This is a genomic window from Citrobacter sp. Cpo030 (assembly GCF_030333005.1).
GTDB lineage: Bacteria > Pseudomonadota > Gammaproteobacteria > Enterobacterales > Enterobacteriaceae > Citrobacter > Citrobacter portucalensis.
Window position 1 is genome coordinate 288,358 of the sequence record NZ_JAOWGT010000043.1, and the last position, 57,671, is coordinate 346,028.

50 protein-coding genes and 1 pseudogene (2 of these 51 only partly in view) are annotated in these 57,671 nt (G+C 48.9%); 40 read left to right on the forward strand and 11 right to left on the reverse strand.

The annotated features are described in order from the left end of the window. Together OGY37_RS03760 and OGY37_RS03765 are read right to left on the reverse strand one after the other, a co-directional pair. Nucleotides 1-1,982: the 5' portion of an MdtB/MuxB family multidrug efflux RND transporter permease subunit gene (locus OGY37_RS03760; protein ID WP_286620117.1), read on the reverse strand. The gene continues 1,141 nt to the left of window position 1, outside the view; only the first 1,982 of its 3,123 coding nucleotides appear in the window; its start codon is at nt 1,980-1,982; its stop codon lies beyond the left edge, outside the window. Further along, on the reverse strand, nt 1,982-3,229 hold the full coding sequence (locus OGY37_RS03765; RefSeq protein ID WP_286620119.1) for an MdtA/MuxA family multidrug efflux RND transporter periplasmic adaptor subunit: 1,248 nt from the start codon (nt 3,227-3,229) through the stop codon (nt 1,982-1,984). Before OGY37_RS03765 ends, OGY37_RS03760 begins: the two co-directional genes overlap by 1 nt. A 279-nt stretch (nt 3,230-3,508) precedes the next feature. On the opposite strand from OGY37_RS03765, the gene OGY37_RS03770 reads away from it, so the two are divergent. Continuing rightward, nucleotides 3,509-3,568: a type I toxin-antitoxin system Ibs family toxin gene (locus OGY37_RS03770; protein ID WP_106672390.1), complete on the forward strand. Its 60-nt coding sequence runs from the start codon at nt 3,509-3,511 to the stop codon at nt 3,566-3,568. 99 nt (nt 3,569-3,667) lie between these two features. Here the strand turns inward: OGY37_RS03770 and yegD are convergent, their stop codons facing one another. After that, nucleotides 3,668-5,020, reverse strand: coding sequence for a molecular chaperone (yegD, locus tag OGY37_RS03775; protein ID WP_191236160.1), 1,353 nt, complete (start codon nt 5,018-5,020; stop codon nt 3,668-3,670). A 136-nt stretch (nt 5,021-5,156) separates the two neighbouring features. Between yegD and alkA the strand changes: the two genes are divergently transcribed. Then, complete coding sequence (gene alkA / locus OGY37_RS03780; RefSeq protein ID WP_003834271.1) at nt 5,157-6,026, forward strand: DNA-3-methyladenine glycosylase 2; 870 nt, start codon at nt 5,157-5,159, stop codon at nt 6,024-6,026. Here alkA and OGY37_RS03785 read toward each other — a convergent pair. Beyond that, the gene (locus tag OGY37_RS03785) at nt 5,994-9,323 is read right to left on the reverse strand and encodes a diguanylate cyclase (RefSeq protein ID WP_286620122.1); all 3,330 of its coding nucleotides are present in this window, start codon (nt 9,321-9,323) and stop codon (nt 5,994-5,996) included. The two genes, alkA and OGY37_RS03785, sit on opposite strands and share 33 nt — an antisense overlap. Nucleotides 9,324-9,638: 315 nt before the next feature. Between OGY37_RS03785 and udk the strand changes: the two genes are divergently transcribed. The 3 genes from udk (at nt 9,639) to asmA (ending at nt 12,833) form a co-directional block, all read left to right on the forward strand. Continuing rightward, complete coding sequence (udk, locus tag OGY37_RS03790; protein ID WP_003036776.1) at nt 9,639-10,280, forward strand: uridine kinase; 642 nt, start codon at nt 9,639-9,641, stop codon at nt 10,278-10,280. Nucleotides 10,281-10,371: 91 nt separating this feature from the next. Further along, nucleotides 10,372-10,953, forward strand: a complete 582-nt coding sequence (gene dcd / locus OGY37_RS03795; protein ID WP_003834269.1) for a dCTP deaminase — start codon at nt 10,372-10,374, stop codon at nt 10,951-10,953. Nucleotides 10,954-10,979: 26 nt separating this feature from the next. Next, nucleotides 10,980-12,833 (forward strand): outer membrane assembly protein AsmA, encoded by a 1,854-nt coding sequence (asmA, locus tag OGY37_RS03800; protein WP_286620124.1) that lies wholly within the window; start codon nt 10,980-10,982, stop codon nt 12,831-12,833. Nucleotides 12,834-12,877: 44 nt separating this feature from the next. Here the strand turns inward: asmA and OGY37_RS03805 are convergent, their stop codons facing one another. Further along, entirely contained in the window at nt 12,878-14,461 is a 1,584-nt protein-coding gene (locus OGY37_RS03805) for a TerC family protein (RefSeq protein ID WP_286620130.1), read from the reverse strand. Nucleotides 14,462-15,115: 654 nt separating this feature from the next. On the opposite strand from OGY37_RS03805, the gene OGY37_RS03810 reads away from it, so the two are divergent. The 34 genes from OGY37_RS03810 (at nt 15,116) to ugd (ending at nt 53,132) form a co-directional block, all read left to right on the forward strand. Next, nucleotides 15,116-16,255: a polysaccharide export protein gene (locus OGY37_RS03810; RefSeq protein WP_003834266.1), complete on the forward strand. Its 1,140-nt coding sequence runs from the start codon at nt 15,116-15,118 to the stop codon at nt 16,253-16,255. A gap of 5 nt (nt 16,256-16,260) precedes the next feature. Continuing rightward, on the forward strand, nt 16,261-16,710 hold the full coding sequence (gene wzb, locus OGY37_RS03815; RefSeq protein WP_148361772.1) for a low molecular weight protein-tyrosine-phosphatase Wzb: 450 nt from the start codon (nt 16,261-16,263) through the stop codon (nt 16,708-16,710). Beyond that, nucleotides 16,707-18,869, forward strand: coding sequence for a tyrosine-protein kinase Wzc (wzc, locus tag OGY37_RS03820; protein WP_149281541.1), 2,163 nt, complete (start codon nt 16,707-16,709; stop codon nt 18,867-18,869). The genes wzb and wzc overlap by 4 nt, the downstream gene beginning before the upstream one ends. 72 nt (nt 18,870-18,941) lie before the next feature. Continuing rightward, complete coding sequence (wcaA, locus tag OGY37_RS03825; protein WP_000206145.1) at nt 18,942-19,784, forward strand: colanic acid biosynthesis glycosyltransferase WcaA; 843 nt, start codon at nt 18,942-18,944, stop codon at nt 19,782-19,784. A gap of 2 nt (nt 19,785-19,786) precedes the next feature. Further along, on the forward strand, nt 19,787-20,275 hold the full coding sequence (gene wcaB, locus OGY37_RS03830) for a colanic acid biosynthesis acetyltransferase WcaB (protein WP_286620133.1): 489 nt from the start codon (nt 19,787-19,789) through the stop codon (nt 20,273-20,275). After that, nucleotides 20,272-21,489, forward strand: coding sequence for a colanic acid biosynthesis glycosyltransferase WcaC (gene wcaC / locus OGY37_RS03835; RefSeq protein WP_149281543.1), 1,218 nt, complete (start codon nt 20,272-20,274; stop codon nt 21,487-21,489). The genes wcaB and wcaC overlap by 4 nt, the downstream gene beginning before the upstream one ends. Next, nucleotides 21,464-22,681, forward strand: a complete 1,218-nt coding sequence (gene wcaD / locus OGY37_RS03840) for a colanic acid polymerase WcaD (RefSeq protein WP_125112559.1) — start codon at nt 21,464-21,466, stop codon at nt 22,679-22,681. Before wcaC ends, wcaD begins: the two co-directional genes overlap by 26 nt. 5 nt (nt 22,682-22,686) lie before the next feature. Continuing rightward, nucleotides 22,687-23,433, forward strand: coding sequence for a colanic acid biosynthesis glycosyltransferase WcaE (gene wcaE, locus OGY37_RS03845; protein WP_286620135.1), 747 nt, complete (start codon nt 22,687-22,689; stop codon nt 23,431-23,433). Between the two features lie 9 nt (nt 23,434-23,442). Next, entirely contained in the window at nt 23,443-23,997 is a 555-nt protein-coding gene (gene wcaF / locus OGY37_RS03850; RefSeq protein WP_003834258.1) for a colanic acid biosynthesis acetyltransferase WcaF, read from the forward strand. Between the two features lie 24 nt (nt 23,998-24,021). Beyond that, nucleotides 24,022-25,143, forward strand: a complete 1,122-nt coding sequence (gmd, locus tag OGY37_RS03855) for a GDP-mannose 4,6-dehydratase (protein ID WP_003036748.1) — start codon at nt 24,022-24,024, stop codon at nt 25,141-25,143. 2 nt (nt 25,144-25,145) lie between these two features. Further along, nucleotides 25,146-26,111, forward strand: coding sequence for a GDP-L-fucose synthase (gene fcl, locus OGY37_RS03860; RefSeq protein WP_286620137.1), 966 nt, complete (start codon nt 25,146-25,148; stop codon nt 26,109-26,111). A gap of 2 nt (nt 26,112-26,113) precedes the next feature. After that, complete coding sequence (locus tag OGY37_RS03865; RefSeq protein WP_126317718.1) at nt 26,114-26,593, forward strand: GDP-mannose mannosyl hydrolase; 480 nt, start codon at nt 26,114-26,116, stop codon at nt 26,591-26,593. Beyond that, nucleotides 26,590-27,816: a colanic acid biosynthesis fucosyltransferase WcaI gene (gene wcaI / locus OGY37_RS03870; RefSeq protein ID WP_069219550.1), complete on the forward strand. Its 1,227-nt coding sequence runs from the start codon at nt 26,590-26,592 to the stop codon at nt 27,814-27,816. Before OGY37_RS03865 ends, wcaI begins: the two co-directional genes overlap by 4 nt. Then, nucleotides 27,816-29,252 (forward strand): mannose-1-phosphate guanyltransferase, encoded by a 1,437-nt coding sequence (gene cpsB, locus OGY37_RS03875; protein WP_206159785.1) that lies wholly within the window; start codon nt 27,816-27,818, stop codon nt 29,250-29,252. The genes wcaI and cpsB overlap by 1 nt, the downstream gene beginning before the upstream one ends. 127 nt (nt 29,253-29,379) lie before the next feature. Next, nucleotides 29,380-30,750: a colanic acid biosynthesis phosphomannomutase CpsG gene (gene cpsG, locus OGY37_RS03880; RefSeq protein WP_286620139.1), complete on the forward strand. Its 1,371-nt coding sequence runs from the start codon at nt 29,380-29,382 to the stop codon at nt 30,748-30,750. A 54-nt stretch (nt 30,751-30,804) separates the two neighbouring features. Then, nucleotides 30,805-32,199, forward strand: coding sequence for an undecaprenyl-phosphate glucose phosphotransferase (wcaJ, locus tag OGY37_RS03885; RefSeq protein WP_069219552.1), 1,395 nt, complete (start codon nt 30,805-30,807; stop codon nt 32,197-32,199). Between the two features lies 1 nt (nt 32,200). Next, nucleotides 32,201-33,679 (forward strand): colanic acid undecaprenyl disphosphate flippase WzxC, encoded by a 1,479-nt coding sequence (gene wzxC, locus OGY37_RS03890; RefSeq protein WP_286620142.1) that lies wholly within the window; start codon nt 32,201-32,203, stop codon nt 33,677-33,679. A 23-nt stretch (nt 33,680-33,702) separates the two neighbouring features. Then, entirely contained in the window at nt 33,703-34,983 is a 1,281-nt protein-coding gene (gene wcaK, locus OGY37_RS03895; protein ID WP_286620144.1) for a colanic acid biosynthesis pyruvyl transferase WcaK, read from the forward strand. After that, nucleotides 34,980-36,200, forward strand: a complete 1,221-nt coding sequence (gene wcaL / locus OGY37_RS03900; RefSeq protein WP_286620146.1) for a colanic acid biosynthesis glycosyltransferase WcaL — start codon at nt 34,980-34,982, stop codon at nt 36,198-36,200. The genes wcaK and wcaL overlap by 4 nt, the downstream gene beginning before the upstream one ends. Nucleotides 36,201-36,211: 11 nt before the next feature. Then, nucleotides 36,212-37,606 carry a colanic acid biosynthesis protein WcaM gene (gene wcaM / locus OGY37_RS03905; protein ID WP_286620148.1) on the forward strand — a complete coding sequence of 465 codons (1,395 nt, stop codon included), beginning with the start codon at nt 36,212-36,214 and terminating at the stop codon, nt 37,604-37,606. 165 nt (nt 37,607-37,771) lie between these two features. Further along, a complete protein-coding gene (gene galF / locus OGY37_RS03910) occupies nt 37,772-38,665 on the forward strand; it encodes a UTP--glucose-1-phosphate uridylyltransferase GalF (protein WP_179154137.1) in 894 nt (297 codons plus the stop codon). Between the two features lie 372 nt (nt 38,666-39,037). Then, nucleotides 39,038-40,123, forward strand: a complete 1,086-nt coding sequence (gene rfbB / locus OGY37_RS03915) for a dTDP-glucose 4,6-dehydratase (protein ID WP_286620150.1) — start codon at nt 39,038-39,040, stop codon at nt 40,121-40,123. Next, nucleotides 40,123-41,022: a dTDP-4-dehydrorhamnose reductase gene (gene rfbD, locus OGY37_RS03920; RefSeq protein WP_286620155.1), complete on the forward strand. Its 900-nt coding sequence runs from the start codon at nt 40,123-40,125 to the stop codon at nt 41,020-41,022. Before rfbB ends, rfbD begins: the two co-directional genes overlap by 1 nt. Before the next feature lie 50 nt (nt 41,023-41,072). Continuing rightward, a complete protein-coding gene (rfbA, locus tag OGY37_RS03925) occupies nt 41,073-41,951 on the forward strand; it encodes a glucose-1-phosphate thymidylyltransferase RfbA (protein WP_286620156.1) in 879 nt (292 codons plus the stop codon). A 3-nt stretch (nt 41,952-41,954) separates the two neighbouring features. After that, a complete protein-coding gene (rfbC, locus tag OGY37_RS03930; RefSeq protein WP_286620158.1) occupies nt 41,955-42,488 on the forward strand; it encodes a dTDP-4-dehydrorhamnose 3,5-epimerase in 534 nt (177 codons plus the stop codon). Between the two features lie 26 nt (nt 42,489-42,514). Continuing rightward, the gene (locus OGY37_RS03935; RefSeq protein WP_286620160.1) at nt 42,515-43,597 is read left to right on the forward strand and encodes a glycosyltransferase WbsX family protein; all 1,083 of its coding nucleotides are present in this window, start codon (nt 42,515-42,517) and stop codon (nt 43,595-43,597) included. Nucleotides 43,598-43,618: 21 nt separating this feature from the next. Then, nucleotides 43,619-44,686, forward strand: coding sequence for an EpsG family protein (locus OGY37_RS03940; RefSeq protein ID WP_286620162.1), 1,068 nt, complete (start codon nt 43,619-43,621; stop codon nt 44,684-44,686). Then, nucleotides 44,687-45,634, forward strand: coding sequence for a glycosyltransferase family 2 protein (locus OGY37_RS03945; RefSeq protein ID WP_286620164.1), 948 nt, complete (start codon nt 44,687-44,689; stop codon nt 45,632-45,634). It begins immediately after the preceding gene. Between the two features lie 5 nt (nt 45,635-45,639). Beyond that, complete coding sequence (glf, locus tag OGY37_RS03950; RefSeq protein WP_286620166.1) at nt 45,640-46,752, forward strand: UDP-galactopyranose mutase; 1,113 nt, start codon at nt 45,640-45,642, stop codon at nt 46,750-46,752. Then, nucleotides 46,749-47,651, forward strand: a complete 903-nt coding sequence (locus tag OGY37_RS03955; protein WP_286620168.1) for a glycosyltransferase — start codon at nt 46,749-46,751, stop codon at nt 47,649-47,651. Before glf ends, OGY37_RS03955 begins: the two co-directional genes overlap by 4 nt. A gap of 26 nt (nt 47,652-47,677) precedes the next feature. Next, nucleotides 47,678-48,844: an acyltransferase family protein gene (locus OGY37_RS03960; RefSeq protein WP_286620170.1), complete on the forward strand. Its 1,167-nt coding sequence runs from the start codon at nt 47,678-47,680 to the stop codon at nt 48,842-48,844. A 57-nt stretch (nt 48,845-48,901) separates the two neighbouring features. Continuing rightward, nucleotides 48,902-50,176, forward strand: coding sequence for a flippase (locus OGY37_RS03965; protein ID WP_286620172.1), 1,275 nt, complete (start codon nt 48,902-48,904; stop codon nt 50,174-50,176). A gap of 147 nt (nt 50,177-50,323) precedes the next feature. Next, complete coding sequence (gene gnd / locus OGY37_RS03970) at nt 50,324-51,730, forward strand: NADP-dependent phosphogluconate dehydrogenase (protein WP_286620174.1); 1,407 nt, start codon at nt 50,324-50,326, stop codon at nt 51,728-51,730. A 235-nt stretch (nt 51,731-51,965) separates the two neighbouring features. Continuing rightward, the gene (gene ugd / locus OGY37_RS03975) at nt 51,966-53,132 is read left to right on the forward strand and encodes a UDP-glucose 6-dehydrogenase (protein WP_191236162.1); all 1,167 of its coding nucleotides are present in this window, start codon (nt 51,966-51,968) and stop codon (nt 53,130-53,132) included. A gap of 60 nt (nt 53,133-53,192) precedes the next feature. On the opposite strand, the pseudogene OGY37_RS03980 reads toward ugd, so the two are convergent. Further along, nucleotides 53,193-53,441 (reverse strand): annotated as a pseudogene (locus OGY37_RS03980) (protein CapI); the annotation flags it as partial. A 204-nt stretch (nt 53,442-53,645) separates the two neighbouring features. Between OGY37_RS03980 and wzzB the strand changes: the two are divergent. Continuing rightward, a complete protein-coding gene (wzzB, locus tag OGY37_RS03985) occupies nt 53,646-54,629 on the forward strand; it encodes an LPS O-antigen chain length determinant protein WzzB (RefSeq protein WP_286615133.1) in 984 nt (327 codons plus the stop codon). Nucleotides 54,630-54,684: 55 nt separating this feature from the next. Here wzzB and hisIE read toward each other — a convergent pair whose 3' ends face one another. The 5 genes in view from hisIE to hisB are tightly spaced (each overlapping or abutting the next) and all read right to left on the reverse strand, a layout consistent with a single transcriptional unit that may run on beyond the window. Continuing rightward, nucleotides 54,685-55,296, reverse strand: coding sequence for a bifunctional phosphoribosyl-AMP cyclohydrolase/phosphoribosyl-ATP diphosphatase HisIE (gene hisIE / locus OGY37_RS03990; protein ID WP_000956425.1), 612 nt, complete (start codon nt 55,294-55,296; stop codon nt 54,685-54,687). After that, a complete protein-coding gene (gene hisF, locus OGY37_RS03995; protein WP_000880132.1) occupies nt 55,290-56,066 on the reverse strand; it encodes an imidazole glycerol phosphate synthase subunit HisF in 777 nt (258 codons plus the stop codon). The genes hisIE and hisF overlap by 7 nt, the downstream gene beginning before the upstream one ends. Next, complete coding sequence (gene hisA / locus OGY37_RS04000; RefSeq protein ID WP_008785166.1) at nt 56,048-56,785, reverse strand: 1-(5-phosphoribosyl)-5-[(5-phosphoribosylamino)methylideneamino]imidazole-4-carboxamide isomerase; 738 nt, start codon at nt 56,783-56,785, stop codon at nt 56,048-56,050. Before hisA ends, hisF begins: the two co-directional genes overlap by 19 nt. Further along, nucleotides 56,785-57,375, reverse strand: a complete 591-nt coding sequence (gene hisH / locus OGY37_RS04005; protein ID WP_001103544.1) for an imidazole glycerol phosphate synthase subunit HisH — start codon at nt 57,373-57,375, stop codon at nt 56,785-56,787. Before hisH ends, hisA begins: the two co-directional genes overlap by 1 nt. Next, nucleotides 57,375-57,671, reverse strand: the 3' end of a protein-coding gene (gene hisB, locus OGY37_RS04010; protein ID WP_286620176.1) for a bifunctional histidinol-phosphatase/imidazoleglycerol-phosphate dehydratase HisB. Its footprint extends 771 nt past the window's final position; only the last 297 of its 1,068 coding nucleotides appear in the window; its start codon lies beyond the right edge, outside the window — the gene reads right to left on this strand; the stop codon is at nt 57,375-57,377. The genes hisH and hisB overlap by 1 nt, the downstream gene beginning before the upstream one ends.

Here is a 57,671-nt window from a genome sequence, read left to right on the forward strand (position 1 = left end):
GTGGGCTGAAGATAAAGGTCAACGCCGGGAACTCTGTCAACCGCGTCCTGTAGGCGCGCAATCACTTTCTGCACCCGATCGTCGCGTTCATCCAGCGGCTTAAGGTTGATTTGTAAGCGCGCGCTGTTCAATGCCGTATTAGTGCCGTCCACACCGACAAAAGCGGTCAGGCTTTCTACTGCCGGATCTTTCAGAATGACATCTGAAACCTGACGCTGGCGCTGGGCCATGCTGGCAAATGAGCTGGACTGTGGCGCCTGCAGCGTTCCCTGGATAATGCCGTTATCCTGGATCGGAAAGAAGCCTTTGGGGATAAAGACCCATAGCATAACGCTCAGCGCCAGCGTGCCGAGCGCTACGCTGAGCGTGAGCCACGGATGGTTGAGCACTTTCGCCAGCCAGTGTCCGTACCCGGCAATAACGCGATCAAACATTCGCTCTGAGGCACGGGAGAAGCGGTTTTGCTTACGTAATGAGGCCTGATTCAGCATACGCGCGCACATCATCGGCGTAAGAGTGAGCGAGACAACGGCGGAAATCAGAATCGCTACGGCCAGCGTCACAGCGAACTCACGGAACAATCGACCTACGATATCTCCCATAAACAGCAGTGGGATCAGTACGGCGATCAGTGAAAATGTCAGAGAGATGATGGTAAAACCAATCTCGCCCGCGCCCTTCAGGGCAGCAGTCAGCGGTTTTTCGCCTTTTTCGATATAGCGTGAAATATTCTCGATAACCACGATAGCGTCATCCACCACAAAACCTGTCGCAATGGTTAGCGCCATGAGGGTCAGGTTGTTGATGGAGAAATCAAGGAATACCATCACCGCGAAAGTACCGATTAACGATAACGGTACGGCGACCGCAGGAATAATGGTTGCCGGAATATTGCGCAAAAACAGGTAGATAATCATGACTACCAGCGCAATCGCCAGCATCAACTCAAATTGGGTATCCGCTACGGACGCACGGATATTGGTCGTACGATCGGAAAGTACGCTGACCTTAACCGATTTGGGCAGGCTTTCGGTAAGCTGCGGCAGCATCTGGCGGATACTGTCTGCCGTGGAGATGATGTTCGCGCCAGGTTGGCGCTGAACATTCATCACTATAGCTTGTTGCTTATTGGCCCATGCGCCTAGCCAGCTGTTTTCTGCTCCTTGTTCGACGGTGGCGACATCACCCAAACGAACCGGCGCACCGTTTTTATAGGCAATAATGAGCTGACGATATTCGTCTGCGGACTGCATCTGGTCGTTGGCTGAAAGGGTAACGGCACGCGTTGGGCCATCAAGACTCCCTTTTGCTGAATTGACGTTGGCACCGGTAATGGCCGTACGGATGGTTTCGCTGGTCAGACCGAGTGCGGCAATGGCCTGAGCGTTAAGTTTCACGCGGACCGCCGGACGTTGCCCTCCGGAAAGTGTTACCAGACCCACGCCGGATACCTGAGAGATTTTCTGCGCGACGCGGGTTTCGACCATATCTTCCACCTGCGTCATCGGCATGGCGCTGGAAGTGACCGCCAGTGTCATGATCGGCGGATCTGCCGGGTTTACCTTGCTGTAGACCGGAGGGTTAGGGAGATCGCTGGGTAATAAATTGGTGGCGGCGTTAATCGCGGCCTGAACTTCCTGCTCGGCAACATCCAACGGGAGCGTCAGTTGAAACTGTAACGTAACGACCGATGCGCCACCGGAACTTTGTGATGACATCTGTTTTAAGCCAGACATCTGCCCGAACTGACGTTCAAGCGGTGCGGTGACCGCCGAGGTCATGACGTCTGGGCTGGCGCCGGGGTAGAGCGTAACGACCTGAATCGTGGGGTAATCCACTTCAGGTAAGGCGGCGATTGGCAGGAAGCGATAGCCGATAATACCGGCAAGCAAAATCGCGACCATCAGCAGAGTGGTGGCGACGGGGCGCAGAATAAACAGGCGCGATGGTCCGCCTGTGCTGTCCGGAGGTAACACCTGCATCAGGAGTTGGCTCCTTTTTTGCCGTATCCGCGTGGCGCTGTTTTCTCATCGGAAATAGAGGCGTCGTGCGCCTCAACGACTTCGACTTTTGCGCCTTCCGTCAGACGATCGATACCGTCGGTCACGACTCGATCGCCCGCAGACAGCCCGGCGGCGATCACCACTTTTTGGCTATCCTGAATACCCGGTTTCACCAGATGTTTGCTCACTTTGTTATCGCTATTCAGTACCCAGACAAAGTGGCCTTCGTTGCCCATCTGCAGGGCGGCAGTTGGGATCACAACGGCATTTTGTTGTGTGTCGACCAGCATGCGGGCGTTAACGAACTGGTTAGGGAATAAGGCATCATCCTGATTGGAAAAACGAGCCTTAACTTTGATTGTTCCGGTGGTGGCATCAATCTGATTGTCGAGACTGAGCAGGACGCCTTCGCTGAGCTTTTGCGAATTGGTTCGGTCCCAGGCTTCGACCTTCAGCTGGCTCCCCGATTTTTGTGCCTGCAACACGGTAGCAATGTCGTTTTCAGGCAAAGTAAATATCAGGTCGATGGGATGCGTTTGCGTAATGACGACAATTCCGGTGGTATCGCCGCTGGAAATTTGGTTACCGACATCGACCTGTTTCAGGCCGACACGACCATCGACAGGCGCGGTTATCCGACTCCAGTCGAGCTGCAACTGAGCGCTGGCGACGCTGGCTTCATCCGCTTTGATTGTGCCTAACGTCTCGTTGACCAGTGCCTGCTGGGCATCCAGTTCCTGGCGGGAGACCAGATTGGTTTTAACCAACTGTTGATAGCGGGCAAGATCGCGACGGGCATTCGCCAGCGTGGCTTTATCTTTTGCCAGTTGTCCCTGCGCCTGAGCCAGAGCAACTTTGAACTGGCTGGGATCTATCTCTGCCAGCAGGTCGCCGGCTTTCACCTGTTGTCCTTCCTCAAAGTGTAAGGCGATGAGTTGACCATCCACCCGACTACGCACCGTGGCGGTATTTGCGGCAGTAACGGTCCCCAGCCCTGTCAGATAGCGTGGCACGGCTTCCTCGGTGGCGGTGGCAGCCTGCACGGGAGCTAACGGTCCGGAGCGCATTCCACGCCGTCCTGACCCCGCCGTGTGCTGCGCGGGTTTGGTCGCGCCTGGTGCGGTTTCCTGGGATGCACTGCGGCTTTGCCAGAACCAGATGGCGGCGACGGCGGCCACGACGATCACGATTGCTATCACCCAGCGGGATTTATTACTGCCTTTCATTGTTATGAGTTTCTCATCCTGAAACGATTCGCGGAATGATACTAGTTTAGCCAGTGAACAAGGGAGAAAAATGGAGGAATTATGAAACACTGTCGGGATTCGTCTGAATGCTGACGCGGCTTTGCGAGGCGTTACGCAACAATCGGTGGTGAAGATAGCGAATGCGCAATTGTGCGATAGAGTGCTGACAAGGCAAAAAGGAGGAAAGCCAGAGATTTCAGCGGGACGCTGGAACGGGAAAGCCCCTCCCGAGGAAGGGGCCAAAATAAGGAAAGGGTTATGATGAAGTACGTCATCATACTGGTGATACTCTTAGTCATTAGCTTACCGGCTTACTAAGACACCAGGGGGAGGGGAAACCCTCCCTAACCCTCACTCCTGAAAATAAGCCACAGCAAGGATGATGTCAATATGCACACTTTTCACCATGCGAGTGGCTTAGCGGAAAACAACGTCAGCCCAGCGAGCCAGTCCGGCGGTAACTGAACCGAAATCATCGCCACCCGCGATAGGGATCCCCGGAAGCTGCTGGGCGAGGGCTTTTTTAATCAGCGGTGAACGCGCGCTGCCGCCGGTCAGATAAATCACGTCCGGTTTTTCCTGCGCGTTGTCCAGCGCCAGCTGAACCTGCTCCAGAATACGCGTCAGGGGCTGATTGAGCGCAGCTTCCAGTCCGTGTTGACTGATATCGGTTGCCAGCGTGTCGCTGATAAACGGTATCGCCGCCGTTACAATTGTCTGGTCGGAAAGTGCGATTTTGCTCTCTTCTGCGCTGCGCACCAGGCGGTAGCTCAGACGCTCGCGCCAGACTTTAAGCAGCAGAGCGACTTTATCGGCTTCTCTTGCGTCGCGGACAAGATCGTTGAGCAATCGACCGTTGGCGCTGCTGTAGAAATCACTTTGCGCGGGAACGTCGTTGATTGCGACCGCGTTCCACCAGGGGAGAATCGGTAAGGCGATACCTTTTTCAGTCTCACCGCCCATACCCAGCAGCGGCATCAGGTGTTTAAACGCCAGCGCGATATCCAGATCGTTCCCGCCTACGCGGCAGCCACTGTGTCCCAGCAGGCTGTTTTCGCGATCGGCACGCTGATGCCATTGCGGCCCCATCAGCAGCAGTGAACAGTCGGTCGTCCCCCCGCCAATATCTACCACCAGCACGCGTTTTTCTTCCTGCAGCGTCGCTTCGTAATCCAGTCCCGCCGCTACCGGCTCGTACTGGAAGACGACATCCTGAAAACCGGCGCGTTTGGCCGCACGTTCAAGAATACCCTGCGCCTGGGTGTTGGCGTCATCGCCACCTAATCCCTGGAAGTTGATGGGCCGACCAATCACGGCCTGAGTGATAGCTTCCGGCAGCTGGCTTTGCGCCTGGTTGCGAATGTGCAGCATCATTGCACAGACCAGATCTTCAAACAGCGCAACCTGCTGCGGCTTCAGACCGCTGGCGCCCAAAAATGATTTTGGCGATTTAACGAAATACACCTCTTCCGGGTCTTCAATATACTGACCCAGCGATGCCAGACCGAACTGCACGCTGTTGGCGTTAACGTCGATGTCTTCTTCGCGGTTGTAGCGCATCGCGCGGCGAAGCAGCGCCTGCGTTTCATCGTCCGTAGTTGGGATGTCGTGATGGCGATACAGCCACTCGCTAACCGCTTCGCGCGTTGGTGCGCACAACATTGAGGGTAGCAGCGTGCTGTTATTTTCCATTTTGAGCAGGTGAGGCTGCCCGTCACGCATAACGGCCACTGAACAGTTTGCCGTACCGTAGTCAAAACCAATAAACACCGTAAAAATCCCCATGCCAGTGAAGAAGGGGCGTGACTTTAACGAATAGTTGACGCCCCGACAACTGGAATATGAAAGCAAGGCGTACTGATTGAATACCGTTTATGCTGTAGGTTTGCGTAAAAAGGAAAACTGAATGTTCACGCTGAGCTGGCAACCGCCTTATGACTGGCCCTGGATGCTGGGGTTTCTTGCCGCCCGTGCGGTTGAAGGTGTCGAAACCGTAGGAAAGCTGGATTATGTCAGAAGCCTGTCCGTAGGGGGACATCGTGGTCTGGTGCGCGTTGTCCCGGATCTGCACGCCAACGTGCTACACGTGACATTGAGCACAGGGTTACAGCCGGTAGCTTCCGAGTGCCTGGCAAAAATAACGCGCTTGTTCGATCTTGGCTGTTGCCCGCAGCAAATTATCGCCGCGCTGGGTAGCCTCGGTGCGGCGCGTCCTGGACTGCGCCTACCGGGATGTGTCGATGCGTTTGAGCAAGGGGTGCGGGCGATTTTAGGGCAGTTAGTCAGCGTATTGATGGCCGCGAAACTGACGGCGAAAGTGGCGCATGCTTACGGGGAAGCGCTGGAGGATGCACCCGAGTATGTGTGTTTTCCTACGCCGGAAGCGCTTGCCAATGCCGATCCGCTGCACCTGAAAGCGTTAGGAATGCCGCTCAAACGCGCTGAAGCGTTGATTCATCTGGCTCGCGCAATGCTTGAGGGAGCGCTCGCGACAACAGCCCCTACCGATATCGAACAAGGCGTTAAGCAGCTACAAACGTTTCCCGGGATAGGACGCTGGACCGCCAACTACTTTGCACTGCGCGGCTGGCAGGCGAAGGACGTTTTTCTGCCGGATGATTATCTGATTAAGCAGCGTTTTCCCGGCATGACACCGGCCCAGATCCGACGGTATGCAGAGCGCTGGAAACCCTGGCGCTCCTATGCGCTGTTGCATATCTGGTATACGGATGGCTGGCAGCCGTCAGTTGATGGCGAAATTACTGGTATTCAGTAGCAGATCCAGCGGTTGGGCGTCGGCAATAATATCGCCATAAATCATATCAATACCGATGCCAGAAAGCGTATCCATGATGAGTGGCAACTGCACCGGGCCGGCGATAGTTTTTATGTCCAGGCGCTGGGCATGACCCTGGATAATGGACACCCACATTTCGTCGATCAGGTTGCCGGGAGCGCTGGCACTTAGCTCGCTGTCGAGCAACAGGTAATCGACAATGTGATATTTCAGGTTGTCAAAAAGCTCTAAATCGCGACCAACCTGACTTAACACAATTCGACAACCGTACTGACGCAGTCGATGCAGGGCGGATATCGCCTGCGTTGGGTTGGTTTTGATGACGCTTGCCGGAACGGTCAGATGCAGCAATCGCGGCGGTAGTGGACTGTGTTGCAAGTGCTCCAGCAGCTCATCGATAAGTTCTGTGTTGAGCAGGCCGGCGGCGGAAAGGGGCAGGGCAATACTGAGACCCTTGTTGGCGACGGCTGGGGCAGCATTCTGGAAGAAATCGCTAAATACCCGACGGTCAAGCGCCTTGCTTAACGCGGGATCGACCAGCCCGGCGCGGAAGGCTTGCTCCTCAATGGCTTCACCTTCAGCGGTGCCTAAGCGAAGCGAGAGAAGCCAGAAGCTAAACGTCTCCGGTATACGTGGGGAAGCCACACCTCTGGCGATCATCAGCATTGGGTTGTGCATAATGGTGTGTCTTTGCTCATCCAATGTCAGTTGACTACACGCGTCATGACCCTGGCTTTGCTGCGGTTCATAAACGCAGACGCGTCCACGCCCACTGTTTTTCGCCGCATAACAGGCAATATCGGCCTGAGACATCACATCGGTCGCGACATGGTTTTTCTCATCAATGAGCGTAATCCCTGCGCTGGCGCCAATACGGTGTAAGCGGCCTTCCCACATGAAGTGGTAATCATTAATGGCGCTGATGACGCGACCTGAAATAAAGCGGGCGCTTTCAATATTACAATCCGGTAGCAACAGACCAAACTCGTCGCCGCCCAGGCGCGCCAGCATATCGCTGGATCGCAACATGCTGAGCATAAGTGCTGAGAGTTCACGCAGCAGGGCATCGCCAGCGGCATGACCCGCGCTGTCGTTCACCGCTTTAAAACGATCCAAATCGATAAAAACCAGCACATGACGCTGGTGCGTATTGTGTACCGAATGCAGCAATTGTTTTAGATGGTTTTCGAAACTGACCCGGTTTGCCAACTGCGTCAGGTCATCATGCGAGGCGCTGTAGCTAAGCTGGCGGAGCATCTTCCGTGACTCTGTGACGTCCTGAATAACCAACACCGAGCCAATGCTGCCGCCGTCGAGGGTGCTGAGAGACGTGATGCTGTACTGAATGTCATAACTGTTGCCGTTACGGCAATGCAGGACCACTTCCTGTTCGATTGCCGTACGCGACATGTCAGCACTGTAGATATTTTCCATCAGCGGACCGTTCTCGCCAAAAGTAATATGTAGTACCGTCAATAGCGGAATGCCGATGGCACTGTCCTGCTGCCAGCCGCTCATTTTCTCAGCGACCGGATTCATAAAGGTCACGTTCATATCGACATCAATACAAATCACCGCTTCGCCGATTGAATCCAGCGTAATGTGCAGGCGCTCTTTTTCCTGATACAGCGCTTCGTTAAGCTGCTTGACTTCGGTCATATCCATATTGATACCAAGCAAGCGTTCAACTTCACCGTCTTTATTCAGTACCCGGTTGGCCAACGAACGGATATGGCGTATGCCATCTTTTACCGCGATACGAAACTCAAGCTTAAACGGAGCCCGTGCGGCCAGTGAATCACGAATCACATTTTCGGCGTACTCACGATCTTCGGGTACCACGCACTCATACCAGACTTGCCAACTGGGCTTGATATGCGCAGGAACTTCGTAGAGATCGAACATCCGTTTATCCCAGCTGATCACGTCAGGCTGGAGTTCCCATTCCCAAATCCCAATCCCCCCGGCTTCATTGGCGAGGGTGATGCGCTCCATCAACCGTTTGTTGATCCATTCGGTATGCTTCAGGTCGTTAATGTCCTCAACCTGCGCAATAAAGTAGAGTGGGGTATTGTCGCTATGACGCACTAACGAAACCGCCAGCAACGCCCAGACGACGTCGCCTGCGCGGGTGTAATAGCGTTTTTCCATGGAATAGCTATTAATCTCTCCGCGTGCCAGCATGTTCAGCTGTTCAATGTCGTTGTTCAAATCTTCCGGCCAGGTCAATTGCTGGAAGGTCAGTGAACGTAACTCCTCCTGGCTATAGCCCAGAAACTGGCACAAGGCTTTATTGGCCTGTAACCATTGCCCCTCGGTACCGACTAAAGCCATGCCAATCGCGGAATATTCCATGGCGTTACGAAAGCGTGACTCGCTTTCTGAAATGTGCTTGCGTTCGGCTCGAAACGCGTACATCACCATGGTCATCATATTAGCGGGCAACAGGATCATCAAAAACGGCAACCAGGGGATGTCCGTCATCATGTTCGGTTTCGGGGTGTAAAGCAGCGAAGGGTCGGCAGCCAGCATCAGCGAAACCATCATCACGGTGCTGAGGAATATTAAAAACGCCTCCATACGCGGCAGACGGACAGCGCTCCACATCAGCAGGACAATAACGCAGGTAAATGGCCATGGAATGTACATCATGGACAGCCAACTGAGCGTTAAGGTCACCAGCAGGGTAATCAGGGTCTCAAGCAATAATCGCGGGTCGCGATGGCGCAACAGGTAATGTGGTTTAAACAGTAAACCTAACGGCACCAACGCCAGTGCGCCAATGGATTCTGACAGTACCCAAATGAGAAAGGTATTTAATGACGTGTCCTTCGGCAGCAACAACCACATCAATATGCCGCCCAACAGTGGCGGAACAACCGCGCTACCAAATGCCAGGCGCGCCCAGTCATTCAAATTTTGTAAGGGATTGTACCAGGGCAGCAGTTTACGCAATAACATTGCGCCAACAACAGCCTCAATAATGTTAATGACCGTATAGGAGAAATTAAGCGACTGTCCGGGGAAAAAAAGTAAAGAGGCGCCGATGCTACCGAATGAGCAAGCCAGCGCGATCCCTGGCCACATCTTTCCCGCGTGACGGTAAAAAGCCACCATCATGATAGAGGTTGGAAACCACAGCGGTGCAAGCTGTGCGCCGTAACGTGACAGTTCCAGCGAAAACAACGTAAAGATGAAAGCCACCAGACCTAAACTGGCCAGGCGCAGTAGAGGATGGGGTAAGGTAACTAAAACATGTTGGGATTGTTTACTCATTACCACTCTACCCAAATAGCCGTTGTCGCCCAGCAGAGATGCCGAACGCATCACATTTAATCTGGGATCATGCTAGTACAAACAATTTACAATTTATACGCCAGCTGCTCATAAATTAACACTCCCAAGCTATTAATTCCTAAGGCAGGTGAATAAATATAGCGGCTGTTCTAAATCTGACCATTTTAATTTGCGACAGGGACAGCATTGGTGCAGCCTGGGGTGGCATCGCGCCGCTGAAATCCCTATAATTGCCGCGTTTGGCGTTTCGGCGCCGCCCTTCCTTACATCCAGGTTAATCAGGTCGCTAAATTTATGACTGATCAGTCCCATCAGTGCGTCATTATCGGCATTGCCGGCGCGTCGGCTTCCGGCAAGAGCCTTATTGCCAGTACTCTTTATCGCGAATTGCGTGAACAAGTCGGTGACGAACATATTGGCGTTATTCCCGAAGACAGCTATTACAAAGATCAAAGCCATCTGTCGATGGAAGAACGCGTAAAAACCAACTACGACCATCCGAACGCGATGGACCACAGCCTGCTGTTTCAACATCTGCAAACGCTGAAACGCGGCTCTGCCATTGAGCTGCCGGTTTATAGCTATGTTGAGCACACGCGTACGCAAGACACTATTCATATCGAACCGAAGAAAGTCATCATCCTGGAAGGCATTTTGCTGCTGACGGATGCGCGTTTGCGCGATGAGATGAACTTTTCTATTTTTGTTGATACGCCGCTGGATATTTGTCTGATGCGCCGTATCAAGCGCGATGTGAATGAACGTGGTCGTTCAATGGATTCGGTGATGGCGCAATACCAGAAAACCGTCCGCCCAATGTTCCTGCAATTTATTGAGCCTTCAAAACAATACGCCGACATCATTGTGCCGCGCGGGGGTAAAAACCGCATCGCCATCGATATTCTGAAGGCTAAAATCAGTCAGTTCTTTGAATAAGTTCAGCGAATTGTGTACCGTTCAGTGATAACCTGGTTCACCCTTAACGCACCTGGCATTAAGGGTTTGAAGCACGAAAGGAGAAAGTGCCATGCGTTTATGTGACCGAGATATTGAAGCCTGGTTGGATGAAGGTCGCCTGTCGATCACTCCACGCCCTCCTGTCGAGCGAATCAATGGCGCCACGGTAGATGTGCGTCTTGGCAACAAATTCCGTACGTTCCGCGGTCATACAGCGGCGTATATCGATTTGAGCGGACCGAAAGATGAAGTCAGCGCCGCGCTGGATCGCGTGATGAGTGATGAAATCGTCCTCAAGGACGGCGAGGCATTCTTCTTGCATCCGGGTGAGCTTGCGCTGGCAGTAACATTTGAATCTGTGACGCTGCCTTCCGATCTCGTCGGTTGGTTAGATGGCCGTTCTTCGCTGGCTCGTCTGGGACTGATGGTACACGTCACCGCACACCGTATCGATCCGGGCTGGTCTGGCTGTATCGTACTGGAGTTTTACAACTCCGGAAAATTACCCCTGGCTTTGCGTCCGGGCATGCCGATTGGCGCGTTAAGTTTCGAACCGCTTTCTGGTCCGGCAGCGCGACCATACAACCGTCGTCAGGATGCGAAGTATCGCGACCAGCAGGGCGCCGTTGCCAGCCGGATCGATAAAGACTGAGTGTTTTTCAGTCCATTGGGGATAGCATGAGACGATTTCTGACGACGCTGATGATTCTTCTGGTCGTGCTGGTGGCCGGCTTTTCTGCGTTAGTACTGTTGGTGAATCCGAATGATTTCCGCGCGTATATGGTCAAGCAGGTTGCCGCACGTAGCGGATATCAGCTGCAGTTGGATGGCCCCCTGCGTTGGCACGTATGGCCGCAACTGAGTATCCTCTCAGGGCGAGTGGTGTTAACGGCTGAAGGTGCCAGCGAACCTCTGGTTCGTGCCGACAATATGCGCCTTGACGTTGCGTTATGGCCGCTGTTGAGCCACCAGCTCAGCGTGAAGCAGGTGATGCTCAAAGGCGCAGTGATTCAACTGACCCCGCAAACTGAGGCGGTGCGCGGTAAAGATGCGCCCGTTGCCCCAAAAGACAATATGTTGCCCGATCTGGCGGAAGACAAAGGGTGGTCGTTTGATATCGCCCGTTTGCGGGTTGCCGACAGTGTTCTGGTATTCCAGCATGAAGACGACGAACAAGTTACCGTTCGTGATATTCGTCTGGAGATGGAACAAGATAGCCAGCACCGCGGCACGTTTGATTTTTCCGGGCGTGTGAACCGCGATCAGCGCGATCTCGCGTTATCCTTTAACGGCACGGTCGATGCCTCCGATTATCCGCACAACTTATCTGCGAATATTGCGCAGTTAAGCTGGCAACTGCAGGGGGCCGATCTGCCGCCGCAGGGAATCAACGGTCAGGGACATCTTCAAGCGCAATGGCTGGAAGAGAAAAAACAGCTTTCGTTTAGCCAGATAAATTTGACCGCTAATGACTCTTCTTTCTCTGGGCAAGCACATGTGGCCTTGTTGGAAAAACCGGAATGGGCTGTCGACTTAAAATTTGGTCAGCTCAATCTGGATAACCTGCTCGTACAACATGACGCAGCGGCGACAGCAAAAGGTGACGTTCAGCAAGGTCAGAGTCAGTCAACGCTGGCGCGCCCCGTCATTGCTTCCCAGGTTGATGCCGTTTCGTATCAGGGACTCAAGGGTTTTTCGGCAGACATCGCTTTGCAGGCTGACAAAGTGCTGTGGCGAAAAATGGCGTTTGAGAATGTCTCGGCAAAAATAGACAACCGGTTCGGCTTACTGAACATTGCGCAGTTGCAGGGAAAAAGTGATGGCGGGCTGATCTCACTGCCCGGCACGCTGGATGCCAGAAAGGGAGAACCGCGAGCGGTCTTTCATCCGCGCCTGGAAGGTGTGGAAATTGGCACTATTTTGAAGGCCTTTGATTACCCCATCGCACTCACCGGCAAGCTGTCGCTGGCAGGGGATTTTTCCGGCTCAGATATTGATGCCCGGGCGTTTCGCCATAGCTGGCAAGGGCAGGCCCATGTCGAAATGAACGATACGCGAATGGAAGGGATGAACTTCCAGCAGATGATTCAACAGGCTGTAGAACGCAGCGGTGGGGATGTTAAATCTCAGCAAAACCTCGATAACGTGACCCGGTTGGATCATTTTGTAACCGATATGACGCTGGATAACGGAGAGGTGACGCTGGATAACATGGCAGGGGAGTCCGCGATGTTGGCGCTAACCGGCAAAGGAACGTTAGATCTGGTGAAGCAGAATTGCGACACGCTGTTTAACATTCGCGTGCTGGGCGGTTGGGATGGCGAAAGTAAGTTGATTAGTTTCCTGAAGGCCACCCCAGTTCCTCTCAGGGTCTATGGCCAGTGGCAATCACTGAACTACAGTCTGCAAGTTGATCAGCTTTTGCGTAAGCATCTGCAGGATGAAGCAAAACGTCGTCTGAATGACTGGGCAGATCGCAATAAAGATTCCCGCAACGGCAAAGATGTTAAAAAGTTGCTGGATAAGCTCTGATTCATATTGCCGGATGGTGGCTAATGCCCCATCCGGCTCGTGACTTACACCTCGTAATCCATCTCTTCTTCTCCGTGTAGCGGTATCAGCTGGACCTTTTGCACGCGATGATTTTCCACCTGCAGGGTTTTTAGCCGATAGTCGCCAACCTGGACTTCCTCCCCGGTTTTCGGGATGCGCTGCAAATACTCCATTAACAGCCCGGCAATGGTGTGATACTCACGCTTTTCGTCTAACGGGATAGGGACGTACTGCACCAGGTCTTCCAGCGGCATATGTCCGTTAGCGGTCCACGAACCATCGGCGTTTTTCTGAATATCATGGCGGGCGTCGATTTCCTCTACCTCGTTTGGCAGATTGCCGGCGATGGTTTCCATCACATCACTCAGCGTCACAATCCCTTCGACGGAACCAAATTCATCGGCTACAAACGCGAAATGCGTGCGGGCATTACGGAACTGCTCAAGCGCAGGAAGCAGCGGCAGAGTTTCTGGGAACACCAGCGGCTGGCGAATCAATACGCGCAGGTCGAGCGGCTCGCCGCGCAGAGACTGTTGCAGCAAATCGATGACATGCACCACGCCCAGCAGTTCCTCCTGCTCGTCTTCGCCAGTGACCACCAGACGCATATGCTGGTTTTTTTCCAGTAAGGCGCGGATTTCTGCTTCGGGCGCATTGAGGTCGATATGTTCAATATCGTGGCGCGAGGTCATGATACTGCTGACGGTACGCTGATTGAAGTTCAGCACACGTTCAATCATCCGCCGCTCCTGAGGCGCAAAAATTTGACCTTCATGATGATCCGCCAGCATCGCCGCGGTTTCGGCATCCAGTTCAGCATCTTCTTTTTGCCCGCTCAGCAGTCGCATTACCGCCTCGGCGGTGCGCTGGCGCAGAGTATGGTTGGCTGAGAGGAAGCGACGACGGTTAAAAATAGCCAACTGGTTCAATGCTTCGATCATGACCGAGAAGCCGATGGCCGCGTACAGGTAACCTTTCGGGATATGGAAACCAAACCCTTCGGCCACCAGACTGAAACCAATCATCAGCAGGAAGCTCAGACACAGAATAACAATAGTTGGATGGCTGTTAACAAAGCGCGTCAGCGACTTGCTGGCCAGCAACATCAGGCTGATGGCAATAATGACTGCCGCCATCATCACCGCCAGGTGATCGACCATGCCAACAGCGGTAATGACGGAATCCAGAGAGAAGATGGCATCCAGCACCACGATCTGCGCGACCACCCCCCAGAACTTAGCGCCTTTACGCTGGGTGGGGTTATCGCTGTCTTTCCCTTCCAGCCGTTCGTTGAGCTCCATAGTGGCTTTAAACAGCAGGAAGAAACCACCGAACAGCATGATCAGATCGCGGGCGCTGAAGCTGAGATCGCGAATGCTGAACAGCGGCGTGGTCAGCGTTACCAGCCAGGATATTGATGCCAGCAGCAGCAGGCGCATAACCATCGCCAGCAGTAGCCCGGTAATACGCGCCTTATCCCGCTGGGCAGGAGGCAATTTCTCCGCGAGGATGGCAATAAAAACAAGATTATCAATGCCAAGAACAAGTTCGATCACGATTAACGTGACCAGTCCGGCCCAGATTGACGGATCGGCAATCCATTCCATAGTAAATGCTATACCCATAGTTGTATGACAATTGTCACAATTCGATCATGGGTAAAACTGGCGAAAAATGCAATGGCGAGAAGGGATTTCTCTGTCGGTTATATCAGAACAGACGCAGGATAATAGCCTTAATGTAACTACAGGAAATGATTTTATTAATCTAAACATATTTAGGAAATATCGCAGATGGAATATTTCTATATCAATATTGTCAATATCAATAAAATCCTAAAAATATATAAACCCGACGCTTAATATTAATCTTAAAAGCCGGGTATCGGCGGTTTGTTATCTTGCCTGATATTCGCATAGCTGCAACAATTCTTGCGGTAATAATCAAAAGATAAATATTTCCTCATCAATCAGTGACGCCATTCCCGATGCGTTAACGCTGTAAAAGTGATGAAAATAAAGGAGAAGATAAAAATCTAAATTAATCAGTGCATTGGTAGCTAGTGAAGCCAGGGGCGGTAGCGTGTCTGGTCGCCTGAAACAAGCCTAAATTATTCTGTCAAGAGACCGCAGATGAATACATTTTTTTAGGACTGATGCCAGTTAAATTCCATTTCAATTAACGGCAAGGTAAATACGTACAGGCGAAGTCGCTATTTAGATTGCATGTGATAAATACTCTGCCAAAGTGATAAATAATCAATGATGAAATCCAAACTTAAATTGATGCCAGTATTGGTATCGGTGATCTTGATAAACGGTTGTACCGTGCTTCCGGGCAGCAATATGTCTACGATGGGCAAAGATGTGATTAAACAGCAGGACGCTGATTTTGATATCGATCGCATGGTGAATGTTTATCCACTCACGCCACGGCTGGTCGAACAATTACGTCCTCGACCAAATGTTGCACAGCCTAATATGTCGCTGGACCAGGAGATTTCCGGATATCAGTACCGGGTCGGCCCGGGGGATGTCCTGAATGTGACCGTCTGGGACCATCCTGAACTCACCACGCCAGCCGGGCAGTACCGTAGCTCAAGCGATACCGGCAACTGGGTGCAGCCTGATGGCACCATGTTTTACCCCTACATCGGCAAAGTCAGCGTGGTAGGGAAAACGTTGGCAGAGATTCGTAGTGATATTACCGGGCGCTTAGCGAAGTACATTGCTGACCCGCAGGTGGACGTTAATATCGCCGCTTTCCGCTCGCAGAAGGCCTATGTCTCCGGGCAGGTGAACAAATCCGGCCAGCAGGCCATCACCAACGTGCCGCTTACCGTTCTCGATGCCATTAACGCCGCTGGCGGTCTCACCGAGGCAGCAGACTGGCGCAACGTTGTGCTGACTCATAAAGGGCAGGAGCAACGTATTTCACTGCAAGCGCTGATGCAAAATGGCGACCTGAGCCAGAACCGTCTGCTCTATCCTGGCGACATTCTGTTTGTTCCGCGTAATGACGATCTGAAAGTCTTCGTAATGGGGGAAGTGAAAAAACAGAGCACCCTCAAAATGGACTTCAGCGGCATGACGCTTACCGAAGCGCTGGGCAATGCCGAAGGTATTGACCTGACCACCTCCAACGCCAGCGGCATTTTCGTTATTCGACCATTGAAAGGCGAGGGCGGGAACAACGGCAAGATCGCCAATATCTATCAGCTTGATATGTCCGATGCGACGTCGCTGGTGATGGCAACATCATTCCGACTCCAGCCATACGATGTGGTGTACGTCACTACCGCGCCGGTTGCTCGCTGGAACCGTTTGATCAATCAGTTGCTGCCGACTATTAGCGGTGTTCGCTATATGACGGACACGGCCAGCGACCTTCACAACTGGTAATCATCATGTTTAACAAAATCTTAGTTGTCTGTGTGGGGAACATTTGCCGTTCCCCGACGGCAGAGCGCTTGTTAAGGCAATTTCATCCGGCGTTAACGGTCTCTTCTGCCGGTCTTGGGGCGTTGGTGGGGAAAGGCGCGGATCCGTGCGCCATTAGCGTGGCGCAGGCGCACAACTTGTCCCTGGATAATCATTGTGCCCGGCAGATCACGGGACGAATGTGCCGGGAGTATGACCTGATCCTGACCATGGAAAAGCGCCATATCTCTGCCCTATGTGAAATGGTGCCGGAGATGCGCGGCAAAGTGATGCTTTTTGGGCACTGGGACAGCGAGCGCGAAATTCCCGATCCGTATCGTAAAAGCCGTGATGCGTTTGATGCAGTGTACGCATTACTTGAACGGTCTGCCCGCCAATGGGCTCAGGCACTGAACGCAGAGCAGGGAAAACAATGACAGAAAAAGTAAAACAGTCTGCTGCGCCGGTAACGGGCAATGATGAAATCGATATTGGTCGTCTGGTCGCAACGGTGGTGGAAGCCCGCTGGTGGGTTCTTGGCATTACCACGGCTTTTGCATTGTGTGCCGCGGTCTACACGCTGTTCGCCACACCCATCTACAGTGCGGACGCGCTGGTGCAAATTGAGCAAAATACTGGAAATTCACTGGTGCAGGATATTGGCTCGGCGTTGTCGAACAAACCTCCGGCCTCAGAAGCGGAAATTCAGCTCATTCAGTCACGACTGGTATTAGGGAAAACGGTAGACGATCTCAACCTTGATATCGCCGTTACCAAAGATACGTTCCCCATTTTTGGCGCGGGCTGGGATCGGCTGATGGGGCGTCAGAACGAAACGGTTAACGTGACGACCTTCATGCTGCCAAAGGCAATGAATGAACAGACCTTCACGCTCAATGTGCTGAATGACACAAGCTATCAACTGGTGAGTGACGGGGGTTTTAGCGCCCGGGGGCAAGTCGGCAAGGTGTTGGAACACGATGGCGTGACGATGCTGGTTGAGGCGATTCATGCCAGCCTGGATAGCCAATTTACCGTCAGCAAATTCTCCACGCTGGGCATGATAAACACCCTGCAAAATAACCTGATGGTGACGGAAACGGGCAAAGATACCGGCGTATTGAGCCTGACCTTTACCGGCGAAGACCGCGAGCAAATCCGCCAGATCCTCGACAGTATTACCCGCAACTATCTGCAACAAAATGTGGAACGTAAATCCGAAGAGGCCGCCAAAAGTCTGGCGTTTCTGGCAAAGCAACTGCCTGAGGTGCGTAATCGGCTGGACGTTGCTGAAAACAAGCTGAACGCCTTTCGTCAGGATAAAGACTCCGTGGATTTGCCGCTGGAAGCCAAAGCGGTGCTGGATTCGATGGTGAATATCGATGCGCAGTTGAATGAACTGACCTTCAAAGAAGCGGAGATTTCCAAGCTGTTCACCAAAGCGCATCCGGCGTACCGCACGCTGCTGGAAAAACGCCAGGCGCTGGAAGATGAGAAAAGTAAGCTGAACGGGCGCGTAACGGCGATGCCGAAAACGCAGCAGGAAATTGTTCGTCTGACGCGTGATGTGGAGTCCGGTCAGCAGGTCTATATGCAGTTGCTGAACAAGCAACAGGAACTGAAGATTACCGAGGCCAGTACGGTTGGCGATGTGCGCATTGTCGATCCCGCGATTGCCCAGCCTGGCGTGCTGAAGCCGAAAACGGCGCTGATTATTCTCGGCAGTATCATTCTCGGTTTGATGCTTTCCGTGGTGGGCGTACTGCTGCGTTCTCTGTTTAATCGCGGTATTGAAAGCCCGCAGGCACTGGAAGAGCATGGTATCAGCGTGTATGCCAGTATTCCGCTGTCCGAATGGCAAAAAGCACGTGATAACGTTCAGACCATTAAAGGTGTGAAACGCTACAAGCAAAGCCAGCTGTTGGCCGTAGGTAATCCAACCGATCTCGCCATAGAAGCGGTCCGCAGCCTGCGTACCAGCCTGCACTTTGCCATGATGCAGGCGCGTAACAACGTATTGATGCTGACTGGCGTCAGCCCGTCGATTGGCAAAACGTTTGTCTGCGCCAACCTGGCGGCAGTCATCAGCCAGACCAATAAACGCGTGCTGTTGATCGACTGCGATATGCGCAAAGGCTATACCCACGAACTGCTGGGGACCAATAACGACAACGGCCTGTCTGAGATCCTCATCGGCAAAGGGGATATCTCATCCAGCGCCAAACCGACATCGATTCCGCATTTTGATCTGATCCCTCGCGGTCAAATCCCTCCCAATCCTTCCGAGCTGCTGATGAGCGAGCGTTTCGGCGAACTGATTGCCTGGGCCAGCTCGCACTATGACCTGGTGTTGATTGACACTCCACCAATTCTGGCGGTGACCGATGCGGCGATTGTTGGCCGTCATGTCGGCACCACGCTGATGGTGGCGCGTTATGCGGTCAACACGCTGAAAGAGGTGGAAACCAGCCTGAGTCGCTTCGAGCAAAATGGCATTCAGGTGAAAGGGGTGATCCTCAACTCGATCTTCCGTCGTGCCAGCGGGTATCAGGATTACGGCTACTACGAATACGAATACACGTCGGATGCGAAATAAATCACCAACCCTGCCGGATGCGGCAAAAACGCCTTATCCGGCCTACAAAAGCGTATCTATCCGGAAACGAAAATGACGACAGAAAACCCGCTAATTTCAATTTATATGCCAACCTGGAACCGCCAGCAGCTGGCCATTCGGGCGATTAAATCGGTGTTGCGCCAGGACTACCCTCACTGGGAGATGATCATTGTGGATGATTGCTCTTCCTCATATGAGCAGTTGCAGCAGTTTGTTGAGGAACTCAACGATCCGCGCGTGTCGTATACACATAATTCCACCAACTCCGGGGCCTGTGCGGTGCGTAATCAGGCCATTATGCAGGCCAACGGGCAATACATTACGGGGATTGATGATGATGATGAATGGACGCCGAACCGCCTGAGCGTGTTCCTGCAGTATCGGCATCAACTGGTCACACGGGCGTTTCTGTATGCCAATGACTATGTCTGTGAGGGCGAAGTGTATTCGCAGCCGACCAGTCTGCCGCTCTATCCGAAGTCCGTTTATTCACGCCGCAGGTTTTATAAGCGCAACATCATTGGTAATCAGGTATTTACCTGGGCATGGCGGTTTAAAGCATGCCTGTTCGATACCACGCTGAAAGCGGCGCAGGATTACGACATCTTCCTGCGCATGGTGGTGGCGTATGGCAAACCGTGGAAGGTCAAAGAGGCGACGCAGATCCTGCATGTGAATCACGGCGAGATGCGTATTACCTCATCGCCGAATAAATTCTCCGGCTACTTTCAGTTTTACCGCAAGCACAAAGGCAAATTTGACCGGGCCAGCAAGAAATATCAGTTGTTTACCCTCTATCAGATCCGCAACAAACGGATGAACTGGCGCACGCTGCTGACGCTGCTTTCTGTTCGCAACAGTAAGCGTCTGGCCGACGGACTGCGAGGACGCTAATTATGCTGGAAGATTTACGCGCGAACGGTTGGAGTCTGCGCCCCTGCTGCATGGTGGCGGCCTATCGGATTGCCCATTTTTGCTCCGCCTGGCGTAAAAAAAATATCATAAACAACCTGTGGGCCGCCCCGGTGCTGGTGATGTATCGCTTTATCACCGAGTGCCTGTTTGGCTATGAAATTCAGGCTGCTGCATCAATTGGTCGTCGTTTCACCATCCATCATGGCTATGGGGTGGTTATCAATAAACACGTGGTGGCGGGGGATGATTTTACCCTACGCCACGGCGTCACTATCGGCAATCTTGGTGCCAACGATCCATCCTGTCCGGTCATCGGTAACGGCGTTGAGTTGGGGGCCAATGTCACTCTGCTCGGCGACGTTGCTATTGGCGATAACGTGACGATTGGCGCCGGGAGCGTTGTGGTGGATAGCGTCCCGGACAATACGCTGGTCGTGGGTGAGAAGGCACGGGTGAAGGTAATAAAATGAAGATATTACAGTTTAATGTCCGACTCGCAGAAGGTGGGGCGGCAGGCGTGGCGTTAGATTTGCATCTGAGGTCGCTGGAAAAAGGGCTGTCGTCGCGGTTTGTCTATGGCTATGGCAAAGGCGGTAAAAAAAGCGCCAGTCATGCGAATTTCCCGCAGGTTATCAAATATACGCCGCGCCTGACGTCGGCGGCGAACATTGCGCTGTTTCGTTTCGCGAACCGCGACGTGTTTGGCAATCTCAACAAGTTATATCGTGAAGTTACCCGCACCTCCGGCCCGCTGGTACTGCATTTTCACGTGTTGCACAGCTACTGGTTGAACCTGGAAGAGGTGGTGACCTTTTGCCAAAAAGTGAAGGCGCATAAACCGGATATCACTTTCGTCTGGACGCTGCACGATCACTGGAGCGTGACCGGGCGCTGTGCCTTTACCGATGGCTGCGAAGGCTGGAAAACGGGCTGTCAGAAATGCCCAACGCTCAGCAATTATCCGCCGGTAAAAGTCGATAAAGCCCATCAGCAGTTGCCCGGTAAGCGGCAGATGTTCCGTGCGATGCTGGCGCTGGGTTGCCAGTTTATCTCGCCCAGTCAACATGTGGCCGACGCATTCAACAGCCTGTATGGCGTGGGACGCTGCCGTATTATCAATAATGGCATTGATGTGGCAACTGAAGCCATTCTTGGCGAACTGCCCGCGATGCCTGCGGAGAGCGGTCGGCCGAAAATTGCCGTGGTGGCTCATGACCTGCGCTATGACGGCAAAACCAGTCAACAACTGGTGCGAGCGATTGCCGCGCTTGGGGACAAAATTGAGCTGCATACCTTCGGCAAATTTTCGCCATTTGCGGGAGATAACGTCATCAACCACGGTTTTGAGAGCGATAAGCGCACGTTGATGAGTGCGCTTAACCAGATGGATGGACTGGTGTTCAGCTCCCGTGTCGATAACTACCCGCTGATTCTGTGCGAAGCACTTTCCATCGGCGTACCGGTAATTGCCACACACAGCGATGCCGCGCAGGAAGTGCTGGCTAAATCAGGCGGCAAAACGTTCAGCGAAGCGGATGTATTGCAGCTGGTGCAGCTGAAAAAATCAGACATTGCGCAGGCGGTATTTGACACGTCCCTTACCGCGTTCAGCCAGCGCAGTCGGGTGGCATACAGTGGGCAACAGATGCTGGAGGAATATGTCTCGTTCTATCAGAATCTGTAGCTATCTGGTGCTACCGCTGCTTTATCTGCTGGTTAACGTCAAACTTGCCCAGCTTGGCGAGAGCTTCCCGATAACCATCGTCACGTTCTTGCCCGTTCTGCTGTTGCTGTTTGTCGAGCGCATCAATATCAAAAAATTAATGATCGCACTGGGCGTGGGGGGCGGGCTGACGGCGTTTAACTACCTGTTCGGTCAATCACTGGATGCCAGCAAGTACGTAACGTCAGCGATGCTGTTTGTTTATACCGTGGTGATTATTGGCATGGTGTGGAGTATTCGCTTCAAAACCATTTCACCGCATAACTATATTAAGATTTTGCGTTTTTTCTGGCTGGTGGTGGGGCTGGTGGTGGGGTTAGCTGCGGTTGAAATGGCACAGATAATTCTCAGCGGCGGCAGCAGTTTAATGGAAGTTATTTCGAAATATCTTATTTACAGTAACAGCTATGTTCTGAACTTTATTAAGTTTGGTGGGAAACGTACCACCGCACTCTATTTCGAACCGGCATTCTTCGCTCTGGCGTTAATCTCAATTTGGCTCAGTATCAAACAGTTTGGTATCAAAACACCTAAGTCCGATGCTATGATTCTGGCAGGGGTAATATTATCAGGATCTTTTTCAGGGGTAATGACGTTTATTTTGTTTTATCTCCTGGAGTGGGCGTTCCAGTACCTGAATAAGGATGCGATAAAAAAGAAGCTACCGCTGGCGATAATCTCATTAAGCGTGTTTTTAGTTGGGGTGATATTTGCTTTTCCGTACATCGCAACGCGGCTTGGTGATTTAGGAACTGAAGGTTCGTCATCGTATTATCGTATCGTAGGACCATTGGTGATGGTCGGTTATTCATTACTGAATGTTGATGGCGTAGTGAGATTTGGCTCACTTTATGAATACGTCGCGTCATTCGGAATTTTTAACGGTGCAGATGTCGGTAAAACAATAGACAATGGTTTGTATCTGCTGATTATTTATTTTTCATGGTTCGCGGTGATATTAGCCCTGTGGTACATGGGGAAGGTCATGAAAATGATGATCAATGCGTTTGGCGATAATCAGAATTATCGGGTGCAGCTTTATCTTTTTACACCGTTGTCCCTGTTTTTTACAGGTTCAGTATTTAGTCCGGAATACGCATTTTTAATTGTGTGTCCGTTTATATTGCGCAAGGCGCTGAATATCGCGAGGTAACTCACATGCTGCTCAGTATCATTACCGTCGCCTTTCGCAATCTGGAAGGGATCGCCAAAACTCACGCATCGCTGGCACATCTGGCGCAAGCGGGTGATATCAGTTTTGAGTGGATTGTTGTTGATGGCGGCTCCTCGGATGGTACGCCGGCGTTTCTTGAAGGGCTCAGTGGGGAACACCGGTTACGGTTTGTTAGCGAGCCGGATAACGGCATCTATGATGCGATGAACAAAGGTATCGCGATGGTGCGCGGGCGGTTCGCGCTGTTCCTCAACTCCGGGGATATTCTGCATGCGGATGCGGCACATTTTATCCGCCAGTTAAAAACGCAGAGCGACCAAACCATGGTCATTGGCGATGCGTTGCTGGATTTCGGCAATGGCAACAAAATTAAGCGCCGGGCAAAACCAGGTTGGTATATTTATCACAGCCTGCCCGCCAGCCATCAGGCGATATTCTTTCCGCTCTCAGGACTGAATGTCTGGCATTATGATTTGCAATATAAAATATCGTCTGATTACGCGTTGGCAGCCCAATTATACAAGTCCGGTTACGCTTTTAAAAAGCTGAGCGGGTTGGTATCGGAGTTTTCCATGGGCGGAGTGTCAACGACGAATAATCTGGAATTGTGTCGGGATGCCAAAAAAGTACAGCACCAGATATTACACATGCCAGGTTTTTGGACCGGATTGTCAGAATATTTACGTCTGCGCACAACTGGTAAAACTAAAACCTTATATGGGAAAACGTAAGGGCATAGTATGCAAGATTTAAGCGGATTTGAAGTGCCTGGAGGTTTTCGCGGCGGTGGCGCTATTAAAGTGCAATTATGGTGGGCAGTGCAAGCAACATTATTTCGCTGGTCTCCACAGGTCATGTATCGCTGGCGTGCATTTTTATTACGAATGTTTGGCGCAAAAATAGGAAAAAACGTAGTCATTCGGCCTTCAGTAAGAATTACTTATCCGTGGAAATTAACCCTGGGAGATTATGCCTGGGTGGGTGACGACGCGGTTTTATATACGTTAGGTGATATTACGATTGGCGCCCACGCGGTTATTTCGCAAAAAAGTTATTTATGCACCGGGAGTCATGATTATGCCAGTCAACATTTTGATATTAACGCCACGCCGATTGTGGTTGGCGCTAAATGCTGGTTGGCGACAGATGTCTTTGTCGCGCCTGGCGTGACGATTGGCGATGGCACCGTCGTCGGAGCACGAAGCAGCGTATTTAAATCGCTGCCAGCAAATGTCATTTGTCGGGGAAATCCCGCAGTAGTCACGCGCGAACGCGTCGAGAAAGTTACTCCCTGAGGGGATCACTGAAGAGGTTATAACATGTCAAAAGTCGCTCTCATTACTGGCGTAACCGGGCAGGATGGTTCTTACCTGGCAGAACTCCTGCTGGAAAAAGGGTACGAAGTACACGGTATTAAGCGTCGCGCTTCATCATTCAACACCGAACGTGTGGACCACATCTATCAGGATCCGCATTCAGGCAATCCCAAATTTCATCTGCACTATGGCGATTTGACCGACTCCTCCAACCTGACCCGTATTTTACAGGAAGTCCAACCGGATGAAGTCTATAACCTGGGCGCCATGAGCCATGTCGCGGTGTCGTTTGATTCACCGGAATACACCGCAGACGTTGATGCGATCGGCACCTTGCGTTTGCTGGAGGCAATTCGCTTCCTCGGACTGGAGAAGAAGACCCGTTTTTATCAGGCGTCCACCTCTGAGCTGTACGGTCTGGTACAGGAAATCCCGCAGAAAGAGAGCACGCCGTTCTATCCGCGCTCGCCGTATGCCGTTGCCAAGCTGTACGCCTACTGGATAACCGTCAACTACCGCGAGTCTTACGGGATGTATGCCTGTAACGGCATTCTGTTCAACCACGAGTCTCCGCGCCGTGGCGAAACCTTTGTTACTCGCAAAATTACCCGGGCGATCGCCAACATCGCTCAGGGGCTGGAGTCTTGCTTGTACCTGGGCAACATGGATTCACTGCGCGATTGGGGGCATGCCAAAGATTACGTCAGGATGCAGTGGATGATGCTGCAGCAGGATAAGCCGGAAGATTTCGTGATTGCCACCGGCGTGCAGTATTCCGTGCGCCAGTTTGTAGAAATGGCGGCCGCTCAGCTGGGGATTAAATTGCGCTTTGAAGGTGAGGGCGTGAATGAGAAAGGCATCGTGGTTTCTGTGACCGGACACGATGCGCCGGGGGTGAAACCCGGGGATGTCATGATTGCCGTTGATCCGCGCTACTTCCGTCCGGCTGAGGTGGAAACGCTGCTGGGCGATCCGGCCAAAGCCCATGAAAAACTGGGCTGGAAACCGGAAATCACACTGCGCCAGATGATCTCGGAAATGGTTGCCAACGATCTTGATGCGGCGAAGAAACATTCCCTGCTCAAGTCGCACGGTTACGAGGTCGCTATCGCGCTGGAGTACTAAGGATGAAGACACAACGTATTTTTGTGGCGGGCCATCGCGGGATGGTGGGGGCCGCCATCGTCAGACAATTGTCGCAGCGAAATAACGTAGAGCTGGTGCTGCGTACCCGCGACCAGCTTAATCTGCTGGACGCCGGTGCGGTGCAGGCGTTCTTCGCCACTGAACACATTGATCAGGTTTATCTGGCGGCGGCAAAAGTAGGGGGGATTGTGGCAAACAATACTTATCCTGCTGATTTTATTTATGAAAACATGATGATTGAGAGCAACATTATTCATGCGGCGCATCTGCATAACGTGAATAAACTGTTGTTTCTCGGGTCATCCTGTATTTATCCCAAGCAAGCCACCCAGCCAATCGCTGAAAGTGAACTGTTGCAGGGGACACTTGAACCGACCAATGAGCCGTATGCGATTGCCAAAATTGCCGGTATTAAGCTGTGTGAATCGTATAACCGACAATATGGCCGTGATTATCGCTCGGTGATGCCGACCAATCTGTACGGACCGCATGACAACTTTCATCCGAGTAATTCGCATGTGATCCCGGCGCTGCTGCGCCGCTTTCATGAGGCTCGCGAGCAAAATACGCCGGATGTGGTGGTGTGGGGAAGCGGGACGCCAATGCGTGAATTTCTGCATGTCGACGATATGGCGGCGGCCAGTATCCACGTGATGGAGCTGGCTCAGGAAGTGTTGCAGGAATATACCCGACCAATGCTGTCGCATATCAACGTGGGCACCGGTGTGGACTGCACCATCCGTGAACTGGCCCAGACCATCGCGCAGGTTGTGGGTTACAAGGGGCGCGTGGTGTTTGACGCCAGCAAACCGGACGGCACGCCGCGCAAATTGCTCGACGTTACGCGTCTGCATCAGTTGGGCTGGTATCACGAGATATCTCTGGAAGCGGGGCTTGCCAGTACATATCAGTGGTTCCTTGAAAACCAGCAGCGTTACCGGGGGTAAGCATGTTTTTACGTCATGAGGATTTTGCCACCGTTGTACGTTCAACTCCGCTGATTTCCATCGATTTGATCGTGGAAAACGCCCACGGCGAATTTCTGCTTGGCAAGCGCCTCAATCGTCCGGCGCAGGGGTACTGGTTCGTGCCCGGCGGTCGGGTGCAAAAGGATGAACCGCTGCGCGCGGCCTTTGAGCGGCTGACTGACGCTGAGCTGGGGTTACGTTTACCGCTGTCCGCTGCAGAGTTTTACGGGGTCTGGCAGCACTTCTATGACGACAACTTTTCCGGGGAAGATTTCTCAACGCATTACATCGTGCTGGGATTTCGTCTGCGGGTGTCGGAAAACGACCTGCAGCTGCCTGACGTTCAACATGACGCGTACCGCTGGCTGGCAATTGAAGAGATTCTGACCAGTGACCATGTGCACGACAACAGCCGGGCTTACTTCCGTGAGAAGAGTCAGGCCGGAGTACCCGGGCTATGAAGATCCTTGTGTATGGCATCAACTATTCGCCGGAGTTGACCGGTATCGGTAAATACACCGGTGAAATGGTGGAGTGGATGGCGCAACAGGGGCATGACGTACGGGTGATCACTGCACCGCCTTATTATCCGCAGTGGAAGGTCAACGGTCGCTACTCATCCTGGCGCTACCGTCGTGAAGAAGGCGATGCCATCGTCTGGCGTTGCCCGCTGTATGTACCTGAGCAGCCTTCTACGCTCAAGCGCGTGCTGCATTTAGGCAGTTTTGCCCTGAGCAGTTTCTTCCCGTTGCTGGCGCAGCGCCGCTGGAAGCCGGATCGCATCATTGGGGTAGTGCCGACGCTGTTTTGTACGCCGGGCATGCGCCTGCTGGCGAAGCTGTCCGGGGCGCGCACGCTGCTGCATATTCAGGATTACGAAGTCGATGCCATGCTGGGGCTTGGCATGGCGGGCAAAGGCAAGCGTGGCGCGGTGGCAAAACTGGCCAGCGCCTTTGAGCGCAGTGGGCTGTTGAATATGGATCATATTTCGACCATTTCTCGCTCAATGATGAATAAAGCGCAGGAGAAGGGCGTTGATGCACAGAAGGTCATTTTCTTTCCGAACTGGTCAGAAGTAGCGCGTTTTCGTGACGTGAACGATGCCGATGCTCTGGCGTTGCGCCAGCAACTGGGCTTGCCTGATGATAAAAAAATCATTCTCTACTCAGGCAATATCGGTGAAAAGCAAGGGCTGGAGAGTGTGATCGACGCAGCGGCCCTGTTGAGCGAACAGCCCTGGCTGTTTGTGATTGTCGGGCAGGGCGGGGGGAAAGCGCGGCTGGAGAGTATGTCTAGTGAACGCGGCCTGAACAATGTGATGTTCTTTCCGCTGCAATCTTATGACGCGCTGCCTGCGCTGCTCAAGATGGCGGACTGCCATCTGGTGGTACAAAAGCGCGGTGCGGCGGATGCCGTATTGCCCTCCAAACTGACCAATATCCTCGCCGTTGGCGGTAACGCGGTGATTACCGCCGAACCGGAGACCGAGTTGGGTCAGCTGTGTGACGCTCACCCAGGCATCGCGGTGTGTGTCGAACCTGAATCAATGAATGCGCTGGTTGGCGGGATTCAACAGGCGTTAACCATGCCAAAAGTGAACACGGTGGCACGTGAGTATGCCGAACGCACGTTGGATAAAGAAAACGTGCTGAGCCAATTTATTGCAGATATTCGGGGTACATGATGAGTCAAAGCAAACTCTTTCCGGTGGTGATGGCCGGTGGCTCGGGTAGCCGTTTATGGCCTCTGTCCCGCGTGTTGTATCCAAAGCAGTTCCTGTGCCTGAAAGGCGACCTCACCATGCTGCAGACAACGATTTGTCGTCTGAACGGCGTGGAGTGCGAAAGCCCGGTGGTTATCTGTAATGAACAACACCGTTTCATTGTGGCGGAACAGCTACGACAACTGCACAAGCTGACTGAGAATATTATTCTCGAACCCGCCGGGCGCAATACGGCACCGGCGATAGCACTGGCCGCGCTGGCGGCAAAACGTCAAAGTCCGGGGGAAGATCCGCTGCTGTTGGTATTGGCGGCCGATCACATGATTGCCGACGAGGAGGCATTTCGCGAGGCGGTTCGCAATGCAATGCCCTACGCCAGCGCGGGTAAGCTGGTGACGTTTGGCATCGTGCCGGACCAGCCGGAGACCGGCTATGGTTATATACGTCGCGGCGAGGTTTCGCCATCCAATACTGACGCCGTGGCTTTTCAGGTGGCGCAGTTTGTTGAAAAGCCCAATCTGGAAACCGCGCAGGCTTACGTGGCGAGCGGCGACTACTACTGGAACAGCGGCATGTTTCTGTTCCGGGCCGGGCGCTATCTGGAAGAATTGAAAAAATATCGCCCCGACATTCTTGAGGCCTGCGAAAACGCCATGAGTACGGTTGACCCCGATCTTGATTTTATCCGCGTTGATGAACAGGCGTTTCTCGCCTGCCCGGAAGAGTCTGTGGACTATGCGGTAATGGAACGTACGGCCGATGCGGTGGTGATGCCCATGAACGCAGGCTGGAGCGATGTTGGCTCCTGGTCATCATTGTGGGAAATCAGCGCCCATACCGCTGAAGGCAATGTGCATCATGGTGACGTCATTAGCCATAAAACGGAAAACAGCTACGTGTATGCCGAGTCTGGCCTGGTGACGACCGTCGGGGTGAAGGATCTGGTGGTGGTGCAGACCAAAGATGCGGTGCTGATAGCCGATCGCAACGCGGTGCAGGACGTCAAAAAAGTGGTGGAGCAAATTAAAGCTGACGGACGCCATGAACACCATATTCACCGTGAAGTTTACCGTCCATGGGGCAAGTACGACTCTATTGATGCCGGAGACCGTTACCAGGTGAAGCGGATTACCGTTAAACCCGGAGAGGGATTGTCCGTGCAGATGCATCATCACCGGGCTGAACACTGGGTTGTGGTGGCTGGTACCGCGAAGGTGACAATCAATGATGATATCAAACTGCTCGCTGAAAACGAGTCTGTCTATATTCCGCTGGGGGCGACCCATTGCCTGGAGAACCCGGGGAAAATCCCGCTCGATCTGATTGAAGTGCGCTCCGGATCTTATCTCGATGAGGATGATGTGGTGCGGTTTGCGGACAGATACGGGCGCGCTTAACACAACATCATCGTTGCCGGATGGCGGCGTGTACGCCTTATCCGGCCTACAAACGAACGGTTAGTCATTTTTTGAAAAATATCTCCAGTCAGGAGAGGGCTAACTGTTGCCTGAAGAAGGGTAAATCATGACGAAATTAACCTGTTTCAAAGCCTACGATATTCGCGGCAGGCTGGGCGAAGAGCTGAATGAAGATATCGCGTGGCGTATTGGCCGCGCTTATGGTGAGTTACTGAAGCCGAAAACGATTGTCCTCGGTGGCGATGTGCGCCTGACCAGTGAGACGCTGAAGCTGGCGCTGGCGAAAGGACTGCAGGATGCAGGCGTGAATGTGCTGGATATTGGCATGTCGGGTACCGAAGAGATTTATTTTGCCACTTTCCACCTGGGCATTGACGGCGGTATTGAAGTGACCGCCAGCCATAATCCGATGAATTACAACGGCATGAAGCTGGTGCGGGAAGGGGCTCGACCCATCAGCGGTGATACCGGTCTGCGCGACGTGCAGCGCCTGGCGGAAGCCAATGACTTCCCGGCGGTTGATGAGACAAAACGTGGCCGCTACCAGCGCATTACTACCCGTGATGCCTACATTGACCACCTGCTGGGTTACATCAATCCAGCCAACCTGAAACCAATGAAGCTGGTGCTCAATTCCGGCAACGGCGCGGCAGGTCCGGTGGTTGACGCCATTGAAGACCGTTTTAAGGCGCTGGGCGTGCCGGTCGAGTTCATCAAAATTCACAACATGCCGGATGGCAACTTCCCCAACGGTATTCCCAATCCTCTGCTGCCGGAATGCCGGGCCGACACGCGCAATGCAGTGATTGAACACGGCGCGGATATGGGGATTGCCTTCGACGGTGATTTTGACCGCTGCTTCCTGTTCGATGAAAAAGGTCAGTTCATTGAGGGCTACTACATTGTCGGCCTGCTGGCGGAAGCGTTTCTGGAGAAGAATCCGGGGGCGAAAATTATCCACGACCCACGCCTGTCCTGGAACACCGTGGATGTGGTGACGGCGGCAGGCGGTAAACCGGTGATGTCTAAAACCGGGCACGCGTTTATCAAAGAGCGGATGCGCCGTGAAGATGCCATTTATGGCGGTGAAATGAGCGCGCACCACTATTTCCGCGATTTTGCCTATTGCGACAGCGGAATGATCCCGTGGCTGCTGGTGGCGGAGTTGCTGTGTCTGAAAGGGCAGTCGCTGGGCGAACTGGTCCGTGACCGGATGGTGGCCTACCCGGCGAGCGGAGAAATAAACAGTACGCTGGCAGAGCCGACGGCAGCGATTGCGCGCGTGGAGCAGCATTTTTCCCGTGAGGCGCTGTCGGTGGACAGAACGGACGGTATCAGCATGTCGTTTGTCGACTGGCGCTTCAATTTACGCTCTTCCAATACCGAACCGGTGGTGCGCCTGAACGTGGAATCGCGCGGAGATATTCCGTTGATGGAAGCGCGAACGCGCACTCTTCTGGCGTTACTGAATCAGTAATGCTGGTGCTTCCTTTGCCCGATTCTGGGCAAAGGGTGACTAACAGGAACCACGATGACACATCTAAAGAAGCGCGAGCGCGCCAAAACCAATGCGTCGTTAATTTCGATGGTGCAACGCTTTTCAGATATCACCATCATGTTTGGCGGGTTGTGGGTAATCTGCGAATTAAGCGGTTTGCCTTTCCTGTACATGCACCTGCTGGTGGCGCTGATCACGCTGGTCGTTTTTCAGATGCTCGGTGGCATAACGGATTTTTATCGCTCCTGGCGTGGTGTCAAAATTTCCACTGAGCTGGTGCTGTTACTGCAAAACTGGACGCTGAGTCTGATTTTTTGCGCAGGTCTGATCGCCTTTAATAACGATTTTGACAACCGTCTCGCCGTCTGGCTGGCGTGGTATCTGCTATCCAGCGTTGGCCTGGTGTTGTGCCGTTCGTTTATTCGCTACGGCGCGGGATGGATGCGCAATCGCGGGTACAACACTCGTCGGGTGGCGGTGGCAGGTGAGCTGCCAGCCGGACAAATGCTACTGGACAGTTTTCGCCATGAACCGTGGCTGGGGTTTGAAGTAGCAGGTGTCTATCACGATCCTATCCCTGGAAAAAACTCCCGCGACTGGGCCGGTAATCTGCAACAACTGGTGGATGACGCCAAAGCCTCACGCATTCATAACGTTTATATCGCCATGTCGATGAGCGATGGCGCCAGCGTCAAAAAACTGGTGCGTGAGCTGGCCGATACCACCTGTTCTGTGATCCTTATTCCTGATGTCTTTACCTTCAACATTTTGCATTCACGGATTGAAGAGATGAACGGCATTCCGGTGGTGCCGCTGTATGACACGCCGCTCTCGGGGATTAATCGTCTGTTAAAGCGCGCGGAAGATATCGTGCTGGCTTCGCTGATCCTGCTGCTTATTTCTCCGGTGCTGTGTGGCATAGCGCTACTGGTAAAACTGACCTCCAAAGGACCGGTGATTTTCCGCCAGACCCGCTATGGCATGGACGGCAAACCGATCAAAGTCTGGAAGTTTCGTTCGATGAAAGTGATGGAAAACGACGCGGTGGTGACGCAGGCGACGCAAAACGATCCGCGCGTTACCCCTGTGGGGAATTTCCTGCGCCGAACGTCGCTCGATGAACTGCCGCAGTTTATTAACGTGCTGACCGGAGGCATGTCTATCGTCGGGCCACGCCCGCATGCGGTAGCGCATAACGAACAGTATCGCCAACTGATCGAGGGGTACATGTTACGCCATAAGGTGAAACCGGGGATTACCGGCTGGGCGCAAATCAACGGCTGGCGGGGTGAAACCGATACGCTGGAAAAAATGGAAAAACGTGTGGAATTTGACCTCGAATACATTCGCGAGTGGAGCGTGTGGTTCGATATCAAAATTGTTTTTCTGACGGTATTCAAAGGCTTTGTCAACAAAGCGGCGTATTAACATGAGCTTACGAGAAAAAACGCTGAACGGCGCAAAGTGGTCGGCGATTGCCACGGTGATCATCATTGGTCTGGGGCTTATCCAGATGACCGTACTGGCACGGATTATTGATAACCACCAGTTCGGGTTGTTAACCGTGGCGCTGGTAATCATCGCGCTGGCCGATACGCTGTCTGACTTTGGTATCGCTAACTCAATTATTCAGCGCAAAGAGATTGGCTATCTAGAACTGACCACGCTGTACTGGCTCAACGTTGGGCTGGGTATCGTGGTATGCGTGGCGATGTTTCTGCTGAGCGAGACGATTGCCCATGTGCTCAACAACCCAGAACTGGCACCGCTCATCAAAACTTTATCACTGGCGTTTGTGGTGATACCGCACGGACAGCAGTTTCGCGCGCTGATGCAAAAAGAGCTGGCCTTCAACAAAATTGGCATGATTGAAATCAGTTCGGTACTGGCCGGTTTTACCTTTACCGTAGTCAGCGCCCATTTCTGGCCGCTCGCACTGACGGCCATTCTCGGGTATCTGGTAAACAGTACGCTACGTACGCTGCTGTTCGGCTATTTTGGTCGCCGGATTTACCGTCCGGGGCTGCATTTTTCTCTGGCATCGGTTTCGTCGAATCTGCGTTTTGGTGCGTGGCTGACGGCAGACAGCATCATCAATTACATCAATACCAACCTTTCCACGCTGGTTTTAGCCCGCACGTTGGGAGCTGGCGTGGCGGGCGGATTCAATCTCGCCTGGAATGTGGCGGTTGTCCCCCCGATCAAACTGAACCCGATTATCACCCGCGTGCTGTTTCCGGCGTTTGCCAAAATCCAGGACGACAGCGAAAAGCTACGGGTGAATTTTTACAAGCTGCTGTCGGTGGTTGGGATTATCAACTTCCCGGCGCTGCTGGGACTGATGGTGGTGTCGAATAACGTGGTGCCGCTGGTATTCGGTGAGAAGTGGAACGGCATTATCCCCATCCTGCAACTGCTGTGCATTGTTGGGCTGCTGCGCTCGGTGGGGAATCCAATCGGTTCACTGCTGATGGCGAAAGCGCGGGTCGATATCAGCTTTAAATTCAATGTTTTCAAAACCTTTCTGTTTATTCCCGCCATTTTCATCGGTGGACATCTGGCCGGGGCAATTGGCGTGACGCTGGGCTTTTTGTTGGTCCAGGTGATTAACACAGTCCTCAGCTATTTCGTGATGATTAAACCTGTTCTTGGCCCCAGCTACCGCCAGTACATGCTCAGTCTTTGGCTGCCGATGTATCTCTCCTTGCCAACCCTTGTGGTGAGTTATGCGCTGGGTGTGTTGCTGCATGGGCAACTGTCGTTGGGCGTGTTGTTGGGGAGCCAGATAGCGGCAGGGGCGCTGGCGTTTGCGCTAATGATGGTGCTGTCGCGTCATCCGCTGGTGGTGGAAATAAAACGCCAGCTCTGTCGCAGTGAAAAAATGAAAACCTTGCTCCGTGCAGGATAAGAACAACGCTTTAAGAGGTCATAATGAAACTATTAATTTTGGGCAACCATACCTGCGGGAACCGAGGGGATAGCGCGATCCTGCGCGGTTTACTGGATGCCATTAACGCGTTGCGTCCTGAGACTGAAGTGGATGTTATGAGCCGTTACCCGGTGAGCTCCTCATGGTTGCTGAACCGCCCGGTGATGGGCGATCCGCTGTATTCGCAGATGAAGCAACACAACAACGCAGCGGGTGTTATGGGGCGCGTGAAGAAAGTGCTGCGTCGCCGCTATCAGCATCAGGTACTGCTCTCGCGTGTTACCGACTCCGGTAATCTGCGCAATATCGCTATCGCCCAGGGTTTTACCGATTTTGTTCGTCTGCTGTCGCGCTATGACGCCATCATCCAGGTCGGCGGATCGTTCTTTGTCGATCTGTATGGCGTACCGCAGTTTGAACATGCCCTGTGTTCGTTTATGGCGAAAAAACCGTTGTACATGATTGGTCACAGCGTGGGGCCATTCCAGGATGAGCAGTTTAATCAACTGGCGAACTACGTGTTTGGTCACTGTAATGCGTTGATTTTACGTGAATCCGTAAGTCTTGATTTGATGAAGCGCAGCGAAATAACCACGGATAAAGTTGAAACAGGCGTGGATACGGCCTGGCTGGTCGACAATCATCATGAGGATTTTGAGCCAGGTTATGCGGTACAGCACTGGTTAGATATGGCGGCTAAACAGAAGACCGTTGCCATTACATTACGTGAGTTGGCCCCTTTTGATAAGCGTCTGGGGACAACGCAGCAGGCCTATGAGCAAGCCTTTGCCGGGGTGGTGAACCGCATCCTCGATGAAGGTTACCAGGTGATTGCACTGTCAACCTGCACCGGTATTGATAGTTACAACAAAGATGATCGCATGGTGGCGTTAAACCTGCGCCAGTATGTTAACGATTCGTCCCGATATCACGTGGTGATGGATGAACTTAACGATCTGGAGATGGGGAAGATTCTGGGGGCATGCGATCTGACAGTGGGTACTCGCTTGCACTCGGCCATCATCTCGATGAATTTTATGACGCCAGCCATCGCCATTAACTACGAGCATAAATCGGCAGGGATTATGCAACAGTTGGGGTTGCCGGAGATGGCTGTCGATATTCGCCATCTGCTCGATGGCAGTCTGGAAGGAAAGGTCGCCGATACCCTCGGACAGTTACCTGATCTGAACATACGGCTTGGGGATGCTGTGACACGCGAACGCGAACGCGGGGTACACATGGTGCAGTCGGTTTTAACGCGTATTGAGGGGGAAAAATGAAGATTGGCTTTTTCCTGCTTAAATTTCCGCTCTCTTCTGAGACCTTTGTACTCAATCAGATAACCGCATTTATCGATATGGGCTACGACGTGGAGATTGTCGCTTTGCAGAAGGGCGATCTTGAAAATACGCATGCCTCATTTAATACCTACCGGCTGGGTGAAAAAACGCGCTGGTTGCTGAATGAACCGGAAAGCAAACTGGCGAAGCTGAAATATAGGGCCGCGGCAGCTCTGCACGGTCTCACCCGCGCAGCGACCTGGAAGGCGCTTAATGTTGCACGCTATGGCGAGGAGGCGCGCAATCTGATTTTGGCGGCTATTTGCGGCGGGAATCCGCAGGCGTTTCAGGCGGATGTCTTTATTGCTCATTTTGGGCCGGCAGGCGTAACGGCCGCCAAGTTGCGTGAGCTTGGGATGATCCGCGGAAAAATCGCCACGGTTTTTCACGGCGTCGATGTTTCGCATCGGGATGTGCTTACCCGCTATACCCCTGAGTATCAGCAACTGTTTCAACGTGGAGATTTGATGTTACCCATCAGCAATCTCTGGGCCGGACGTTTAAAAAACATGGGATGCCCGCCGCAAAAAATCGCGGTTTCGCGTATGGGTATCGACATGACGCGTTTTACCCCTCGCCAACTGAAAGTACCAGCTGCACCGCTGGAAATTATCTCTGTCGCCCGGTTAACCGAGAAAAAAGGACTGCACGTTGCCATCGAAGCCTGTCGACAGTTAAAAGAGCAGGGCGTCTCATTTCGTTATCGCATTCTGGGTATCGGCCCTTGGGAGCGTCGTTTACGTACGCTGATCGAGCAATATCAACTTGATGAAGTGATTGAGATGCCCGGCTTTAAGCCCAGTCATCAGGTAAAGGAGATGCTTGAGCAGGCGGATGTATTTTTACTGCCGTCGATTACCGGAAGAGACGGCGATATGGAGGGGATCCCGGTGGCGCTGATGGAGGCGATGGCGGTAGGTATTCCGGTGATTTCTACCGTTCACAGTGGGATCCCTGAGCTGGTCGAGTCGGGCAAGTCTGGCTGGCTGGCACCGGAAAACGATGCGCAGGCACTGGCTGAGCGTTTAGCGGCATTTAGCCTGCTCGATAGTGAGCAGGTACAGCCGATTGTGCTGTGTGCGCGCGAAAAAATTGAAACTGAATTTAATCAGCTAGCGATCAATAAACAGTTAGCCAGTCTGCTGCAAACGATGTAAATCGAGGTTGTATGTCAGAGAATAAACTCTCACGCCGTACTTTTCTAACGGCAGGCTCTGCGCTTGTCGTGCTGCATTCTCCCGTTGTCCGGGCGCTTGAATCATCGGATAGCGTCAACATTCAGGATTACAACCCAAAGGATTGGGTCGCTTCTTTCCGGCAGGCGTTCAAAGAAGGACAAACGGTAGTCGTACCAAATGGACTGGAATGTAAGGATCTCAATACCGCTATCGTTATTCCTCCTGGCAAAACGCTACACTTGCAAGGCAGAATCAGCGGCAATGGCCGTGGTCGCTTTGTTCTGCAGGATGGATGTAAGGTGATAGGCGATCAGGGCGGGAGCCTGAGAAACATTACTCTCGATGTGCGCGGTTCGGATTGCGTGATAAAAGGGATTGCCATGAGTGGTTTCGGGCCAGTGACGCAAATCTATATCGGCGGCAAAACACCGAGGCTGATGCGTAATCTGGTTATCGATGATATTACCGTCACATGCGCTAACTATGGGATCCTGCGTCAGGGCTTTCATAACCGGATGGATGACGTAAAGATTACAAACTGCCGTTTTAGCGATCTACAGGGGGATGCCATTGAGTGGAATGTGGCGATCAACGACAGCAACATCCTCATTTCTGACCATGTCATTGAACGTATTAACTGTACCAATGGCAACGTGAACTGGGGCATCGGCATCGGACTGGCGGGCAGTACCTATGACAATACCTATCCCGATGAACTGGCGGTAAAAAACTTTGTCGTGGCGAATATCACCGGTACCGACTGTCGACAGCTAGTCCATGTAGAGAACGGCAAACATTTTATCATTCGTAATATCACTGCACGAAATATTACCCCAGATTTTAGTAAGAAAGCGGGCATTGATAATGCGACGGTCGCTATTTATGGATGCGATAATTTCGTGATTGATAATATCAATATGGAAAATAGCGCAGGTATGCTCATTGGCTACGGTGTTATTAAAGGACGATATTTATCCATTCCGCAGAACTTTAAGTTAAATAATATCCATCTGGATAACACAAAACTTGAATATAAATTACGCGGCATTCAGATCTCATCAGGTAATGCAACGTCGTTCGTGGCCATCACCAACGTTGAGATGAAGCGAGCCACGCTTGAGTTGCACAACCAACCGCAGCACCTTTTTTTACGTAACATCAGAGTGATGCAGCAATCCGCAACAGGACCCGCGCTCAAGATGCACTTCGATCTACGCCAGGATGTGCGCGGCAAGTTTATGGCTAAGCAGGATACCTTGTTATCACTGGCGAATATCCATGCGGTAAACGAAAGCGGGCAAAGTTCAGTTGACATTGACCGGGTAAACCATCAGGTGGTGAATGTCGAAGCGGTGAATTTTCGACTGCCGGGGCAGGGGAGGTAACTTTGCGACCATTCCTGGCAAAAGTTGTACCTGCCTGGGATTAAGATTACTGCATTCCGCAGTTAAGCGGCGTAACATACGTTGCATCGGAGTAATGCAATTCATACTGGCTAAAACAAGCTAAAAAGCTATAATTCAGCAACAATTGAATAGGTGAATGACTTAATGATTAATTTGAAAGCAGTTATTCCGGTAGCAGGTCTGGGGATGCACATGTTGCCTGCCACGAAGGCAATCCCTAAAGAGATGCTGCCGATCGTAGACAAACCGATGATTCAATACATTGTCGACGAGATTGTAGCTGCCGGTATCAAAGAAATCGTTCTGGTGACTCATGCGTCTAAGAACGCCGTTGAGAACCACTTCGACACCTCTTACGAACTCGAATCACTCCTTGAGCAGCGTGTTAAGCGCCAGCTCTTAGCCGAAGTGCAGTCTATCTGTCCTCCGGGCGTGACTATCATGAACGTCCGTCAGGCTCAGTTGCTGGGTCTGGGCCATTCCATCCTTTGTGCTCGTCCTATCATTGGTGATAACCCGTTTGTCGTGGTATTACCTGACGTTGTTCTGGATACCGCAAGTGCGGATCCGCTGCGCTACAACCTCGCTGCTATGGTTGCTCGTTTTAATGAAACCGGGCGCAGCCAGGTGCTGGCTAAGCGTATGGAAGGCGATCTGTCTGAGTACTCTGTTATTCAGACCAAAGAGCCTTTAGACAATGAAGGCAAAGTCAGCCGTATCGTTGAGTTCATCGAAAAACCGGATCAGCCGCAAACGCTGGATTCTGATCTGATGGCTGTAGGGCGCTATGTGCTTTCGGCTGATATTTGGGCAGAACTGGAAAAAACTGCTCCAGGTGCCTGGGGACGTATCCAGTTGACGGATGCCATTGCAGAGTTGGCTAAAAAACAGTCTGTTGATGCTATGCTGATGACAGGCGACAGCTACGACTGTGGTAAAAAGATGGGCTACATGCAGGCATTCGTTAAGTATGGGCTGCGTAATCTGAAAGAAGGACCGAAGTTTCGTAAGAGCATTGAAAAGCTACTTAGCGAGTAGATATTTACAGATCTTCGTGAAGGTAAGCCAGAAAAAATAACGGCAGTTAACATTCCACCGCCTATGATTTATGCAGCGGAGTGTTACTGTCGTTTTTCATATAAAAACAAAGAATTACAATAAGTTAACCTACCAGGTTTAATCTGTTTTTTGTTGGATTTTTTCTTGTTTCTGGTCGCATTTGGTAAGACAATTAGCGTTTGAATTTTAGATAGCTTCGCGCTAACTGGCGGGGGCTAGTTACATCATTATCATTCAAGTAGTGCTCTGGTTGCTGCAAAGCCAGGGGCGGTAGCGTGCGTAATGCCCAGAAACGTGCATTATGTGCCAGCATATTAATAGTATTCGTATAAACGATATTCGGAATTAAACGTGAAAATACTAGTTACTGGTGGAGCGGGTTTCATTGGATCTGCAGTAGTTCGTCATATTATTAAAAATACTCAGGATACCGTTGTTAATGTTGATAAACTAACCTACGCCGGTAACCTGGAATCTCTTGCCGAAGTCAGCGAAAATAATCGCTATTATTTTGAACACGCGGATATCTGTGATAAAGCGGCAATGGAGCGTATTTTTGCCACTCATCAACCGGATGCGGTGATGCATCTGGCAGCTGAAAGTCATGTTGACCGGTCTATTACAGGGCCAGCAGCGTTTATCGAAACGAATATCGTCGGTACTTATGTACTGCTGGAAGCTGCTCGTGGCTACTGGAACGAGCTGGATGCAGATAAAAAACAGGCATTTCGTTTCCATCATATCTCCACAGATGAAGTATACGGCGACCTGCCACATCCAGATGAAGTGGCTGCCGGTAATGTGTTGCCTCTGTTCACTGAAAAGACAGCTTATGCGCCGAGTAGCCCATATTCTGCTTCAAAGGCCTCAAGCGATCATCTGGTTCGCGCATGGTTGCGCACCTATGGCTTCCCAACAATTGTCACCAACTGTTCCAATAACTACGGGCCATATCACTTCCCTGAAAAACTAATCCCGCTGGTGATTCTGAATGCGCTGGAAGGTAAAGCATTGCCAATTTATGGCAAAGGCGACCAGATTCGCGACTGGCTTTATGTCGAAGATCACGCCCGAGCGTTGTATACAGTTGTGACTCAGGGAGTTGTAGGTGAAACCTACAATATCGGTGGTCATAACGAGAAGAAAAACCTGGACGTGGTACATACTATTTGTGATCTGCTTGATGAAATCGTGCCGAAAGAGGGCTCTTATCGCGATCAAATTACTTACGTGACTGACCGGCCTGGACACGATCGCCGCTATGCGATTGATGCAGCGAAAATCAGCGATGAACTGGGCTGGAAGCCGCTGGAAACCTTCGAAAGCGGGATCCGTAAGACTGTTGAATGGTATCTGTCGAATACGCAGTGGGTTGAAAATGTGAAAAGCGGCGCCTACAAGACGTGGATCGAACAGAATTACGGAGAACGCCAGTAATGAATATTCTGCTGTTTGGTAAAACGGGCCAGGTGGGTTGGGAATTGCAACGTGCACTAGCCCCTCTGGGGAACCTGATTGCGTTAGATGTACATTCAACTGATTATTGTGGTGATTTTAGTAATCCACAGGGCGTGGCAGACACCGTGCGTCGTATCCGGCCTGACGTTGTCGTCAATGCAGCTGCCCATACAGCAGTAGATAAGGCTGAGTCCGAAGTTGAATTTGCCCGGTTGCTTAATACGACCAGTGTGGATGCAATTGCCAGAGCTGCCGCAGAAATCGGGGCGTGGGTGGTGCATTACTCCACGGACTATGTCTTTCCTGGCACCGGCGAAACACCATGGTGCGAAACGGACGCTACAGCGCCGCTTAATGTCTACGGTGAAACCAAACTGGCGGGAGAAAAGGCGCTTCAGACGTACTGCGCCAACCATTTGATTTTCAGAACCAGTTGGGTGTATGCAGGTAAAGGCAATAATTTTGCGAAAACGATGCTGAAACTGGCAAAAGAGCGCGCAGAGCTTTCGGTGATTAACGACCAGTTCGGTGCGCCAACTGGGGCTGAACTTCTTGCTGACTGTACGGCGCATGCTATCCGTGTTGCGATGAACAAACCCGACGTGGCTGGACTCTACCACCTGGTTGCGGGTGGAACCACGACCTGGCATGACTATGCTGTACTAGTGTTCGACGAAGCCCGTAAAGCAGGAATCGAACTGGCATTAACCCATTTAAATGCGGTGCCGACTAGTGCGTATTCTACACCTGCACGCCGCCCAACAAATTCTCGCCTGAATACTGATAAATTCCAGAAAAACTTTGAACTGGTATTACCGCAGTGGGACGTTGGTGTAAAACGTATGCTGAATGAGTTGTTCACGACAACGGTGATTTGAACCTTGTTAATGCCCGTGAGCGGGCATTTTGTACACAAAGAGATGATGAAATGAAAACGCGTAAAGGGATTATTTTAGCTGGGGGCTCAGGTACTCGTCTTTATCCTGTCACTATGGCTGTAAGCAAGCAACTGCTGCCGATTTATGATAAACCAATGATCTATTATCCGCTTTCTACGCTAATGTTGGCAGGGATTCGTGACATCTTGATTATTAGTACTCCTCAGGATACCCCACGATTTGAACAATTATTGGGTGACGGTAGCCAGTGGGGACTAAATTTACAATATAAAGTACAACCGACGCCGGATGGCCTAGCCCAGGCATTTATTATTGGTGAAGAGTTTATCGGTAATGATGATTGTGCTCTGGTACTGGGCGACAACATTTTTTATGGGCATGACTTACCAAAGTTAATGGATACAGCAGTAAGTAAAGACAGTGGTGCAACGGTATTTTCTTATCATGTGAATGATCCTGAACGTTATGGGGTTGTAGAATTTGATAGTAATGGTACTGCTGTCAGTCTTGAAGAAAAACCGCTTGAGCCGAAAAGTAATTATGCAGTCACAGGTCTATATTTTTATGACAACGATGTTGTTGAAATGGCGAAAAAACTAAAACCATCAACACGCGGTGAACTGGAAATTACTGATATTAACCGTATCTATATGGAACAAGGCAGATTGTCAGTTGCCATGATGGGACGTGGTTACGCTTGGCTAGATACAGGTACGCATCAGAGTTTAATCGAGGCAAGTAACTTTATTGCGACCATTGAGGAGCGCCAGGGGCTAAAAGTGGCCTGCCCTGAAGAGATTGCCTATCGTAAAGGCTTTATTGATGCTGAGCGGGTGAAAGAGCTGGCAAAACCTCTATCGAAAAATGCTTACGGACAATATTTGCTTAAGATGATTAAAGGTTATTAAGTCATGAATGTGATCAAAACTGACATTCCAGATGTGTTGATTTTTGAGCCAAAAGTCTTTGGTGATGAGCGTGGGTTTTTCATGGAAAGCTTCAATCAACAAGTCTTCGAAGAAGCTGTTGGTCGTAAGATCGAATTTGTACAGGATAATCATTCTAAATCAAGTAAGGGGGTCTTGCGCGGCCTGCATTATCAGCTTGAGCCATATGCGCAAGCGAAACTAGTTCGTTGCGTCGTCGGGCAAGTTTTTGATGTTGCTGTCGATATTCGAAGAGAATCAAAGACATATGGTAAATGGGTTGGCGAAATTCTTTCTGCGGAAAATAAACGTCAACTCTGGATTCCCGAAGGATTTGCTCATGGCTTTTTCGTTATGTCAGATTTTGTTGAATTTGTATACAAAACGAATAATTATTACTCCCCGCAATCAGAAAAATCAATCATTTGGAATGATCCAACAATAAAAATTGAATGGCCCATAACTCAAACACCGATTCTATCCTCCAAAGATGCCGCATCACCTTTTTTTGAAATATAACCAATTTATAATTAATTAGGAATAAAATGAAAAAACCCATAGTGTTGGCATATTATTTGCCTCAGTTTCATGAAATAAAGGAAAATAATGAATGGTGGGGAACTGGATTTACAGAGTGGGTAGCGTTAAACAGATCTGAACAGTATTTTAAATCCCAAAATATTAGATTCCCTATAATGCCATTAGGACAATATACATTACCAGATGCTGATGTTATGTCTTATCAATATAAATTGGCTAAAGAAAATAATATCGATGGCTTTTTCATCTGGGATTATTGGTTTGGTGGAGGTCGAAAAATATTAAATAAGCCAAAAGAAATGCTCATTAAAAAAAAGGAGGAAATGAATTTTAAATATGCATTGATTTGGGCAAATCATAGTTGGTATAACAAGACATTAGGGAAACTTTTAATTAAGCAGAAATACCTTGGTAAAGAGGACTATACAGAATATTTCCTTGAGTGTTTAGAGCATTTTAAAAGTGAAAACTATCTCAAAATTGATAATAAGCCCATATTTGGAATTTTTATGCCAAAAGATATTCCTGATATAGTTACATTTAAGTCCGTATTTGATTTAGAAGCAAAGAATAATGGTTTTGGTGGAGTCTATTGGATAATTGAACACGGAAACTCTGAATTAAAATCCGAACTAGGGTTTGACAATTATTTGAATAGCACTATATATTTTAAGTCAAGAAAATACAAACACTTATATAATTTTATAAAAGAACAGGCCATAAAGAAAATAGGATTTAATAGAATAGGCCCTGTGAAATATAGTTATAAAAAATTAGTTTCAACATTTAAAGATTTTGAAAGTGATGAAACCGCAGTGATATTTTCTGGCTGGGATACGACTCCTCGGCACGGTTATCGTGGTACATATTTATGTGACTTCAATGAGCAAACATTTAGAATTCATGTTGAAAATGTCATGAGTCATACAAAACGGAATAATCAAAATGTTATTATTATAAAATCATGGAATGAATGGGCCGAAGGTAATCAAATGGAACCAGATAACATATTTGGAAGTTGTTTATTGTCTATCTTCAGTAAGGCGTATAATAAATACTATGGTGGCGATTCAAATTGTGATATTTGAATAAAACCCTCCGAGGTGAATGTGGTTTATTACCTTATTTTATATGTAATATCTTTGATTTTCTTTATAGAGCTATATATTGATAAAAATAATAATCTGTCAATATTTTCTATAAGCTCTATAAGCATAGTAACTTTATTTCTTTTTTTCAAAGGTTCAGCAGGGCAAGACTTCTACTCTTATATAGATATTTACAAGCATGTTAATGAATCTAACTATGTAGAAAAAGGTTTTTTGTTATTAGTCCAGGGATTAAATTTCCTATCAGTAGATGCAAGAACTCTTTTTATTTTTGTTGCCTGTGTTACATTTCTGATATTAATATACGTAAAATATAAAATAGATAATGAATTGTCATTCATATTTTTACTTTTGCTATTGATAATCTGGTTGTTGATTCCATATGCATTCAATGGCATTAGGCAATATCTTGTTCAGTTAATTACTTTTTTATACTTAACATACTTATATAATAGTCCCAGACGGCATCCCCTTTTAGTAACGTGCGTGTACGCAGCTTTAGCAATAAGTATACATTCATCAGGCATAATTATTTTTATAATTTATTTAATGTCAATTGTAAAAATAAGCGTAAAAAAAATGATTACTTATCTGCTTCTTATTACATCTATTTTAGCCTATATTGGAGTGTTTAAATCATTTACATTATTGTTTTTACAGCTAAAAGGAGGGGATGCAGCTGTTCATGAGTATATGTATGTATATAATGAACCTGTAGATATATTGTCATTGTTACAAAAAACGGCCCTGTTAGTTGCTATTTTATATATTCATCAGTTCTTGAAGGTTAGATATCTAGCAAATTGTTGTGTCCTTGCTCTCGCTATTCTTATTATCTTTTCATCATACTCTATGATTGCAACAAGATTATATTTTTCATTTGCGCCGATATATATATTCTATCTATCAATGTATATGAAAGAAAAAAGACCTCGGCTTGACAGATTATTTGTGGCAATAGGTGTGATTGGATTATTAATCCCTGGATACGTAAAAGATTCGCTGAATCCAACGAATAAATTAAATTGGTACTATGAAGTAAATTCTACAGATTATAGGTCAAATTAAATGAAATATAGTGTGATTGTGCCAATTTATAATACTCATCAAGAGTTCAGTTTAATGCTTGAAACATTTATAGATATAGCTAATAGGAGAAGCGATTTTGAATTAATCATTATTGATGATGGTTCTGATGAAAATTTTCATGATTTTTATAAAGCCACTCCTTTTGTTAAATATATTTATAAGGAAAATGGTGGGGTCTCTAGTGCGAGAAATGTCGGAATAAGAGAATCTGTAGGCGATTTTCTTCTTTTTCTTGATTCTGATGATGAATACAATGCATACATTTTCGAAACTCTGGATGAAGTAGTTGTTTCAGCGAAAACAAGTATTTTATTTAGCTATGAAAAAATTTATGAAAGTGGAAAAGAAAAAAAATATTATTTAAGTCGAAACATTTTGACTGGTGATGATATATTAAAATCGTACTTCACGAAAACGATACCTGCACACGTTTCCTCTCTCTTATATTCATCTGTAATAATTAAAAGCGAGGGTATTTTATTTGATGAAACAGTTCACCACTGTGAAGACTTAAAATTTATAATTGAATATTTAAGTAAAATTGATATGTTGAATACAATTCCGAGTTGCTTGTACAAATATAAGTTTAGAGCTGGATCTGCAGTCAATAGTAAGTTTACATATAAAAATAGTACAACTTTCGATGTCTTTAACGTGCTATATAACCGATTTGAAAATACAAGTTTAGAGCCGTCATTTAATTTTTTTTACGCTACAATATATATACTGTATTTTAAAAATCTTTTAAAAAATAAAACTTGTGATGAAAATGTCATTGACATTATGAATTCGAATAGGCTCATCCTAAATAGGAAAATGCATTACAGTATTGACTTATTTTCTACCACTATATTTCTCCTAAGAAATGTCATGAAATTTGTACCAACTCAATTAGTTAAATTTATCGCGAACGATAAGGGAAAATAAATTATATGAAAAAACATAAATATGACTATTTAATAGTTGGTGCAGGATTATTTGGTTCTGTCTTTGCGTATGAAGCAAATAAACGAGGGTATAAGGTCAAGATTATTGAGAAAAGAAAGCACGTAGGTGGAAATCTTTATTGCGAAAATATTGAGGGGATAAATGTTCACAAATATGGCGCACACATTTTTCATACCAATGATGCAGATGTATGGAAATATGTTACAAAATTTGTTGAGTTTAACCGTTACACAAATACACCGATAGCCTTATCGAAAGGCAAGTTATATAATTTGCCATTTAACATGAATACATTTTATCAACTTTGGGGAGTCAAAACACCAGAAGAGGCAAAAAATAAAATTACAGAACAAAGTGAGGAAATGAAAAATAAAGAACCTACAAATTTAGCTGAACAAGCAATATCTTTAGTGGGACGAGATATTTTTGAAACTTTAATTAAAGAGTATACTGAGAAACAATGGGGAAGATCTTGCGAAGATCTCCCACCTTTCATTATTAAACGACTACCTGTACGATTTACGTTTGACAATAATTATTTCAATGACAAGTATCAAGGAATCCCCATTGGGGGATATAATGTTCTAATCGATAAATTGCTTAGTGGGATTGATGTGTCACTTGATTGTGATTTCTTTGAAAATAAAAATAAAATAATGAGTGAGGCCAAAAAGATTGTTTATACAGGCCCTATTGATAAATTCTACGATTATATATATGGGGCTCTTGGGTATAGATCTTTACGATTTGAAAATGAAATTATAGATAATGATAATTTTCAGGGGAATGCTGTCGTTAACTATATAGATAAAAAATTTCCATACACGCGAATTATAGAACATAAACACTTTGAATTTGGCAGTCAGCCTAAAACTGTAATAACGAGAGAGTATCCTAAAGATCATGAAGATGGGGATGAACACTACTATCCAATCAATGATTCGAAAAACAATTCTATGTATGCGAAATATAAAAAATTAAATGAAGAAAATAACAACGTAATATTTGGTGGGCGATTGGCTGAATATAAATATTATGATATGCACCAAGTTATTTCTTCAGCACTCAGTGCTGTTAAAAAGGAGTTTTGTGAATGAAAAAAATGGTTGTGGCGGTAATAGTTACGTATAATAGGAAATCATTGCTAGAAAAATCTATTGCAGCAATATTAGCTCAATCAGTAGCTATTGAAAAGATGATTGTTGTTGATAATAACAGTTCAGATGGTACTGAGGATTATGTTAAATTATTAAGGAACGATAATATAAATATTGAGTATTATAATACCGGGGCTAATTTAGGTGGGGCTGGAGGGTTTCATGCTGGATTTAAAATTGCTGAAAAGTACGACTATTCGCATTTATGGATAATGGATGATGATTTTATCCCACAAAAAGATTGCCTTGAGGTAATGCTATCATACCAACACATAGGTATAATTCAGCCGCTTCGATTTAATCTTGACGGTACATGTGCTGAATTGTCCCCGGTAAAGTATGATCTTTCGACACCTTACTTAATTAATCCAAAAAGAACTAAAGTGGTTGATTTTTACGAGAATGATACAATGCCTGATTCATTGCAGATTTCTGGTGTTCCATTCGAAGGCCCTCTAATTTCACGTGAAGTTATAAATTCCATTGGATATCCAAACCCTGATTATTTTATTTTTAATGACGATCTAGATTATTCTTTGAGAGCAAGAAAATACGGCTATGAAATTATTTGCTTGAAATATGCTCGTGGCACAAGATTGCTAACAAATAACCAGAACAATGATCTTTCATCATGGAAAGGTTATTTTATGTTGAGGAATTTATTTCACATCCATTATGCTTATGGTGAAAATATTTTTGTAAAATATAAACCCGTAATTTTGGTATTGGGCTATGCGCTCAAATGTATTTTTGCAGGTAACTTTTCGTCATTAAAAACAGTAGCAAATGCTTATTTTGATAGCTTCGCATTAAAAAACAATGAAAAGCACAAACCCTAATTGTTGAATTAATTAAGGTAATAACAATGTCTACTGAGAGTAATAAAAAATTGGGGTATCTTGAAGGTTTGCGAGGCATTTGCTGCATGATTGTAATCATCGATCATTGCGTAAATGCCTATTATCCTTCATTGCGGTTTACTAATGAGTCTGGGGTGAGTGGTGAAATAAAGAGAGTTATTGCGCAATCGCCTTTGAATATTATATACAGTGGACTTACTCCTGTGTATATTTTCTTTATATTAAGCGGTTTTGTGCTTTCCCAAAAATATTTTCTTACTAATAACGTTGAATTCTTAGTATCAGGAGCAATAAAAAGATACTTTAGACTTCTCGGACCAGTGCTTTTTTCTTTGCTGCTTTTTTGGGCTGTCTATCATATGTTAGCTTTTTTTAATATTGCAAACGTTGAGCCATTTACCATTGGAAGAGTACTCAATAGTGCATTTTACAATGTGTTTTTTGTCGGTAGTGATATTATAAATGGTCCCTTATGGACAATGAAATTAGAGTTGTTTGGATCATTTTTAGTTTTTACGTTGCTAGCTTTAACTCATGGCCTTCATAAAAAAATACTGTTAATTCTTGTTGCATTAGCCTTTTCCTTGGTATATGAGCCATTTCGGACATCATATTTTTTGTTTTTGTTTGGGGTGTTGTCTTGCTATTTTTCAACGAATTCAATTAAGGGGGGGCGGAATGTTTTAAACGTTCAATCAAAATGTATTTTATTTATGATGCTAATTGTTTCCCTCATCTTTATTTCGTTTCCTGCTCCCCGAGATAATGTCGACATAGGATTGTGGTATAGGGTGATCGCATTTCAAGAAATAGGGAATCTTTGGCAAATACACAATCTTTGGCATGTGCTAGGTGCAGCATTATTCTTTGTTGTGACATTCAATTCAAATATATTAAAGTTTTTTTTCTCTAGTAGAATATGCACATTTTTAGGAGGGGTGTCATTTCCAGCCTATCTGATTCACTACCTTATTATCACAATTCTTTTATTTGTGAGCATTGATGTTGAATCTCAGTTTGTTGCGTTTATTATTAAAACTACCATGGTTTTTGCAATAACAATTTTGCTATCAATTCCATATGAAAAGTATATCGACAAACCTAGCCTTGCGCTATCAGCAATTATATACAATGTTTTTAAACGTCCCAAGTTAGGAAATGTAACTGGTTGACTTATTGTGTAGCTATCATTCAGGTGTATATATGCTTATTTCTTTTGAGTGACTCTCATGAGCTTAATTAAAAATAGTCTTTGGAATTTGGCTGGTTACGCGATTCCAAGTTTAATCGCAGTACCTGCTCTTGGTCTGCTTGCCAGGTATTTAGGTGTTGAACGCTTTGGTATATTTACGTTAGCTTTGGCCATTGTCGGTTATGCGAGTATTTTTGATGCTGGACTCACTAGAGCTGTTGTCCGCGAAATTGCTATTTATAAAAAAGATAAAAATGAAATTAATAATATAATTTCATCATCATCTGTTTGTGTCGCAATTTTAGGTATTATTGGAGCTGCTACCATCATTTTATGCTCTGATACGATAGTGCTTATGCTCAAGGTTAGCACTCAATACTATAGTGAAGTTCATCTTTCTATAAAAATTCTTGGTCTGACATTACCTTTCTTTCTACTAACACAGGTTTGGTGCTCTATTCTGGAAGGCTATGAACGGTTTGGTACTTTAAATATCCAAAAAAGTGTTAGCAGTAGTTTGTTGATGGGGCTTCCAGCATTATTTGTAATATTACTGCACAGTAGTTTAGTTTATGCAATAGTTGGGCTCTTGGTCGGCCGTTTGTGCTCGTTGATAATTATTTTCTATGTTTGCAGGGGGAGTATAATAAGTGCTGGCTGGAGAGTAAAAAAGAAAACCTTACTGCGAATGATTGGTTTCGGTGGTTGGATCACTGTAAGTAATATTATTAGCCCAGTAATGGCATATTTTGATCGTTTTGTGTTATCTTATTTTTTAGGGGCTGGGACAGTGGCGCTATATACAGTCCCTAGTGAGGCGATTTCTCGATTAACTATATTTCCTGGTGCTCTTGCTAGGACGGTTTTTCCTAGGTTAAGCCAAGCTGATTCTTTTGATTTTTATTATCATATCTATACAAGAAGCCAGAGGATTATGCTTGTGTTGTGCTTGCCAATAGTACTGGTAGGAGTTTTTTTTTCAACACCTATCCTTACTCTTTGGATGGGGGCTGAATATGCAGGGGAACCATCTGTTATTCTCAAAATACTCCTTGTGGGTTTTTTATTTAATTCTCTCGCTCAAATTCCATTTTGTTCAATACAAGCTTTTGGTAAAGCGAAAGTTACGGCTTTAATTCATTTGCTTGAGGTTGTGCCGTATTTTTTGCTTTTTTATTTTTTGATGATTAACTATTCATTTGTCGGAGCTGCAATAGCATGGTCAGTTCGAATGTTTTTCGATTATCTGGTCTTGATGTGTTCCAATAAATATCTTATGAAAAAAAGAAATGGTCATATGACTTTTAAATAAATATACCTTTACTGCAATAACCTCCAAGTATTATACAGAGCATGTGCTATTTTATAATATGTGTTTATAATGAGTTGTGATAGTGTTTGATATACATTTCAAGCCGCGCACAACTCGCGCGGTGACCACACCTGACAGGAGTATGTAATGTCCAAGCAACAGATCGGCGTCGTCGGTATGGCAGTGATGGGGCGCAACCTGGCGCTCAACATCGAAAGCCGCGGTTATACCGTCTCCATCTTCAACCGCTCCCGCGAGAAAACTGAAGAAGTTGTTGCCGAGAACCCGGGTAAGAAACTGGTTCCTTATTACACGGTGAAAGAGTTCGTCGAGTCTCTTGAAACCCCACGTCGTATCCTGTTAATGGTAAAAGCAGGGGCGGGAACTGATGCTGCTATCGATTCCCTGAAGCCGTACCTTGATAAAGGCGACATCATCATTGATGGTGGTAACACTTTCTTCCAGGACACTATCCGTCGTAACCGTGAACTGTCCGCGGAAGGTTTTAACTTCATCGGTACCGGAGTATCCGGCGGTGAAGAGGGCGCTCTGAAAGGACCATCTATCATGCCTGGTGGCCAGAAAGAAGCGTATGAGCTGGTTGCGCCTATCCTGACCAAGATTGCCGCTGTTGCCGAAGATGGTGAACCGTGCGTAACCTACATCGGCGCTGATGGTGCAGGTCACTATGTGAAGATGGTGCATAACGGTATTGAATACGGCGACATGCAGCTGATTGCTGAAGCTTATTCCCTGCTGAAAGGCGGCCTGAACCTGTCTAACGAAGAGCTGGCTACCACCTTCACCGAGTGGAATGAAGGCGAGCTGAGCAGTTACCTGATCGACATCACCAAAGACATCTTCACCAAAAAAGATGAAGAGGGTAAATACCTGGTTGATGTTATCCTGGACGAAGCGGCGAACAAAGGTACCGGTAAATGGACCAGCCAGAGTTCTCTGGATCTGGGCGAACCGCTGTCGCTGATCACCGAGTCTGTATTCGCGCGCTACATCTCTTCTTTGAAAGACCAGCGCGTTGCGGCATCTAAAGTGCTGTCTGGCCCGCAGGCTAAACTGGCTGGTGATAAAGCCGAGTTTGTTGAAAAAGTTCGTCGCGCGCTGTACCTGGGCAAGATCGTCTCCTACGCACAGGGCTTCTCTCAGCTGCGTGCCGCGTCTGACGAGTACAACTGGGATCTGAACTACGGCGAAATCGCGAAGATTTTCCGCGCGGGCTGCATTATTCGTGCGCAGTTCCTGCAGAAAATTACTGACGCGTATGCTGAAAACAAAGGCATCGCGAACCTGCTGCTGGCTCCGTACTTTAAAAATATCGCTGATGAATATCAGCAAGCGCTGCGTGATGTAGTGGCTTATGCTGTGCAGAACGGTATTCCGGTACCGACCTTCTCAGCAGCGGTAGCCTACTACGACAGCTACCGTTCTGCGGTACTGCCGGCTAACCTGATCCAGGCCCAGCGTGACTACTTTGGTGCACATACGTATAAACGCACAGATAAAGAAGGTGTATTCCACACCGAATGGATAGAGTAAGTCTTCTGACGTACATTAGCCCGGTTTTTTGACCGGGCTTTTTTTTATCTCAAATTCTATTGATTTAAGTTGATTGCTTAATCTTTTCTTAATATTCCTGGCGTAATCTGATAAAGAAAATCTTAATTGTTTTAACCTTCGTTGACATGATATTCAAAAAAAAGTTAAAACATTATCCTCTTATCAAGATGTACGGCATCATGATTAAATATTAAGATAATACTGAGAGCATGAAATGAAAATCACCATTTCTGGTACTGGGTATGTTGGTCTGTCAAATAGTCTTCTTATCGCCCAACATCATAAGGTCATTGCTCTGGACATTGTTCCCTCACGTGTCGAGATGCTAAATAATAGGATATCTCCGATAGTTGATCAAGAAATTGAACAGTTTCTGCAATCAAAAGATATAAAATTCGAAGCTACACTAGATAAATACTACGCTTATCAGAGTGCAGAGTTTATCATTATTGCAACCCCAACAGACTACGATCCTAAAACTAATTACTTTGATACTAGCAGTGTCGAGTCAGTCATACGGGATGTTATTGAAATAAATCCAGATGCCATAATGATAATAAAATCGACAGTTCCTGTCGGTTTTACTCAATCAATGCGTCAAAAATATAGAACAGATAATATCATCTTCTCCCCTGAATTCCTGCGTGAGGGTAAAGCTCTATACGACAACCTGCATCCGTCCCGTATCGTTATTGGTGAACGTTCTGAACGTGCCGAGCGCTTTGCCGGGTTGCTGCTGGAAGGGGCGGTGAAGAAAGATATTCCGACCTTATTTACTGACTCGACTGAAGCCGAAGCCATCAAGTTGTTTGCTAACACCTATCTGGCGTTACGTGTGGCCTACTTTAACGAGCTGGATAGCTATGCCGAAAGCCTAGGTCTGAACTCACGGCAGATTATTGAAGGCGTGTGCCTGGATCCCCGTATCGGTAATCACTACAACAATCCGTCATTCGGCTATGGCGGCTACTGTCTACCGAAAGATACTAAGCAGCTATTGGCGAATTATGCATCTGTGCCGAATAACATTATTGGCGCAATCGTTGATGCTAACCGTACGCGTAAGGACTTCATTGCAGACTCTATTCTTGCCCGTCAACCTAAAGTAGTTGGCGTATACCGTTTAATTATGAAAAGCGGTTCCGATAATTTCCGTGCATCATCCATTCAGGGCATCATGAAGCGCATTAAGGCAAAGGGCGTGCCCGTGATTATTTACGAACCTGTCGTAGAAGAGGACGAATTTTTCCACTCTCGGGTAGTGCGTGATCTTAATACGTTCAAAAATGAAGCAGACATTATTATTTCTAACCGCATGGTGTCAGAATTAGCTGATGTTGCAGAAAAAGTATATACCCGCGATTTGTTTGGTAGTGATTAATCTCGTCTCCATAAAAAAGGCCTTAATATAAGGCCTTTTTTATTTTAATCAGGCCAGTAATCAAACTTTGTAGAAATCACGGTACCAGCCAACAAAGTTCTTCACCCTATCTTTTATCGTGGTTTCAGGTTTAAAACCAATTACCTCATACAGTGCTTTAGTGTCCGCGCTGGTTTCCAGAACATCACCTGGCTGTAGCGGTAGCATATTTTTCTTCGCTTCAATACTCAGTGCATCTTCCAGAGCCTGGATATAGTCCATTAGCTCAATCGGTTAACTATTGCCGATATTGTCAACGGGATAGGGCGCATGCTGGCCGCGGGCTTGCGCGTCTCTACGTCCATTGCGTGTCTGCATCAGTCCACTTTATAAACGTATCGTATTCCAGTAGTGTTTGAAAAACCAATCAAAATCCCTGAAACAATTTGATTTTTTTATCATTAATCCTATGGCATTGCCTCAATTTATAGCTAAACTAATCCCAGTTTAAGTCTTTCCTTATCTAGGGTTTCTATGTCTGTAAGTGATAACAACATGTCCGGGCGCAGTCACGATCCGGAACAGATTGATCTGATTGATTTACTGGTACAGTTATGGCGTGGGAAAGTAACAATCGTTATCGCGATTGTTATTGCCATAGTGCTTGCTGTGGGCTATCTGGCAGTTGTTAAGGAGAAATGGACCTCAACAGCCATTATTACTCAACCGGATGTTGGTCAGATCGCCACATATAACAACGCCCTCAATGTGTTGTATGGTGTCAGCGCCCCCAAGGCTACTGAACTGCAGACAAACGTGGTTGGTCGTTTCAGTACTTCTCTCTCTGCATTGGCTGAAACGCTTGATAATCAGGAAGAACCACAGAAACTGTCAATTGAACAATCTGTTAAAGGCCAACCGCTGCCGTTGGCGGTTTCTTATGTGGGTAGCTCACCAGAAGACGCTCAGCGTCAGCTCGCCGAATACATTCAACAAACAGATGAAAAGGTTGCTAAAGAGCTGGAGCTTGACCTGGTTGATAATATCAAGTTGCAAACAACCACGTTGCAAGACTCTCTGAAAACTCAGGAAGTGGTCGCTCAGGAGCAAAAAGATCTGCGAATTAAGCAAATTCAGGAAGCGCTGCGTTATGCAGAGCAGGCCGGGGTGATTAAGCCGCAAATTCAGCAGACGCAGGATGTGACGCAGGACAGTATGTTCCTGTTGGGTAGTGATGCCCTGAAGTCCATGATTGAGCACGAATCTACACGCCCTTTGATATTGTCTGATAACTACTTCCAGACCAAACAAAAGCTGTTGGATATCGAAAGTCTTAAGCTTGAAGGGGCTGAGTTACACGCCTACCGCTATGTGATGAAACCAACGTTACCGATTCGTCGTGACAGCCCGAAAAAAGTGATTACCCTCGTGCTGGCGGTTCTGCTCGGTGGGATGATTGGTGCAGGCGTGGTGCTGGGGCGAAATGCTCTGCGTGGTTACAAAGCCAAAGCTGAGTAAGTCTAAAGCTGACAACAAAAAACCGGGCAGTGCCCGGTTTTTTCATATCTGCAACTTACTGATGACGCTTACGTAAATTCTCAATCACCGTCGTCAGGTCGAGATCCTGGTCCTGCAGCAGCACCAGCAGGTGATACATGAGATCAGAAGCTTCATTTGTCAGCTCAAAACGGTCGTTCACCGTCGCGGCCAGCGCGGTTTCTACGCCTTCTTCACCCACTTTCTGTGCGATGCGTTTGGTGCCGCTGGCATACAGTTTCGCGGTGTAGGAGCTGGCTGGGTCAGCGGTTTTACGTTCGGCCAGCAGTTGCTCCAGCTGATACAGGAACAGCCACTGGTGGCTGGCGTCACCAAAGCAGCTTGAAGTGCCTTTATGGCAGGTCGGGCCAATCGGGTTAACCAGCACCAGCAGGGTGTCGTTGTCGCAGTCAGGCGCAATGCTCACCACGTTCAGGAAGTGACCGGAGGTCTCTCCTTTGGTCCACAGACGCTGCTTGGTCCGCGAGAAAAAGGTTACTTTGCCGCTTTCGAGCGTTTTATCCAGCGCCTCCGGGTTCATATAACCCAGCATCAATACTTCACCGGAAACCGCATGCTGCACGATGACTGGCATCAGTCCGTCGGTTTTTTCCCAGTCCAGCTCGCGGCATTGTTGCTTCGTTAACATATCCTGATCTCCACGCCCTGTGTTGCCAGGTACGCTTTTAATTCGCCAATATTGATAATTTGTTTGTGGAAGACGGAGGCGGCAAGCGCGCCGTCAACGTCGGCATCCCGGAAGGCTTCGAGAAAGTGTTCCATGGTGCCCGCGCCACCGGAGGCAATCAGCGGGACGTGGCAAACGTCACGTACTTTTTTCAGTTGTTCCAGGTCATAACCGTTACGTACGCCGTCCTGGTTCATCATGTTCAGGACGATTTCGCCCGCGCCGCGTTTTTGGACCTCCTGCACCCAGTCCAGTGTTTCCCACTGCGTGACGCGGGTACGGCTTTCATCTCCGGTATACTGATTTACATGATATTTACCAGTGTCGGCGTCATACCAGGTATCAATGCCCACCACGATGCACTGCACGCCGAAGCGGTCCGCCAGACGGGTGATAAGCTCCGGTTCGGCCAGCGCCGGGGAGTTGATGGAGATTTTGTCCGCCCCGAAGGAGAGAATGCGCGCCGCATCGTCGATGGATTTAATGCCGCCAGCTACGCAGAACGGAATATCGATCACTTCCGCCACGCGTGATACCCAGCTTTTATCCACTACGCGGCCATCGCTGGAAGCGGTGATATCATAGAACACCAGTTCATCTGCGCCTTCATCGGCATAGCGTTTTGCCAGCGGGACGATGTCACCAATAATCTCGTGATTGCGGAACTGGACGCCTTTTACCACCTGCCCGTCACGGACGTCCAGACAAGGAATTATGCGTTTTGCCAGCATTGAATGGCCTCCTCAACGGTGAACTTTCCTTCCAGCAGGGCGCGTCCGACGATCACGCCGCGAACTCCGGTCCCGCGCAGGGCCGCTACGTCCTCGATTCCGCCAATGCCGCCAGATGACTGAAATGCCACCTGCGGGTATTTGGCGCACACTTCTTCATACAGCGCGACGTTTGAGCCGGCCAGCGTGCCGTCGCGGGAGATATCGGTGCACAGCACGTGCTTCAGGCCGACGGGTAAATAGGTCTCAACCAGTTCTTCCAGTGAAACCCCGGAATCTTCCTGCCAGCCACTGACCGCAACCTGTTTATTACCGTGCTCGTCAATACGAACGTCCAGCGCCAGTACCAGCGCGTCGGCACCAAAACGGGCAAACCAGCTCTTGACTATCTCGGGGGATTTTACCGCCGTCGAACCCACCACCACGCGCGCCACACCTGCGTCAAGAAGCGCCGCCACGTCTGCTTCTGTACGCACGCCGCCGCCAACCTGAACCGGAACGTTGACGCCAGCGACCAGCGTTTTGATCAGCGGGATCTGGCGCTGTGCCGGGTCTTTCGCGCCGGTTAAATCAACCAGGTGCAGCACTTCAGCACCCTGGGCTGCATAATCCTGCAAACGGGGGAGAGGATCGTTGCCGTAATCACGTTGCTTAGCGTAATCGCCCTGATGAAGACGCACCACCGTGCCGTCGATTAAATCTAATGCCGGAATAATCATTACATCTCCAGAAAGTTTTTCAGCAACTGTGCCCCAGCCGCGCCCGAACGTTCCGGGTGAAACTGTACGCCAAAGAAATTGTCCTTTTGTACTGCCGCGGTAAACGGTTCGCCGTAATTGCACTGGGCGATGGTCCACGGGTTTACCGGCATAGCGTAGCTGTGTACAAAGTAGAAATACGCACCATCTTCAATGCCCTGGAACAGACGGTTCCCCGCCTGCGGATAGACGCGATTCCAGCCCATATGCGGCAGCGGCAGACCGAAATCGGTCATCTTCGGGACGTCCTGTTCAATAATGCCCAGTAGTGAGACACCGTTACTCTCTTCGCTGCGACGGCCCAGCAGTTGCATACCTAAACAGATCCCCAGTACCGGTTGCGTACAGGCTTTAATCAGTTCAATCAGTTCGCGCTCGTGCAACTGGTCCATAGCCGCCTGCGCGGTGCCGACGCCCGGCAGAAACAGTTTATCGGCGCGCAGCACCACGTCCGGGTCACGGCTGACAACCGGGTCGTATCCATGGCGTGCGACGGCGGATTTTACCGAGTGCAGATTGGCGCAGCCGGTGTCCAGAATCACCACGTTCATTACAGCACTCCTTTTGAAGAGGGCAGCGTGTCGCCTTCTACACGAATCGCCTGACGCAGCGTACGGCCAAAGGCTTTAAACAGGCTCTCCACACGGTGATGGTCATTTTTGCCTTTGGTTTTCAGGTGCAGGGTGACGCCCATGGTGTAGGAGAGTGAACGGAAGAAGTGTTCGATCATCTCCGTGCTCAGATCGCCAACGCGCTGGTAGGTAAACTCCGCGCGGTACTCCAGGTGTGGGCGGCCGGAGATATCCAGCGCGCAACGTGCCAGGCACTCATCCATCGGCAGTACAAA

Bases quoted from the DNA above. Each gene is read 5' to 3' on its own strand.
- OGY37_RS03765 (WP_286620119.1), bottom strand. From the start codon at position 3,229: ATGAAAGGCAGTAATAAATCCCGCTGGGTGATAGCAATCGTGATCGTC.
- alkA (WP_003834271.1), top strand. From the start codon at position 5,157: ATGTTCACGCTGAGCTGGCAACCGCCTTATGACTGGCCCTGGATGCTG.
- OGY37_RS03785 (WP_286620122.1), bottom strand. From the start codon at position 9,323: ATGAGTAAACAATCCCAACATGTTTTAGTTACCTTACCCCATCCTCTA.
- udk (WP_003036776.1), top strand. From the start codon at position 9,639: ATGACTGATCAGTCCCATCAGTGCGTCATTATCGGCATTGCCGGCGCG.
- dcd (WP_003834269.1), top strand. From the start codon at position 10,372: ATGCGTTTATGTGACCGAGATATTGAAGCCTGGTTGGATGAAGGTCGC.
- asmA (WP_286620124.1), top strand. From the start codon at position 10,980: ATGAGACGATTTCTGACGACGCTGATGATTCTTCTGGTCGTGCTGGTG.
- OGY37_RS03805 (WP_286620130.1), bottom strand. From the start codon at position 14,461: ATGGAATGGATTGCCGATCCGTCAATCTGGGCCGGACTGGTCACGTTA.
- OGY37_RS03810 (WP_003834266.1), top strand. From the start codon at position 15,116: ATGATGAAATCCAAACTTAAATTGATGCCAGTATTGGTATCGGTGATC.
- wzb (WP_148361772.1), top strand. From the start codon at position 16,261: ATGTTTAACAAAATCTTAGTTGTCTGTGTGGGGAACATTTGCCGTTCC.
- wzc (WP_149281541.1), top strand. From the start codon at position 16,707: ATGACAGAAAAAGTAAAACAGTCTGCTGCGCCGGTAACGGGCAATGAT.
- wcaA (WP_000206145.1), top strand. From the start codon at position 18,942: ATGACGACAGAAAACCCGCTAATTTCAATTTATATGCCAACCTGGAAC.
- wcaB (WP_286620133.1), top strand. From the start codon at position 19,787: ATGCTGGAAGATTTACGCGCGAACGGTTGGAGTCTGCGCCCCTGCTGC.
- wcaC (WP_149281543.1), top strand. From the start codon at position 20,272: ATGAAGATATTACAGTTTAATGTCCGACTCGCAGAAGGTGGGGCGGCA.
- wcaD (WP_125112559.1), top strand. From the start codon at position 21,464: ATGTCTCGTTCTATCAGAATCTGTAGCTATCTGGTGCTACCGCTGCTT.
- wcaE (WP_286620135.1), top strand. From the start codon at position 22,687: ATGCTGCTCAGTATCATTACCGTCGCCTTTCGCAATCTGGAAGGGATC.
- wcaF (WP_003834258.1), top strand. From the start codon at position 23,443: ATGCAAGATTTAAGCGGATTTGAAGTGCCTGGAGGTTTTCGCGGCGGT.
- gmd (WP_003036748.1), top strand. From the start codon at position 24,022: ATGTCAAAAGTCGCTCTCATTACTGGCGTAACCGGGCAGGATGGTTCT.
- fcl (WP_286620137.1), top strand. From the start codon at position 25,146: ATGAAGACACAACGTATTTTTGTGGCGGGCCATCGCGGGATGGTGGGG.
- OGY37_RS03865 (WP_126317718.1), top strand. From the start codon at position 26,114: ATGTTTTTACGTCATGAGGATTTTGCCACCGTTGTACGTTCAACTCCG.
- wcaI (WP_069219550.1), top strand. From the start codon at position 26,590: ATGAAGATCCTTGTGTATGGCATCAACTATTCGCCGGAGTTGACCGGT.
- cpsB (WP_206159785.1), top strand. From the start codon at position 27,816: ATGAGTCAAAGCAAACTCTTTCCGGTGGTGATGGCCGGTGGCTCGGGT.
- cpsG (WP_286620139.1), top strand. From the start codon at position 29,380: ATGACGAAATTAACCTGTTTCAAAGCCTACGATATTCGCGGCAGGCTG.
- wcaJ (WP_069219552.1), top strand. From the start codon at position 30,805: ATGACACATCTAAAGAAGCGCGAGCGCGCCAAAACCAATGCGTCGTTA.
- wzxC (WP_286620142.1), top strand. From the start codon at position 32,201: ATGAGCTTACGAGAAAAAACGCTGAACGGCGCAAAGTGGTCGGCGATT.
- wcaK (WP_286620144.1), top strand. From the start codon at position 33,703: ATGAAACTATTAATTTTGGGCAACCATACCTGCGGGAACCGAGGGGAT.
- wcaL (WP_286620146.1), top strand. From the start codon at position 34,980: ATGAAGATTGGCTTTTTCCTGCTTAAATTTCCGCTCTCTTCTGAGACC.
- wcaM (WP_286620148.1), top strand. From the start codon at position 36,212: ATGTCAGAGAATAAACTCTCACGCCGTACTTTTCTAACGGCAGGCTCT.
- galF (WP_179154137.1), top strand. From the start codon at position 37,772: ATGATTAATTTGAAAGCAGTTATTCCGGTAGCAGGTCTGGGGATGCAC.
- rfbD (WP_286620155.1), top strand. From the start codon at position 40,123: ATGAATATTCTGCTGTTTGGTAAAACGGGCCAGGTGGGTTGGGAATTG.
- rfbA (WP_286620156.1), top strand. From the start codon at position 41,073: ATGAAAACGCGTAAAGGGATTATTTTAGCTGGGGGCTCAGGTACTCGT.
- rfbC (WP_286620158.1), top strand. From the start codon at position 41,955: ATGAATGTGATCAAAACTGACATTCCAGATGTGTTGATTTTTGAGCCA.
- OGY37_RS03935 (WP_286620160.1), top strand. From the start codon at position 42,515: ATGAAAAAACCCATAGTGTTGGCATATTATTTGCCTCAGTTTCATGAA.
- OGY37_RS03945 (WP_286620164.1), top strand. From the start codon at position 44,687: ATGAAATATAGTGTGATTGTGCCAATTTATAATACTCATCAAGAGTTC.
- glf (WP_286620166.1), top strand. From the start codon at position 45,640: ATGAAAAAACATAAATATGACTATTTAATAGTTGGTGCAGGATTATTT.
- OGY37_RS03955 (WP_286620168.1), top strand. From the start codon at position 46,749: ATGAAAAAAATGGTTGTGGCGGTAATAGTTACGTATAATAGGAAATCA.
- OGY37_RS03960 (WP_286620170.1), top strand. From the start codon at position 47,678: ATGTCTACTGAGAGTAATAAAAAATTGGGGTATCTTGAAGGTTTGCGA.
- OGY37_RS03965 (WP_286620172.1), top strand. From the start codon at position 48,902: ATGAGCTTAATTAAAAATAGTCTTTGGAATTTGGCTGGTTACGCGATT.
- gnd (WP_286620174.1), top strand. From the start codon at position 50,324: ATGTCCAAGCAACAGATCGGCGTCGTCGGTATGGCAGTGATGGGGCGC.
- ugd (WP_191236162.1), top strand. From the start codon at position 51,966: ATGAAAATCACCATTTCTGGTACTGGGTATGTTGGTCTGTCAAATAGT.
- wzzB (WP_286615133.1), top strand. From the start codon at position 53,646: ATGTCTGTAAGTGATAACAACATGTCCGGGCGCAGTCACGATCCGGAA.
- hisIE (WP_000956425.1), bottom strand. From the start codon at position 55,296: ATGTTAACGAAGCAACAATGCCGCGAGCTGGACTGGGAAAAAACCGAC.
- hisF (WP_000880132.1), bottom strand. From the start codon at position 56,066: ATGCTGGCAAAACGCATAATTCCTTGTCTGGACGTCCGTGACGGGCAG.
- hisA (WP_008785166.1), bottom strand. From the start codon at position 56,785: ATGATTATTCCGGCATTAGATTTAATCGACGGCACGGTGGTGCGTCTT.
- hisH (WP_001103544.1), bottom strand. From the start codon at position 57,375: ATGAACGTGGTGATTCTGGACACCGGCTGCGCCAATCTGCACTCGGTA.